The sequence below is a fragment of the Microcella alkaliphila genome (assembly GCF_004216855.1).
Classification (GTDB): Bacteria; Actinomycetota; Actinomycetes; order Actinomycetales; family Microbacteriaceae; genus Microcella; species Microcella alkaliphila.
Genome location: NZ_SGXT01000020.1, coordinates 1 through 57,671 on the forward strand (window position 1 = coordinate 1; position 57,671 = coordinate 57,671).

54 protein-coding genes and 1 pseudogene (1 of these 55 running past the window's edge) are annotated in these 57,671 nt (G+C 68.8%); 42 read left to right on the forward strand and 13 right to left on the reverse strand.

Annotation, left to right across the window (positions count from 1 at the left end; all coding sequences use genetic code 11):
- Positions 1 to 158 precede the first annotated feature (158 nt).
- The 4 genes and pseudogenes from EV140_RS12900 to EV140_RS12915 all read left to right on the forward strand — a co-directional run.
- A pseudogene (locus EV140_RS12900) lies at positions 159 to 1,358 on the forward strand (benzoate/H(+) symporter BenE family transporter); the annotation flags it as partial.
- On the forward strand, positions 1,355 to 2,128 hold the full coding sequence (locus EV140_RS12905) for a hypothetical protein (protein WP_130284593.1): 774 nt from the start codon (positions 1,355 to 1,357) through the stop codon (positions 2,126 to 2,128). The pseudogene EV140_RS12900 and the gene EV140_RS12905, both read left to right, overlap by 4 nt.
- Before the next feature lie 9 nt (positions 2,129 to 2,137).
- Complete coding sequence (locus tag EV140_RS12910) at positions 2,138 to 3,466, forward strand: GNAT family N-acetyltransferase (protein ID WP_130284595.1); 1,329 nt, start codon at positions 2,138 to 2,140, stop codon at positions 3,464 to 3,466.
- Positions 3,467 to 3,551: 85 nt separating this feature from the next.
- Positions 3,552 to 3,896 (forward strand): hypothetical protein, encoded by a 345-nt coding sequence (locus tag EV140_RS12915; protein WP_130284597.1) that lies wholly within the window; start codon positions 3,552 to 3,554, stop codon positions 3,894 to 3,896.
- 15 nt (positions 3,897 to 3,911) lie between these two features.
- On the opposite strand, the gene EV140_RS12920 is transcribed toward EV140_RS12915, so the two are convergent.
- Both EV140_RS12920 and EV140_RS12925 read right to left on the reverse strand, forming a co-directional pair.
- The gene (locus tag EV140_RS12920; RefSeq protein ID WP_130284599.1) at positions 3,912 to 4,310 is read right to left on the reverse strand and encodes a four-helix bundle copper-binding protein; all 399 of its coding nucleotides are present in this window, start codon (positions 4,308 to 4,310) and stop codon (positions 3,912 to 3,914) included.
- Between the two features lie 112 nt (positions 4,311 to 4,422).
- The gene (locus tag EV140_RS12925) at positions 4,423 to 6,453 is read right to left on the reverse strand and encodes a M3 family metallopeptidase (RefSeq protein ID WP_130284601.1); all 2,031 of its coding nucleotides are present in this window, start codon (positions 6,451 to 6,453) and stop codon (positions 4,423 to 4,425) included.
- 151 nt (positions 6,454 to 6,604) lie between these two features.
- Between EV140_RS12925 and EV140_RS12930 the strand changes: the two genes are divergently transcribed.
- On the forward strand, positions 6,605 to 7,216 hold the full coding sequence (locus EV140_RS12930) for an ArsR/SmtB family transcription factor (RefSeq protein ID WP_130284603.1): 612 nt from the start codon (positions 6,605 to 6,607) through the stop codon (positions 7,214 to 7,216).
- The gene (locus EV140_RS12935) at positions 7,213 to 7,422 is read left to right on the forward strand and encodes a hypothetical protein (RefSeq protein WP_130284605.1); all 210 of its coding nucleotides are present in this window, start codon (positions 7,213 to 7,215) and stop codon (positions 7,420 to 7,422) included. Before EV140_RS12930 ends, EV140_RS12935 begins: the two co-directional genes overlap by 4 nt.
- A gap of 136 nt (positions 7,423 to 7,558) precedes the next feature.
- On the opposite strand, the gene EV140_RS12940 is transcribed toward EV140_RS12935, so the two are convergent.
- From EV140_RS12940 to valS, 3 genes are read right to left on the reverse strand one after another with little or no spacing between them, the layout of a single operon-like run.
- Positions 7,559 to 7,783 (reverse strand): hypothetical protein, encoded by a 225-nt coding sequence (locus EV140_RS12940; protein WP_422386126.1) that lies wholly within the window; start codon positions 7,781 to 7,783, stop codon positions 7,559 to 7,561.
- Between the two features lie 27 nt (positions 7,784 to 7,810).
- Positions 7,811 to 8,254 carry a GNAT family N-acetyltransferase gene (locus EV140_RS12945; RefSeq protein WP_130284609.1) on the reverse strand — a complete coding sequence of 148 codons (444 nt, stop codon included), beginning with the start codon at positions 8,252 to 8,254 and terminating at the stop codon, positions 7,811 to 7,813.
- Positions 8,255 to 8,308: 54 nt separating this feature from the next.
- Positions 8,309 to 10,897 carry a valine--tRNA ligase gene (valS, locus tag EV140_RS12950; protein ID WP_130284611.1) on the reverse strand — a complete coding sequence of 863 codons (2,589 nt, stop codon included), beginning with the start codon at positions 10,895 to 10,897 and terminating at the stop codon, positions 8,309 to 8,311.
- A gap of 218 nt (positions 10,898 to 11,115) precedes the next feature.
- Here valS and EV140_RS12955 point away from each other — a divergent pair, with 218 nt between their 5' ends.
- Together EV140_RS12955 and EV140_RS12960 are read left to right on the forward strand one after the other, a co-directional pair.
- Entirely contained in the window at positions 11,116 to 12,750 is a 1,635-nt protein-coding gene (locus EV140_RS12955) for a site-specific DNA-methyltransferase (protein WP_157985663.1), read from the forward strand.
- Positions 12,747 to 15,179: a DEAD/DEAH box helicase family protein gene (locus EV140_RS12960; RefSeq protein WP_157985664.1), complete on the forward strand. Its 2,433-nt coding sequence runs from the start codon at positions 12,747 to 12,749 to the stop codon at positions 15,177 to 15,179. Before EV140_RS12955 ends, EV140_RS12960 begins: the two co-directional genes overlap by 4 nt.
- Positions 15,180 to 15,243: 64 nt before the next feature.
- On the opposite strand, the gene EV140_RS12965 is transcribed toward EV140_RS12960, so the two are convergent.
- Both EV140_RS12965 and EV140_RS12970 read right to left on the reverse strand, forming a co-directional pair.
- Complete coding sequence (locus tag EV140_RS12965) at positions 15,244 to 16,644, reverse strand: MFS transporter (protein WP_241971454.1); 1,401 nt, start codon at positions 16,642 to 16,644, stop codon at positions 15,244 to 15,246.
- Between the two features lie 102 nt (positions 16,645 to 16,746).
- Positions 16,747 to 19,251, reverse strand: a complete 2,505-nt coding sequence (locus EV140_RS12970; protein WP_130284617.1) for a rhamnogalacturonan lyase — start codon at positions 19,249 to 19,251, stop codon at positions 16,747 to 16,749.
- A gap of 350 nt (positions 19,252 to 19,601) precedes the next feature.
- Here EV140_RS12970 and ileS point away from each other — a divergent pair, with 350 nt between their 5' ends.
- From ileS to EV140_RS13035, 12 genes are all read left to right on the forward strand, one after another.
- Positions 19,602 to 22,877, forward strand: coding sequence for an isoleucine--tRNA ligase (gene ileS / locus EV140_RS12980; protein ID WP_130284619.1), 3,276 nt, complete (start codon positions 19,602 to 19,604; stop codon positions 22,875 to 22,877).
- Positions 22,878 to 22,922: 45 nt separating this feature from the next.
- Positions 22,923 to 24,281 carry a bifunctional folylpolyglutamate synthase/dihydrofolate synthase gene (locus EV140_RS12985; RefSeq protein ID WP_130284621.1) on the forward strand — a complete coding sequence of 453 codons (1,359 nt, stop codon included), beginning with the start codon at positions 22,923 to 22,925 and terminating at the stop codon, positions 24,279 to 24,281.
- Positions 24,278 to 24,685, forward strand: a complete 408-nt coding sequence (locus EV140_RS12990) for a DUF4233 domain-containing protein (protein WP_130284623.1) — start codon at positions 24,278 to 24,280, stop codon at positions 24,683 to 24,685. Before EV140_RS12985 ends, EV140_RS12990 begins: the two co-directional genes overlap by 4 nt.
- A gap of 3 nt (positions 24,686 to 24,688) precedes the next feature.
- Positions 24,689 to 25,108 (forward strand): nucleoside-diphosphate kinase, encoded by a 420-nt coding sequence (ndk, locus tag EV140_RS12995; RefSeq protein WP_130284625.1) that lies wholly within the window; start codon positions 24,689 to 24,691, stop codon positions 25,106 to 25,108.
- 63 nt (positions 25,109 to 25,171) lie between these two features.
- Positions 25,172 to 26,044, forward strand: coding sequence for a signal recognition particle-docking protein FtsY (gene ftsY / locus EV140_RS13000; protein ID WP_130284627.1), 873 nt, complete (start codon positions 25,172 to 25,174; stop codon positions 26,042 to 26,044).
- A gap of 25 nt (positions 26,045 to 26,069) precedes the next feature.
- Positions 26,070 to 27,650: a signal recognition particle protein gene (gene ffh / locus EV140_RS13005; RefSeq protein ID WP_130284629.1), complete on the forward strand. Its 1,581-nt coding sequence runs from the start codon at positions 26,070 to 26,072 to the stop codon at positions 27,648 to 27,650.
- Between the two features lie 44 nt (positions 27,651 to 27,694).
- Positions 27,695 to 29,116, forward strand: coding sequence for an amidase (locus EV140_RS13010; protein ID WP_130284631.1), 1,422 nt, complete (start codon positions 27,695 to 27,697; stop codon positions 29,114 to 29,116).
- Positions 29,117 to 29,242: 126 nt separating this feature from the next.
- Positions 29,243 to 29,713, forward strand: coding sequence for a 30S ribosomal protein S16 (rpsP, locus tag EV140_RS13015; RefSeq protein ID WP_130284633.1), 471 nt, complete (start codon positions 29,243 to 29,245; stop codon positions 29,711 to 29,713).
- Between the two features lie 5 nt (positions 29,714 to 29,718).
- Complete coding sequence (locus EV140_RS13020) at positions 29,719 to 29,955, forward strand: RNA-binding protein (protein WP_096422373.1); 237 nt, start codon at positions 29,719 to 29,721, stop codon at positions 29,953 to 29,955.
- Positions 29,952 to 30,584: a ribosome maturation factor RimM gene (gene rimM, locus EV140_RS13025; RefSeq protein ID WP_422386127.1), complete on the forward strand. Its 633-nt coding sequence runs from the start codon at positions 29,952 to 29,954 to the stop codon at positions 30,582 to 30,584. The genes EV140_RS13020 and rimM overlap by 4 nt, the downstream gene beginning before the upstream one ends.
- Before the next feature lie 2 nt (positions 30,585 to 30,586).
- The gene (gene trmD, locus EV140_RS13030; RefSeq protein WP_130284635.1) at positions 30,587 to 31,270 is read left to right on the forward strand and encodes a tRNA (guanosine(37)-N1)-methyltransferase TrmD; all 684 of its coding nucleotides are present in this window, start codon (positions 30,587 to 30,589) and stop codon (positions 31,268 to 31,270) included.
- Positions 31,267 to 31,707, forward strand: a complete 441-nt coding sequence (locus EV140_RS13035; RefSeq protein WP_130284637.1) for a hypothetical protein — start codon at positions 31,267 to 31,269, stop codon at positions 31,705 to 31,707. Before trmD ends, EV140_RS13035 begins: the two co-directional genes overlap by 4 nt.
- On the opposite strand, the gene map is transcribed toward EV140_RS13035, so the two are convergent.
- On the reverse strand, positions 31,691 to 32,458 hold the full coding sequence (gene map / locus EV140_RS13040; RefSeq protein WP_130284639.1) for a type I methionyl aminopeptidase: 768 nt from the start codon (positions 32,456 to 32,458) through the stop codon (positions 31,691 to 31,693). The genes EV140_RS13035 and map overlap by 17 nt on opposite strands.
- Positions 32,455 to 33,114: a TetR/AcrR family transcriptional regulator gene (locus EV140_RS13045; RefSeq protein ID WP_241971455.1), complete on the reverse strand. Its 660-nt coding sequence runs from the start codon at positions 33,112 to 33,114 to the stop codon at positions 32,455 to 32,457. Before EV140_RS13045 ends, map begins: the two co-directional genes overlap by 4 nt.
- Before the next feature lie 224 nt (positions 33,115 to 33,338).
- Between EV140_RS13045 and rplS the strand changes: the two genes are divergently transcribed.
- The 8 genes from rplS (at position 33,339) to EV140_RS13085 (ending at position 39,843) form a co-directional block, all read left to right on the forward strand.
- Positions 33,339 to 33,686, forward strand: a complete 348-nt coding sequence (gene rplS, locus EV140_RS13050; RefSeq protein WP_096422365.1) for a 50S ribosomal protein L19 — start codon at positions 33,339 to 33,341, stop codon at positions 33,684 to 33,686.
- Positions 33,687 to 33,804: 118 nt separating this feature from the next.
- Positions 33,805 to 34,572 carry a signal peptidase I gene (gene lepB / locus EV140_RS13055; RefSeq protein ID WP_130284641.1) on the forward strand — a complete coding sequence of 256 codons (768 nt, stop codon included), beginning with the start codon at positions 33,805 to 33,807 and terminating at the stop codon, positions 34,570 to 34,572.
- Positions 34,573 to 34,576: 4 nt separating this feature from the next.
- Positions 34,577 to 35,257 (forward strand): ribonuclease HII, encoded by a 681-nt coding sequence (locus EV140_RS13060; RefSeq protein WP_130284643.1) that lies wholly within the window; start codon positions 34,577 to 34,579, stop codon positions 35,255 to 35,257.
- 10 nt (positions 35,258 to 35,267) lie between these two features.
- Complete coding sequence (locus EV140_RS13065; RefSeq protein ID WP_096422359.1) at positions 35,268 to 35,591, forward strand: DUF2469 family protein; 324 nt, start codon at positions 35,268 to 35,270, stop codon at positions 35,589 to 35,591.
- A gap of 97 nt (positions 35,592 to 35,688) precedes the next feature.
- Entirely contained in the window at positions 35,689 to 36,039 is a 351-nt protein-coding gene (locus EV140_RS13070; RefSeq protein WP_130284645.1) for a YraN family protein, read from the forward strand.
- Complete coding sequence (locus tag EV140_RS13075) at positions 36,039 to 37,568, forward strand: YifB family Mg chelatase-like AAA ATPase (RefSeq protein ID WP_130284647.1); 1,530 nt, start codon at positions 36,039 to 36,041, stop codon at positions 37,566 to 37,568. The genes EV140_RS13070 and EV140_RS13075 overlap by 1 nt, the downstream gene beginning before the upstream one ends.
- On the forward strand, positions 37,565 to 38,911 hold the full coding sequence (dprA, locus tag EV140_RS13080; RefSeq protein WP_130284649.1) for a DNA-processing protein DprA: 1,347 nt from the start codon (positions 37,565 to 37,567) through the stop codon (positions 38,909 to 38,911). The genes EV140_RS13075 and dprA overlap by 4 nt, the downstream gene beginning before the upstream one ends.
- A complete protein-coding gene (locus EV140_RS13085; RefSeq protein WP_130284651.1) occupies positions 38,908 to 39,843 on the forward strand; it encodes a phosphodiesterase in 936 nt (311 codons plus the stop codon). The genes dprA and EV140_RS13085 overlap by 4 nt, the downstream gene beginning before the upstream one ends.
- Before the next feature lie 3 nt (positions 39,844 to 39,846).
- On the opposite strand, the gene EV140_RS13090 is transcribed toward EV140_RS13085, so the two are convergent.
- Entirely contained in the window at positions 39,847 to 40,359 is a 513-nt protein-coding gene (locus tag EV140_RS13090) for a MarR family transcriptional regulator (RefSeq protein ID WP_241971456.1), read from the reverse strand.
- A gap of 93 nt (positions 40,360 to 40,452) precedes the next feature.
- Here EV140_RS13090 and EV140_RS13095 point away from each other — a divergent pair, with 93 nt between their 5' ends.
- Positions 40,453 to 42,630: an MMPL family transporter gene (locus tag EV140_RS13095; protein WP_130284655.1), complete on the forward strand. Its 2,178-nt coding sequence runs from the start codon at positions 40,453 to 40,455 to the stop codon at positions 42,628 to 42,630.
- Between the two features lie 4 nt (positions 42,631 to 42,634).
- On the forward strand, positions 42,635 to 43,561 hold the full coding sequence (locus EV140_RS13100; protein WP_130284657.1) for a tyrosine recombinase XerC: 927 nt from the start codon (positions 42,635 to 42,637) through the stop codon (positions 43,559 to 43,561).
- A gap of 28 nt (positions 43,562 to 43,589) precedes the next feature.
- Here the strand turns inward: EV140_RS13100 and EV140_RS13105 are convergent, their stop codons facing one another.
- Positions 43,590 to 44,129 (reverse strand): murein hydrolase activator EnvC family protein, encoded by a 540-nt coding sequence (locus EV140_RS13105; protein ID WP_241971457.1) that lies wholly within the window; start codon positions 44,127 to 44,129, stop codon positions 43,590 to 43,592.
- Between the two features lie 288 nt (positions 44,130 to 44,417).
- Between EV140_RS13105 and rpsB the strand changes: the two genes are divergently transcribed.
- The 10 genes from rpsB (at position 44,418) to EV140_RS13155 (ending at position 52,033) form a co-directional block, all read left to right on the forward strand.
- On the forward strand, positions 44,418 to 45,425 hold the full coding sequence (gene rpsB, locus EV140_RS13110) for a 30S ribosomal protein S2 (RefSeq protein WP_130284659.1): 1,008 nt from the start codon (positions 44,418 to 44,420) through the stop codon (positions 45,423 to 45,425).
- A 28-nt stretch (positions 45,426 to 45,453) separates the two neighbouring features.
- A complete protein-coding gene (gene tsf / locus EV140_RS13115; protein ID WP_130284661.1) occupies positions 45,454 to 46,281 on the forward strand; it encodes a translation elongation factor Ts in 828 nt (275 codons plus the stop codon).
- A gap of 117 nt (positions 46,282 to 46,398) precedes the next feature.
- Positions 46,399 to 47,112, forward strand: coding sequence for a UMP kinase (gene pyrH, locus EV140_RS13120; protein ID WP_130284663.1), 714 nt, complete (start codon positions 46,399 to 46,401; stop codon positions 47,110 to 47,112).
- Positions 47,113 to 47,124: 12 nt separating this feature from the next.
- Complete coding sequence (locus tag EV140_RS13125) at positions 47,125 to 48,042, forward strand: EamA family transporter (RefSeq protein WP_130284665.1); 918 nt, start codon at positions 47,125 to 47,127, stop codon at positions 48,040 to 48,042.
- 51 nt (positions 48,043 to 48,093) lie between these two features.
- A complete protein-coding gene (gene frr, locus EV140_RS13130; protein WP_130284667.1) occupies positions 48,094 to 48,648 on the forward strand; it encodes a ribosome recycling factor in 555 nt (184 codons plus the stop codon).
- Entirely contained in the window at positions 48,648 to 49,640 is a 993-nt protein-coding gene (locus EV140_RS13135; RefSeq protein ID WP_130284669.1) for a phosphatidate cytidylyltransferase, read from the forward strand. The genes frr and EV140_RS13135 overlap by 1 nt, the downstream gene beginning before the upstream one ends.
- 44 nt (positions 49,641 to 49,684) lie before the next feature.
- On the forward strand, positions 49,685 to 50,233 hold the full coding sequence (locus EV140_RS13140) for a DivIVA domain-containing protein (RefSeq protein ID WP_130284670.1): 549 nt from the start codon (positions 49,685 to 49,687) through the stop codon (positions 50,231 to 50,233).
- Between the two features lie 139 nt (positions 50,234 to 50,372).
- Positions 50,373 to 50,972, forward strand: coding sequence for an aggregation-promoting factor C-terminal-like domain-containing protein (locus tag EV140_RS13145; RefSeq protein WP_241971458.1), 600 nt, complete (start codon positions 50,373 to 50,375; stop codon positions 50,970 to 50,972).
- A 9-nt stretch (positions 50,973 to 50,981) separates the two neighbouring features.
- The gene (locus EV140_RS13150; protein ID WP_198674454.1) at positions 50,982 to 51,284 is read left to right on the forward strand and encodes a hypothetical protein; all 303 of its coding nucleotides are present in this window, start codon (positions 50,982 to 50,984) and stop codon (positions 51,282 to 51,284) included.
- 8 nt (positions 51,285 to 51,292) lie between these two features.
- On the forward strand, positions 51,293 to 52,033 hold the full coding sequence (locus EV140_RS13155; protein ID WP_130284671.1) for an alpha/beta hydrolase: 741 nt from the start codon (positions 51,293 to 51,295) through the stop codon (positions 52,031 to 52,033).
- Positions 52,034 to 52,071: 38 nt separating this feature from the next.
- On the opposite strand, the gene EV140_RS13160 is transcribed toward EV140_RS13155, so the two are convergent.
- Together EV140_RS13160 and EV140_RS13165 are read right to left on the reverse strand one after the other, a co-directional pair.
- The gene (locus tag EV140_RS13160; protein WP_130284672.1) at positions 52,072 to 53,133 is read right to left on the reverse strand and encodes an AI-2E family transporter; all 1,062 of its coding nucleotides are present in this window, start codon (positions 53,131 to 53,133) and stop codon (positions 52,072 to 52,074) included.
- 37 nt (positions 53,134 to 53,170) lie between these two features.
- On the reverse strand, positions 53,171 to 55,354 hold the full coding sequence (locus EV140_RS13165) for a DivIVA domain-containing protein (protein ID WP_130284673.1): 2,184 nt from the start codon (positions 55,352 to 55,354) through the stop codon (positions 53,171 to 53,173).
- A gap of 305 nt (positions 55,355 to 55,659) precedes the next feature.
- Between EV140_RS13165 and EV140_RS13170 the strand changes: the two genes are divergently transcribed.
- Positions 55,660 to 57,540 carry a DUF8094 domain-containing protein gene (locus tag EV140_RS13170; RefSeq protein ID WP_130284674.1) on the forward strand — a complete coding sequence of 627 codons (1,881 nt, stop codon included), beginning with the start codon at positions 55,660 to 55,662 and terminating at the stop codon, positions 57,538 to 57,540.
- A protein-coding gene (locus tag EV140_RS13175; RefSeq protein WP_130284675.1) for a tetratricopeptide repeat protein crosses the window boundary here: on the forward strand, positions 57,537 to 57,671 show its beginning. It continues 876 nt past the right edge of the window; only the first 135 of its 1,011 coding nucleotides appear in the window; it begins with the start codon at positions 57,537 to 57,539; its stop codon lies beyond the right edge, outside the window. The genes EV140_RS13170 and EV140_RS13175 overlap by 4 nt, the downstream gene beginning before the upstream one ends.

Sequence of the window (57,671 nt, forward strand, 5' to 3'; positions counted from 1 at the left end):
CCCTCGGCTTCCGCAACCTGACCAACTACATCGCGAGATCACTGCTCGAAGCCGGCGGCTTCAGGCCACTGCTACACCCTCAATTGCGATGAGCCCCCAATCGTCAGCTCGCGCGCTGAACACGCGCCGGTTCCTGAGTTACGAACGACGCCGCGGCTAGGCTCAGCCTCGTGCTGCAGCCGATCATCGCCGGGGTCATCGGCGCGCTGACAGGCTTCGCCAGCTCGTTCGCACTCGTCATCGCCGGGCTCATCGCCGTGGGTGCTTCTCCCGCGGAGGCCGCGAGCGGCCTGCTCATCCTGTGCATCGCCCAGGCGCTGCTGGCGGGCCTGTTGTCCTGGCGATTCCGGCTGCCGCTGTCGTTCGCCTGGTCGACGCCGGGCGCCGCGGTGCTGGTGGCCGCCCAGGGTGTCACCGACGACTACGGTGCCGCGATCGGCGCGTTCCTCGTGTGCGGCGTTCTGCTGACGATCACGGGCCTGTGGCCGGCGCTCGGGCGGGCGATGACGCGCATCCCGATGCCGATCGCGGGCGCCATGCTCGCGGGCATCCTCGTGCCGATCTGTATCGCGCCGGTGACCGCGCTCATCGAGCAGCCGGTGCTCTCCGCTCCCGTCATCGTTGTGTGGCTCGTGCTGCTGCGATTCGCGGCGCGATGGGCGGTGCCAGCGGCCATGGTCGTCGCGATCGTCGGCATCATCATCACCGGTGCTGACGCCGTCGCCGAGGCACCGCTGGCGCCCGTGCTCGCGCTCCCCCCGCCCGCGTTCGACGCCGCTGTCATCATCAGCCTCGGCGTGCCGCTGTTCATCGTCACGATGGCGGGGCAGAACGTGCCCGGCTTCGCCGTGCTGTCGACGCTTGGCTACCGCGACGTGCCCGCCCGCGCCATCCTGGCCTCAAGCGGCGCCGCGACCGTGCTCGCCGCCCCCTTCGGCGGATTCGCGCTCAATCTCGCGGCGATCACCGCAGCGTTGATGGGCGGTCCGGATGCGCATCCCGACCCCTCGAGGCGCTTTATCGCCCCGATCGCGGGCGGCGTCACCTACATCGTGCTGGGGCTTGCGGCTGGCGCGGCGACGGCGCTCGTGACGGCCGCGCCGCCGATCCTGATCATCGCCGTGGCGGGCCTCGCACTGTTTTCCGCCCTCGCCTCGGGACTCGTGGCGGCCTTCGAACCGCCCGAAACCCGCGTCGTCGCCGCGGTCACCCTGCTGGTCGTCGCCTCGGGCGTCGTCGTCGCCGGAATCGGAAGCGCTTTCTGGGGGCTGGTCGCCGGGTCTATCGTGATGCTCGTGACCCACCGCAGGTCACCGCGCCCGGCAGCGTCGCCGGAGAAGAAGGGCGAACCGTCATGAACCCCGACATCGTCTCGGCGGCGCGCAAGGGCGCCATCTACGGCATCATCATCTCGTTTTCGGCGGCCGCGGTCGTCGGAATCGTCGCTCTGTTGGGTGGCGACTTCGGCGAGACGCAGGGCAAGATTCTGCTCACGACCGTGCTGTTCGGCGCGGCGTCGATCACGGCGCTCTGCCACCTCGCGATTGCCGACCGCTCGATGCGTATCGTTGCCGGCGCGGGGCTGCTCGCGAGCCTTGCGGCGCTCGTGACCGGCATGGTGCTCATCTGGCGCGACTGGAACCTGCCCGACCTCGACACCTGGCTGCAGGCGTTCGGGGTCGCCGGGGTGCTCGCCGTGAGCTTCGCCCACGCGAACCTCCTGCTGCTGCTGGCGGGGCGCCGCCGGCGGCCGATTCGCATCGGCCTCGCCGCCACCCTCGTGGCCATCGGGGTCGTCGCGATCATGCTGATTCTGCCGATCATGACCGAGGGCGACATTCCGGGCGACGACGGCGATCTGTATTGGCGCGTCTTTGGCGTGATCGCGATCCTCGACGTGCTCGGCACCGTGGTCGTGCCGGTGCTCGCCATCTTCGTGCGCGACGAACCCCGGCAGTCGGTGCCACCCACGGCGGACGATCCGCACTCCTTGACGCTCACCGTCCCCGCCGAAATCGGCGGCGCGCTGAGGGCCAGGGCGAGCGCCTCCGGCGTTCCGGTCGAGGTCGTCGCCGTCGAAGTTCTACGGCGGGGCCTTGCTGCGGCCGGGTCCGACGCCGACCGCTAGCCTGGCGCCATGCCGCGACACCCGTTCCAGTCCGTGCCCGTTCCGGCCCATCAGGCTGCCGCTCTCGCCGAGCGCGGCCTGCGCTTCGGCCTCGTCGACCTCGACGACGAGGCGCAGTGCGCGGCGTGGCTGCGTGCCGACCTGCGCGGGTTCTACGGCGACGACCCCGATGACGGCGAGATTGCCGACCGCTTCACCCCGTTTCGCGACAGCCGGCTGGCGGCCGTGTGGGACGACTCGGCCGCCGACCCGGCGACCCCGGTCGCGACGGTCAGCTCGTGGCCGACCCGCCTCACGACCCCGGGCGAGCGTGACGTCGAAGCGTGGGCGATCAGCTCGGTGACGGTCGCGCCAACGCACCGCCGCCGCGGCATCGCCCGGGGCTTGCTCGAGGCGGAGCTTGCCGCCGCTCGCGCCCACGGTGCCCCGTTCGCGGTGCTCACCGTCTCGGAGGCGACCATTTACGGGCGCTTCGGGTTCTCGCCCGCCGCGTTCACCGCATCCCTCGCGATCGAGCAGCGCCGCGCCACCTGGACCGGTCCCGTTCCTGACGGCCGCGTACACCTCGTCGAGCGCACCGCCCTGCGCCAGCAGGCGCCCGATATTGAGCGCCGCGCCCGTCGCGGAGTTCCCGGAGAGATCGACCGGTGGCCGCGCCTGTGGGATCGCATGTTTGCGCTCACCGCTGACTCGAAGAAAGACGCGGGTTCGCTGCGCGCCGTGCGCTTCGACGACGCCGACGGCGAGCCGCAGGGGTTCGCGCTCTACCGCGTTGCCGAGCAGGGCAGCGACTTCACGAAGCACCGCGTGACGGTCACCGAACTGATCGCCGCCACCCCCGACGCGTACGCCGCGCTGTGGCGCTATCTGCTCGACCTCGACCTCGTCTCCGAGATCACGGTCGACTTGCGCAGCGTCGACGAACCGCTGCGCTGGCAGGTCGCGGATGCACGTGCCGTGCGCACGACGGACGTCACCGATCACCTGTGGGCGCGCATCCTCGACGTGCCGGCCGCCTTCGCCGCACGCGGCTATGCGGCCGAGGGCAGCCTCGTGCTCGACGTCGACGACCCCGACGGCATCGCCGGCGGACGCTACCTGCTGACCACCGACGCCGACGGGGCTGGGGAGTGCGTGCCGCTCGACGGTGATGCGCCCGCCGGCGCGGCGCATCTCGCACTCGATGCGCGGGCCCTCGGCTCGCTGTACCTCGGGGGCGTGAGCGCGTCCACTTTCGCCGCCGCTGGCCGCATTACCGAGCAGTCGCCGGGCGCCGCTGTCGCCGCCGACGCGGTGCTGCGCAGCCCTATCGCTCCACGCCTCAGCATCTGGTTTTGACAGGGCGCGTCGCACCTAACGGCGCGTATTGCGTCGTGTGACGCGATCGCTGGCGCCGGGAGCAGCGCCTTCGTATCGTTGCCGCATGTTCGCCGACTCGACCTCGCATTCGCAACGTCAGCACTCGCTGATTGACTGCGACGCGATGTGCGCGTCGGCGGCGGCGGGCCACGCCGTGTCGCCGATTCAGGACAGGGTCGCGTCGGCGACGCCGGGCAAGTGGCGCGACGCGATCGTGGTGGGCGCGTCGGTGGGCGGCTGGATCGAGGTCGTCACCCTGTGCGACGACCAGTCGATCGTGCTGTGGAACCACGCCGACCTCACCAGCGAGCTTCTGCCGGGTACCCCGGTGTCGCTGCACGCGGTCTACGACGTGCTGAAAGCTGCCGACGCGAAGCACAGCGTGCTCCGCGTCGGGGTTGGTGTGTAAAAGACCCTCGAGCCGTTAGCTCATCTGGCGCATCGAGGCCATCATGGCCTCGCACGCTGCCACCAGCTCGTCGCACGCCTTCGCGCACATGCGGCAGTGGTCGTTCATGTCGGCGTGCATCGAGCACTCGGCCGAGCACGCCTTCGCGACCATCATGCAGGCCTGCACGGCAGCCATCATGGCGTCCATCTCCATGCCGGCCGGACGCATCATCATGCGCATCATCGTGTTGCTCATGTCGGCGCAGTTCATGCAGCGGGCGCTGCACGTCTCCATGCTTTCCATGCCCATCATGCTGCTCACGCACATCGTGCACGCCTGCTCGCAGGCGGCGGCAGCCTCCATGAGGTTCTGCATCGCCTCCATGTCCATGCCCTCGACCATCGAGTCGGCCATCATCATGCGCATATCCATCGGGAGTCCACCCTCTCCGTTGTCGTTATCGTCGTGATGCTTTGTGTGTGACGAAACGTTACGCCCGTGATCGACGGGTGGCTAGGGATCGCGCCTGCGACGTCCCTGATAATCAGGCTGCGAGCCCCCGACGTTCGAGCAGCGGCTCGATGCGGGCGTCGCGGCCGCGGAACTCGCGGTACGCCTCGAGCGGGTCGCGCTTGCCGCCGATGCCGAGCACGTATTCGCGGAAGCGGTCGCCGTTCGCGCGCGTCAGGCCGCCGTTCTCCGTGAACCACTCGACCGTGTCGGCGTCGAGCACCTCGCTCCAGATGTAGCTGTAGTAGCCAGCGTCGTAGCCGCCCGAGAAGGTGTGGGCAAAGTACGTCGAGCTGTAGCGGGTCGGCACGGCCGGGTTGCCGAGTCCGACGCGGGCGAGCGCTTCCGCTTCGAACGCGGCCACGTCGGTGACTGCATTCGCCTCCTCCGGGCTCAGACGGTGCCACGCCTGGTCGAGCAGGGCGGCAGCCAGGTACTCGCTCGTCGCGAAACCCTCGCCCCACGTTTCGCTCGCGCGGATCTTCTCGATCGTCTCGGCGGGAATCGGCTCACCGGTTTCGTGGTGGAGGGCGTAGTTGTCGACGAGGCCGGGCCAGAGCATCCACATTTCGTTGACCTGGCTCGGAAACTCGACGAAGTCGCGATAGACGTTCGTGCCCGTGAAGTGCGGGTAGGTCACGTGCGCGAACAGTCCGTGCAGGGCGTGCCCGAATTCGTGAAAGAACGTGTTCACCTCGTCGAAAGTGAGCAGGGTTGGTTCGCCCGCCGGCGGCTTCGGAACGTTCAGGTTGTTGACGACCACGGTCGGGTGGTCAAGCAACTCGTTCTGCCCGATGAGTTCATTCATCCACGCGCCGCCGCGCTTCGCGTCGCGGGTGTACAGATCGAGCAGGTAGAGCCCCAGTTCGCTGCCGTCCTCGTAGTGCACCTCGAACACCCGCACGCCGTCGGTGTAGCCGACGAGGTCGGGGCGCTCGGTGAAGGTGATGCCGTACACCTGGGTGGCGGCGGCGAACACGCCCTTCTGCAGAACGCGCTCCGCTTCGAAGTAGGGGCGGAGTGCGGCGGTGTCGACGTCGAACTCGGCTGCGCGCACCCTCTCGCTGTAGTACGCCCAGTCGTGCGCCTTGACCGGGTGACCGGCCAGGGCTTCGAGTTTCTGCTGCTCGGCGCGGGCGTTTCGTGCCGCGGCCGGGGCGAGCTTCTCGAGCATGGCGGCAATGTTCTCGGGCGTTTTCGCGGTCTGATCGGCCGCGACAAATGCGGCGTGGTTGTCGAACCCGAGCAGACGAGCGCGCTCTGCCCGCAGTCGTACGATCTCGAGCAGCACTTCGCGGTTGTCGTGCTCGCCACCCCGACCGCCACGGGCCCGTGATGCGGCCATGATGCGTTCGCGCAGTTCGCGGTTCGTGAGTGACGCGAGGTAGGGGTGACCGGTCGGCAGCACGAGCGAGACGAGGTACGTGCCGTCCAGCCCACGGTCGGCGGCGGCCTGCGCGCAGGCGGCGATCTCGCCCGAGGTGAGTCCGTCGAGCTCGGCCACGTCGTCGACCACGACGGCGAGGTCGTTGGTGTCTGCCAGGAGGTTCTTCTCGAACTTCGTCGTGAGCGTCGACAAGCGGCCGTTGAGTTCGCCAAGACGCGCCTTTGCGGTGTCGTCGAGCCCCGCACCGGCGAGCGACATCTCGGTGTGGCGCCGCTCGATCAGATAGCACTGTTCGTCGGTCAGGTCGAGCTCGTCGCGTCGCGCGTGCAGGGCATCGATGCGCGCGAAGAGGGCGGCATCGAGGGTGATCGCGTCCTGGTGTGCCGACAGTAGGGGTGCGTACTGCTCTTCCAGAGCGTTGGTCGCGTCAGAGGAGTTGGCGCTCGACTGATTGAAGAACACCCGCAGCACCCGCATGAGCAACTGGCCACTGCGCTCGAGCGGCTCCATCGTGTTCGCGAACGTCGGTTCGTCCGTCTGCTGCGTGATCGCGGCGACCTCGGCGCGCTGCTCGGCCATGCCGGCGTCGATCGCCTCGGCATAGTGCTCCTCGCGGATCTCGGCGAAGGGAGGCAGTTGGTAGGGCAGCGTGCTGGGCGAGAAGAACGGATTCGTCATTCGCCCACTGTATGCCGCCCGGCTCCGTGCCCGTTGGCGGGATGCACGCCCCGCTTTTTACACTGGCGCACCCACTGCAAAGAAGCACTTGCAAAAAACTTGTTGCAAAGACGTGCTTGCAAAGAGAGCTTTGCATTGCTAACTTTGTGACATGACCTCCACCGACACCACCGCCGGCCGCGTCGCCGACCTCGACGGCCTGAAAGCACTGGCGCATCCGCTGCGCGTGCAGATCATCGAGGCGTTGTCGACCTACGGCCCGCACACCGCCAGCACTCTGGGCGAGCGGCTCGGCGAATCGAGCGGGGCGACCAGTTACCACCTGCGCCAGCTCGAGAAGCACGGCTATGTGCGCGAGGTCGAGGGGCGGGGCACCGCCCGCGAGCGCTGGTGGGAACGCACGCCCGGCCCCATCACGATGGGCGGGCCCGAGCTTGACCAGAGCGAGGCGGGCAAGCAGGCCAGCCGCGTCATCATGCGCGAGTGGCTGCACCACCGCGAGGCGGGGGTGCGCGACATCGTCGAGCGCGGCATGACCGAGCTCGACGAGCGCTGGCAGCACTCCACCATGCTGCACTCCGCCAGTGTTCACGTGACCGCTGAACAGCTCAGCGAACTCAACGAGCAGATCCTCGATCTGGTCAGTCAGTTCGCGGCGACGCATCGCGGCCAACGGGTCGTCGGTTCCCGACCCGTCCAGATTCAGTACTTCGCCTTCCCCGTGCTCGATGGGCACGAGATCACCGAGGAGGACGCGTCATGACCACCATGAGCATCCCCGTAGTTCCCCGCATCGCTCGCCGGCGACCCGTCATCCGCCGACTGGCGCTGGCCGCTGGCGTCGCGCTGATTGCCTGGGCCAAGATGCCCAGCGCGCGTGCAACGCACGAACAGCAAGCGCTCAGGCTACGGGCAGAGACTGACCGCAGACGGGCTATTGAAGGGTTCCGATTCGGGATCGCGCAGTAGCCCGCCCCACGTCACACCTCGCACCCCGCATCACGCGGCGCAGCAACCGGTGGCAGAACGGGTGTTCCGAGCATCCGCCGCCGGCCGGGAGATACGCCCCGGGCCTCCCGTCGCGTGAGGCGGGGTGTGAGTCTGTCTAGCGGTCGAGCTCGTCCGCGTCGTCCTCGTTCGAGACGTGCACCTGACCGCTCGGGCTCACCCGGATCGTCGTGCCGTCGTCCAGCTGCACGACCGGCCGGCCCTCGAGCCACGTCAGGGTCCAGCGCCACTGCGTCGTGTCAAAACCGAGCAGCTCACCCTCGACGCGGTGAATCGCCGCGACGACCTCGGGAGTCAACTGCGGCGGGGGAGTGTCGCCCACGGCCCATCGTGTACCCAATTGCACGTTTCAGATCTCCTTCTCATAGGTGACCCAGGTGGTGCGGGTCGCCACCCGGTCGTACACGCGTTGTGCGCGTTCGTTGTCGACGGCCGTGATCCAGCGCAGGGTTACGCCGCCGTGGCGGGCCGCGTGCTCGCTGATCGCCGCGATCAGGGCCGTTCCGATTCCCTGACCCCGTGCATCCGGGCCGGTGAATAGGTCGTCAAGGTACCAGCCAGGCCCCGCGGTGAACGTGTCGGGCTGCTCGCGCACGTGGGCGAACCCGACGATCATGCCCGCGTCGTCTTCGGCCACGAAACAGAGCATCGGATGCTCGGGGTCGCGAATCCACGCCCACACGCCATCGAGAACGCTCGCCGGGAAGTCGGTTTCGTAGAAGACGCCGTACGCGGTGAACAGTTCGCGCCACCGCGCGTGATCACCGTCGTCGATCGGCCGCACCTGCACCATCGCACCAGTGTGGCAAAGGTGCGCGTCCCGCCGCCAGCAGATGTCAGGCGGCGGTCAGCTCGTCGGCAGCTCGCCCAGCTCGATCGACACGACCGCGATCTCGTCGGCCTCCGTCAGCTCCAGCTCGGCGATGCGCCCCACAGCCTTCAGGTCGTCCGCGGCGAACGACAGCAGCGCGGGGGCGGCGAGCACGGCCCGAGTCACGGGCGTCTTCTGCGAGGCCTTCGCGTCGGTCTTCGCCCGGCGCACACCGATCAGAGCCTGCGACACGAGCGCGAGCAGCCCGCCGTGTTGTGCGTCGACACCGATCTCGTCGACGGTCGGCCACGCGGCGGTGTGCACGCTGCCGTCGTGCGTCCAGCTCCAGACCTCCTCGGTCGCGAACGGCAGCACGGGGGCGAAGAGGCGCAGCATGACGTCGATCGCGAGGCGGAGGGCCGCGACGGCGCTCGCCTGACCAGCCTCGCCCTGCGAGCCGTAGGCACGCTCCTTGACGAGTTCGAGGTAGTCGTCGCAGAACGTCCAGAAGAATTGCTCGGTGACCTCGAGCGCCCGGGCGTGGTCATAGCCGTCGTACGCGGCGGTCGCGGTCTGGACGACCTCCGACAGAGTCGCGAGCATGTCGATGTCGAGCGGTTCGGTGACAGCAGCGCTACCGGCCTCGGCCGCCGCGGGTGCGGGGAACGAGTAGACGAACTTCGCCGCGTTCAGCACCTTGATCGCGAGGCGCCGGCCGATCTTCATCTGCTTCGGGTTCTGCGGGTCGAATGCCGCGTCGGTGCCGAGGCGCGAGCTGGCCGCCCAGTATCGGACGGCGTCCGAGCCGTGCGACTCGAGCATCGCGGCGGGGGTGACGACGTTGCCCTTCGATTTCGACATCTTCTTGCGGTCGGGGTCGACGATGAAGCCCGAGATGCCGGCGTTCGTCCACGGCACCGTGCCGTGCTCGAGCTCGGCGCGCAGCATGGTCGAGAACAGCCAGGTGCGAATGATGTCTTGGCCCTGGCTGCGCAGGTCGTAGGGGAACACCAGGTCGAACAGGGCCGGGTCTTCTTCCCAGCGACCGGCGATCTGCGGCGTGAGGCTCGAGGTGGCCCAGGTGTCCATGATGTCGACCTCGCCGACGAAGCCGTTCGGCTCACCGCGCTGGGCCTCGTCGAAGCCCGGCGCCGGCATCGACGACGGGTCGACCGGCAGCTGGTCTTCGGTCGGCACGATCGGCTCGCCCGTGATTTCGCCGTTCTCGTCGAGGTGATACCAGACGGGAATCGGCACGCCGAAGAAGCGTTGACGCGAGATCAGCCAGTCGCCCGAGAGCCCGCCGACCCAGTTCTCGTAGCGCACGCGCATGAAGTCGGGGTGGAAGGCGACCTGCGTGCCGCGTTCGATGAGGCGCGCGTTCAGTGCCTCGTCGCGGGCGCCGTTCGTGATGTACCACTGGCGGGTGGTGACGATCTCGAGCGGCTTGTCGCCCTTCTCGAAGAACTTCACGGGGTGCGTGATCGCCCGCGGCTCACCGTGCAGGTCACCGGACTCGGTCAGCAGCTCGACCATGCGCGCCTTCGCGCTGAACACGGTCTTGCCGGCAATCTCGGCGTACACCTCAGCCGCGGCGCCCTCGACGCCGGGAGGCGGGTCGGCGAGGATACGGCCGTCCTTGCCGAGAATCGGGCGGGTCGCGAGGTCGAGCTCGCGCCACCAGATGACGTCGGTCACGTCGCCGAAGGTGCAGACCATGGCGATGCCGGAGCCCTTGTCTTGCTGCGCGAGCCGGTGCGCGACGACCGGAACCTCGACGCCGAAAAGCGGGGTGCGAACGGTCGTGCCGAAGTAGGGCTGGTAGCGCTCGTCATCGGGATGCGCGACGAGCGCCACGCACGCAGCAATTAGTTCCGGCCGGGTCGTCTCGATCTCGATCGTGCCGCCGTCGGGCGTGTGGAACGAGACCCGGTGGTAGGCGCCCGGCATCTCTTTGTCTTCGAGCTCGGCCTGGGCAACCGCCGTGCGGAAGGTCACGTCCCACAGCGTCGGGGCATCGGACTGGTACGCCTCGCCGCGCGAGAGGTTGCGCAGGAAGGCGCGCTGGGCGGCGCGCTGCGCCTCGTCGCCGATCGTGCGGTAGGTGAGCGACCAGTCGACGCTGAGGCCGAGGGCCCGCCACAGGTCTTCAAACTGCTTCTCGTCTTCGACGGTGAGCTTCTCGCACAGCTCGATGAAGTTGCGGCGGCTGACCGGAACCTGGTCGGCGGCCTTCGACGACTTATTGTCGCCACCCTCGAACGGCGGCGTGAAGTCGGGGTCGTAGGGCAGCGACGGGTCGCAGCGCACGCCGTAGTAGTTCTGCACCCGGCGCTCGGTGGGCAGCCCGTTGTCGTCCCAGCCCATCGGATAGAACAGGTGCTTGCCGCGCATGCGCTGGTAGCGGGCGGCGAGGTCCATGTGGGTGTAGCTGAAGACGTGCCCGATGTGCAGCGAGCCCGAGGCGGTCGGCGGGGGAGTGTCGACGGCGTAGACGGACGACTTGCCAGCGGCCTCGGCGGCGGCGCGATCAAAGCGGTACGTGCCCTGAGCCTCCCAGGCCTCACCCCACTTCGCTTCGAGTCCTTCGAGGGCGGGCTTGTCGGGCAGGGCGGCGTGGCTCATCGAGGTTCTCGCTTCGTATGGGCGGCACCGTGTCAGAAGGTAAGGGTGCCTGGGTGTGAGGTCGGCGTTCAGTGTACCGGCGCGCATGCGGGCAGAACCTTCAACTGACTTGCCTCTATTGGGCCTCTCCGATCGTCTGCACTGTCTGTGACGCCCGATACTGTGAGGTCGAGCCCCCGGGTGGCGTAGCCGCCCCTCGCAGTGAAGGAACACTATTTGTGACTGGTCGCCTTACCCTCACCTGGGCCAACAAGGATCGTGCCCTGCTGTCGCACGGAGAGTCGGGCTACGAGTGGGTCGACCGCGACGACCCGCGGGCGCGGGAGGTGCGGCTGCTCGACGAGATCGGTCGCGTCGGCGAGGTCGCGGGCGACACGAGCGACAACCTTCTGATTCGCGGCGATTCGCTGGATGCTCTCCGCGCGCTCGTCCACACCCCCGAGCTCGCCGCCGAGTACCGGGGCAAGGTCAAGCTCGTATACATCGACCCGCCGTTCAACACCGGCCAGGCATTCAAGCACTACGACGACTCGCTCGAGCACTCGGTGTGGCTCGGCATGATGCGCGAGCGCCTTGTGCTCATTAAGGAGCTGCTGTCACCGGAGGGCTCCGTTTGGGTCCACCTCGACGACGCTGAGATGGCCTACTGCAAGGTGCTCATGGACGAGATCTTTGGGCGGCAGAGCTTCGTGGCAAGTTTTGTGTGGCAAAAGGCGGATAGCCCTTCATCGAACAACGTTCCCCTCGCGAGTTACCACGACTTCATCCTCGTGTACGGCGCCGGTGAGCGGACGTTCCGTGCCTCCGCGATGGAAGATCCTGCGGTGCTCGATGCATTTCCTGGAGTGTCAGACGATGGCGTTCGCTTTCGGGACAGGTTGCTTCGCAAGAACGGGAAAGCGAGCCTTCGCACTGAGCGACCCAGTATGTGGTTTCCGATTCAAGCACCGGACGGTGAAGTCGTCTTCCCAATTGACGATGATGGAGTTGAGAGGCGCTGGGCATACAGCGCGGACTCTGTTGCGTCGTTGCTCGCGTCCAACGAGATCATCTGGAAACGCCGTCCCAAGCGCGGCGGCGGCGAACAGTGGGTGCCGTACACGCGCGAATTCGCCCCCGAGACTCCAACTCGGCCTTGGCCGACACTTTGGTCGGATGTCTTAATGAACCGACAAGCAAAGGCGCAGGTCAAGAAGATCGTTCAAGGCGTGGCGACCTTTGACACTCCGAAGCCAGAGCAACTCCTGGAAAGGGTGATCAAGATCAGTACGGGCCCGGGTGACGTAGTCCTGGACTGCTTCGCGGGGTCTGGGACAACCGCCGCAGTCGCGCAAAAGATGGGTCGCCGCTGGGTCACGGTCGAGTTGAGCGAGAGCACCGCCGACACCTTCACCAAGCCTCGCTTGACCAAGGTGGTCGCGGGCGAAGATCCGGGAGGCATAACCGAAGCCGCTGGCTGGTCGGGAGGCGGTGGCTTCCGCGACCTTCGCATCGCGCCGAGCGCTTGGGAGGTACACACGGCTGAAGGTGAACTCGATGTTTACCGCGCTGAATCCGTGAGCACCGAAACGCTAACGAGATCGGTCGCTGCGCAGCTCGGCTACCAACTGATCGACGATCCGGTCTTCTCGGGTGCACGCGGACGATCGCGGCTCGCCGTCATCGACGGGGTCGCCGACGCGACGGCCGTGACTGACATCGCGTCGGTGCTCGCCGAAGGCCAGACGGCGCTAGTCGCAGCGACCTCGGTGACCGACGACGCACAGACCACCCTCCGAGACTTATGCAAGGGCTCGCGCGTCATCCGCATACCCCGCGAACTGTTCCCGCGCACGACGGCGGTGACGCGATGACCTGGATCGCCTACGACGAATACCTTGTCGACGAGATCACCACGTGCATGGATCTCCGCAAGCCCAACGCGGTGGCGCTCGGTGCTGTCGCGGAGGCGATCGAGGAGGGCGATGGTGCGGAGGTTGTATGCGACCTCGCCACTGGCGTCGGAAAGACCTACCTCGCGGGGGGGCTGATCGAGTACCTGGCCCGTAACGGAGTGCGCAATATGCTGTTTGTCACGCCCGGTACGACCATCTACGAGAAGACGATCGCCAACTTCACCCCGGGCAGTCGCAAGTACGTGGCCGGCGCAACCATCGAGCCGCTGCTCATTACGGCCGAGAACTTTGCCCGCGGACAGGTCGGCGATGCCCTTCACGACGCCGCAACGCTGAAGCTGTTCGTGTTTAACGTGCAGCAACTCATCAAGCCGACCGCGAACACCAGCCGCAAGGTGCGCGCCGACGACGAGTTCATCGGTGACAGCCTCTACCACCACCTTCGAGCCGCCAAGGACCTGGTGATCATCGCCGACGAGCACCACGTCTACCGCAGCAGCGCCGCCGCGTTCAGCGCCGCGATTCGCGACCTGTCGCCCCGCGCGCTCGTCGGCCTGACGGCCACTCCCGACCCCGCCGACCTCGACAAGGTCATCTACCGCTACAGCCTTGCTGAGGCGATCGCTGACCGCCTCGTGAAGGTGCCGGTTGTCGTATATCGGCAAGACGGGCTTAAGGACATCGACACACAGTTAGCCGACGCTGCGCACCTGCGCGCCCTGCGCGAGCCGGCGTGGCACGCCTACGCCGATCAGGCTGGTCGCGAACGTGTGTCGCCCGTGCTCTTTGTGGTCTGCCAGACCATTGAAGACGCCAGCCTCGTCGCCGAGAAGTTGACCGTGCACCTCCCCGACGAGGGTCAGGTCTTGCTCGTCACCTCTCAGTCGAGCGACACGGCCCTGGCCGCTCTCGCCGACGTTGAGAAGCCGGAATCTCCGGTGCGGGCCATCGTCAGCGTCGACAAACTGAAGGAAGGCTGGGATGTCAAGAACATCGGCGTGATCGTCGGCCATCGCGCTCTCGCCTCCCAGACCCTCACCGAGCAGATCCTCGGCCGAGGGCTCCGTCTGCCCTTCGGTGAACGCACCGGAATCGCCGCCGTCGACCACGTCGACGTCGTTGCCCACGAGAGCTACACGCAGCTGCTGCGCAGCAAAGACTCCCTGCTGGAGCGCGTCGCGACCGTTGCTCCGACAGGCGCTGGGCTCGCCGGGTCGACGACCGCGGCACCGGTCACGGTCGAGATGCCGGACGGTGTGATCCGTGTGACACCCGGCGCAATCGCCGATGGTTCAGGCGCCGCAACGCCTGGTGACCACCTGGGGGGGCTGAGTGAAGCCGATCTCCTGATCGTGCAGCCGATCGACGCGAGCGCCGAGGCTCTCAACCGAGACGCCGAAGTACTCGGGCAACACCTTCCGGCCGTACCGGGACGCCCGCGGATCGTCTTCCCGCGTCGCGATCGCGAACTTCAGCCCATTCCCTTCAGCCTCGAGCGCGTCAGTCTTGGCGATGTGCGCGTTGCCGCCCAGCAATACCGCGTCAACTACGAGGTCTCGCTGCAAGGCCAGGCAATCGTGGCCGAGCGCGACCTCGAGAACGAAGTCAACGTCACGACGCAGGCCGTCGAAGGCGTGACAGCGACACAGAACTACGTCACAGCGGCCGCCGTGCGTCACGACCTCGTGCGCCGGATCATGGATCTCGGCCTTGTGCCGCAACAGCTTACGGAGAAGCTTCACGCGGAGTCGATCGCGGACGAGTTTCTCGGAGCCGCAGGAGTCACTGACGCGGAAGTGGAGAACTGGACTCTCCAGAGGGCTGCTCAAGCGACGGCTGCGATCGCGGCCCTTGTTCGTGCAGCCTATGACCGCAACGATCGCCAGCCAGCGTTCCGCTGGAACCCCGTCGAGCTACTGCAGCCCCGCGTGCAGCCGTCGGTCGTCCATCCCTGGTACTCCGAGTTTGTTGTGGGTCAGTGGTACGGCGAGTGGTCCAAGTCGGCCGAGGCTGCCGCGTCGTTCGACTCGAAGACCGCAGAATTTGCCTTCGCCACGCTCATCGACCAGAGCGACGGTGTCGCGTGGTGGCTGCGTCTGTACCAGCCTGATGGTGCGTACATCACGCGGATGCCCTCGGGCAGGTACTACCCCGATTTCATCGTCATAGACGATGAGGGGGTCCACTGGCTCGTGGAAACCAAATCTGACGCCGCCGCGGCCAATGACCTTGACGTTGCAGCAAAGAAGCGTGCAGCCGAAGACTGGGCCGTTGAGGTAAACGACTCTCGAAGCTTCGGAACGTGGCGCTACGCCCTCATCACTGAATCTCACATCCGGGCAGCGCCAAACTGGCGGGCGCTACTCCATGAAGCCGGAGCGGATTAGACGTCGTAGAAGGCTGACTTGGGGTGGTCGACGAGCGGGCACGCGCGTCGACCACCCCGCACTCTCAGGGAGTGCTTTCGGCCGCGGCAGGGATGCGCGAGGCGGCCGGATCGTCCTCGTCGCGGTCCACGCGCATCCGGATCGCGATGAGGGCGCTCACCAGCGTGATCGCGCTCATCGCGGCGAGCACGACGCCGGGGTGCCACCAGGCGTTGCCCGACAATTCGCCGATCGTGAGCGTCAGCGCCGGTACGAAGCCCGACACGACGGCGGCCAGCGAGTACGCGAAGCCGAGCGCAGAGTAGCGGTAGCGCTCGTCGAACAGCTCGGTGAAGATGCCGCCGAGGGCCGCCCAGCTCATCGTGGGCAGGATTCCGCCGATCACCATCATCGCCACCAGCACGCCGAAGTTCGCGAACTGCAGGAAGAAGTAGATGGGGAACGCGACAAGCAGGGTGCCGAGGGCGCCCCACGCGATGACCTGGCCCGAGCCAATGCGGGTCGCCCACGCACCAAACAGCGGAATCGTGACGAGTTGCAGCAGGCCGCCGATCGTGGTCGCGATCAGCAGTTGGTAGTACTCGAAGCCGAGCTGGGTCACGCCGTAGTTGATCGTGTACGTGTTCATCAGCGAGTACGAGCCGATGCCGAGCAGGGCGACGCCAACGGCGACGAGGATCGTCACGGGCTGGCGCTTCAGCAGCTCGGCGAGCGGCACGCGCACCCGCTTGTTGGTCGTCGCGACGGCCTGGAAGACGGGGGTCTCGGTCACGGTGACGCGCAGGTAGAGCGACACGAGCAGCAGCGGAATCGCGGTGAGGAACGGCAGGCGCCACGCCCACTCGGTGATCTCGTCGTTGGTGAGAGCGAGGGTCAGCCAGATGAAGGCGCCGGCCGACAGGATCGAGCCGATCGGCGAGCCGAGCTGCGGCATCGCGGCGGCAAACGCGCGCTTCGCGCGGCTCTCGTGTTCGGTCGCGATGAGCACGGCGCCGCCCCACTCGCCGCCGAGCGAGATGCCCTGCAGGAGGCGCAACACGACGAGGATCGCGGCGCCGAACCAGCCGGCTTGCTCGTAGGTCGGCAGCACGCCGATGAGGCCGGTCGCGACCCCCATGAGGGTCACCGTGACGATCAGTGTCATGCGTCGACCGAGGCGGTCACCGATGTGACCGAAGATGATCGCGCCCACCGGGCGGATGACGAAGGCGAGCGCGATCGACAGGAACGCCGCGAGGGTTCCGCCGAACCCGCCGAGCGGGTCGAAGAACAGCGGGCCGACGAAGAAGGCCGCGAAATACGCGTAGATGTAGAAGTCGTAGGACTCGAGCGAGGTTCCGACGAGCGACGCCCAGCGCGCGCGGCGCGCGATGCGGGGGTCGGAGGGTGCTGCGAGGTCGCGGGGTGCCGCGGTACTCGCCGAGGGGGACGTGGTGGGCGCTTTGCCACGTTCGTTATCAGTCACGAGTAGACGAGCGTAGACGACCGCCGATGTATTCCCGCGCGAACGAACCCGGGGCGCCCCATGCGGGAACGAACTGGGACGCCCCGGGGGTGGGTGCGGCTGCTAGCGACCTCGGCCCTGGCCGGGGAAGAAGTCGTAGCTCCACTCGGTCTCGGCGTCGGCCGCAAAGATCGTCCATCGATCGGCGGGCTCGGCCGTGACGGTGATCGCCGTGTTGCCCGGGCGATAGCTGCCCGGTGCGACGATCTCGCCGTTCACTCGATAGACGACTCCGTCGACGGCGGGGATCGTGTAGCGATCCTGGCCGACTCCCGGCCGGTCGACGATCTCGACTGCCTCGGGAGTGACGACCGTCGTGAAGACGGGCACGTCTGTCCAGCGGATGTCGGAGGCCAGCATGTAGCTCGTGTACGACGGCTGGTTGTACGACGTGTTCTGACGGGCGACCTCGACTCGGTACTGCGGCTCGTGCATCAGAGTCGTCAGTTTGCGATCCGTCACCTCGGTGCTCACGTAGATGCGGATTTCGGTGCTGTTGGCGTCGCGCACCAACAGCTCCTCGCGCCAGTCGCCGAGCACGTCGGCGACAAGGCCGGGGTTGCCCTTCGTGCCGTTGTTCGATCGAGTTCCCGTCGCGGTCAGCAGGCGACCGCGCAGATAGTCGTCAATGACGACGTTGGCGTTGCCGCTGCCTCCGACGATCTGGGTCGTCATGTCGGCGGCCCAGCGGATGCTCTGGTTCGTGCCCGGCATCGAACCGCTCAGCAGCGTGCCGTCAGCGGCGCGCAGCTGGGTCGACCAGGTCTCGAGCCCCGGCACATCCGGGCGGATGTCGCCGATCATGCCGCGCCCGATGTCACGTCCCTCGTAGCGGCCCCAGAGCACTTCACCCGTCGCGGCGTCGCGCAGCGCGTAGCCGTACGGAGCGCCCGCGCCCCCCTCGTGAACCGTGTAGATCTCGAGGCCGGGGCGGTCAGGGTCGATGTCAGTCAGGTGCATGGCGTCGCCATGGCCGAGGCCCGCCTCCTGGCCGGCGAGCGGACTCGGGGCCGGAATGATCGCGCTCGAGCTGTAGAGCAGCGATCCATCGTGGTCGATCGTCGACGAACCGTAGACGATCTCCTGCTTGCCGTCGCCGTCGACATCGCCGACACTCAGCGAGTGGAAGCCTTGCGTGTTGAGGCTGCCGTAGACCGGGTCGCTGCCAAAGCGGCCGTGGGGAGCGTCGTTGAACGGGTTTGACATGGGCGTGTGTCCGCTGTCGACGAACCAGACCTCGCTGAGGTTTTCGCCGTCCCAGTCGTAGGCGGCGATGGTCGTGCGTGTGTAGTAGCCCCGGGCGAAGATCGCCGACGGGGTCTCGCCGTTCAGGTACGCAACTCCCGCGAGGAAGCGATCGACCCGGTTGCCGGGCTCGATGCGGCTGTAGGCATAGTCACCCCACAGCAGGCCATCGTCACCGCGCGGCGGGTTGTAGCGGATCGTCTCGAGTTCTGCGCCGGTCTCGCCGTCGAACACGGTGAGATATTCGGGGCCATCCAGGATGAACCCGTCGAACTCGCGCAGTCGGTTGTTGCCGCTGCGCGCGGGCGCGTACACGTCAATGAAGTAGTCGACGAGCTCCGCCGCGTCCTCTGCCGACAGCGGGTAGGTGTAGCGCGGCTCGATGCCGATCGCCTCTTCAATCGTTGTTGGCCAGTTGCCGGCGACGACCTCGGGGTGCGACTGCCACTCGGCGAACACGCCGGCGAGACGCTCGGCGTACTGGGCAGCGCTCAGACGGTAGTCGTCCGTGTTCGCGAAGCCCGCGGCGACATCCTCCTCGAGCAGGGTGATGTAGGTCTCGGCTCCGTCGCGGATCGTCTTCGTTCCCGGTGCCGTCTTCATCATGATCTCGGCGCGGCCATCGCCGTCGAAGTCGTAGACCATGAACTGCGTGTAGTGCGCTCCGGCACGAATGTTCACGCCGAGGTCTATGCGGTACAACAGGGTGCCGTCGGCGAGGTAGGTGTCGAGGTAGGTCACACCCGTGTACCCGCGTTGCGAGACATCTTTCGAGTTCGTCGGCTCCCACTGCACGATGTACTCGTAGGCGCCGTCGCCCGTCACATCGGCAACGCTCATGTCGTTGGCGTCGTAGACGTACGACTCACCCACCGGCGTGACACCTCCCGCGGGTCGTTGCAGCGGCAGGCTCAGGTAGGGATTGGCGCTCGGTGTCACCGGCGCGCTCGCGTCTCCTGCTCGCCCCTCGAGCACTGGAGTCACCGAGTACGTTGCGGCGGTCGATCCGTCGGCGTCGAGGAAGTTCGTGCTGTCGGTGACGGTCGCGATGGGCTCTCCGTCGCGCTCGACGATAAAGTCGGCGCCAAGCATTCCCGACTCGCCAGCGCCGGTGGTTTCCTCGGCGAGGAGGCGCCAGCTGAGGAAGACGCCCTGCGGCGTGGTCACAGCGACGAGGCCGCGATCGAGCACCTCGAGCTGGGGGGCGGGGCCTGACTGCGGTGCCGCCGACGTGTCGGCCACCGCGATCGTGGGCGCGATGAGGCCGAGCCCGAGACCGATGGCGCATCCGGACGCCCAGAGCGTCCTGCGTCGATTCTTCATTGAATCCTCCGTTTGGATAACGTTTTCCCGCAGGGGCTACAGTAGGCCCCCGTTTGGGGGACGTCAACCCGGTCGGTGCGCCCCGGCGAGTCATGCCGACTCGGGGGTGCTCCCGGGACCGCTAGAATCGGCGCACAGACTGCGATCCGGCCATCACCGGGGAGTCCTCGGAAGAACCCCACCCTTGGGCGGGCAGTAGACCCGAGCGGGGCAGGCCCGTCACAGCCGCAGAGCAGAGAGGCGCGTTCGGCACTACGCCGGCCGCGCAAGCGGGGTGGTACCGCGGCGGGTCGCGCGCGACCGGTCGTCCTCGCGGTAAGTGAGCACAGCATCCACTGACCGGAGACACCATGGGCTACCCGCTGCACCGCGAGACCGACGGCATCGTCGCCTCCCCGCGCTTCCCCGACCTCGAGCGCGAGGTGCTCGACTACTGGGCGACGACCGACACGTTCCGGCGCTCAATCGCGAACCGCGAGGGCTGCGACGAGTGGGTGTTCTACGACGGCCCGCCGTTCGCGAACGGCCTGCCGCACTACGGCCACCTGCTGACGGGCTACGCGAAAGACCTCTTCCCGCGCTTCCAGACGATGCGCGGCAAGCAGGTGCACCGCCGCTTCGGCTGGGACACACACGGCCTGCCCGCCGAGCTCGAGGCGATGAAGCAGCTCGGCATCACCGAGAAGGCCGAGATCGAGCAGATGGGCATCGAGGCGTTCAACGCCAAGGCCCGAGAGAGCGTGCTGCGCTACACCGACGAGTGGCAGAGCTACGTGACCCGGCAGGCGCGCTGGGTCGACTTCGACAACGACTACAAGACGCTCGACATCACGTTCATGGAGAGCGTGCTCTGGGCCTTCAAGACCCTCTTCGACACGGGCCTCGCCTACGAGGGCTACCGCGTGCTTCCCTACTGCTGGCGCGACGAAACCCCGCTGTCGAACCACGAGCTGCGCATGGACGACGACGTGTACCAGATGCGTCAGGACCAGTCGGTGACGGTCACCTTCCCGCTCGTCGGCGCGAAGGCCGAGGCGCTCGGGCTGACGGGTGTGAAGGCGCTTGCCTGGACGACGACGCCCTGGACCCTGCCGACGAACGCGGCGCTCGCCGTCGGCCCAGAGATCACGTACGCCATCGTCCCTGCCGGGCCGAACGGCGCGGCGGATGCACGGGGCGCGGCAAGCGCGGACGACGCGGTCGAGGGCGAGTCGCTGTACCTCCTCGCCGCCGACACGCTGCCGGCATACGCGAAGGACCTCGGCTACGAGTCGGCCGCCGATGCGCAGGCCGCCGTCACCCGCACGGTGCTCGGCGCCGAGCTCGGCGGCGTGCACTACGACCGTCTGTTCGACTACTACGCCGACGTCGAAACCTTCGGCATGCAGAACGCCTGGCAGATCCTCGTGGCCGAGTACGTCGCCACCGGTGAGGGCACCGGCATCGTGCACCAGGCGCCCGCGTACGGCGAAGACGACCAGAACGTCAGTGCCGCGGCGGGCATCCCGGTCATCATCTCGGTCGACGACGGCGGCAAGTTCCTCGACCAGGTGAGCGACGTCGCCGGCCTGCAGGTCTTCGAGGCGAACAAGACGCTCACGCGACTTCTGCGCGAGGCCGGGCGTCTGCTGCAGGTGCGCAGCTACGAGCACAGCTACCCGCACTGCTGGCGCTGCCGGAACCCGCTCATCTATAAGGCCGTGTCGAGCTGGTTCGTGCGCGTCACCGAGATCCGCGACCGCATGCTCGAGTTGAACGAGCAGATCACCTGGGTTCCCGACAACGTCAAGCACGGCCAGTTCGGCAAATGGCTCGAGGGTGCCCGTGATTGGTCGATCAGTCGCAACCGGTACTGGGGCAGCCCCATCCCGGTGTGGAAGAGCGACGACCCGAACCACCCCCGCATCGACGTGTACGGCTCGCTTGCCGAGCTCGAGGCTGACTTTGGCGAGCTACCCCGCAACGCTGACGGCGAGGTCGACCTGCACCGCCCGTTCATCGACTCGCTCACCCGACCGAACCCCGACGACCCGACGGGCAGGTCGACGATGCGCCGCATCGAGGACGTCTTCGACGTGTGGTTCGACTCGGGCTCGATGCCATTCGCGCAGGTGCACTATCCGTTCGAGAACGCCGACTGGTTCGACAGCCACAACCCGTCGGACTTCATCGTCGAGTACATCGGGCAGACCCGCGGCTGGTTCTACACGATGCACATTCTCGCCACCGCGCTGTTCGATCGCCCGGCATACAAGAAGGTCATCAGTCACGGCATCGTGCTCGGCAACGACGGGCAGAAGATGTCGAAGAGCTTGCGCAACTACCCGGATGTCGGCGAGGTGTTCGACCGCGACGGTGCCGACGCGATGCGCTGGTTCCTTATGTCGAGCTCGGTCATCCGCGGCGGCAACCTCGTCGTCACCGAGGAGGGCATCCGCGCGGGCGTGCGCGAGTTCCTGCTGCCGCTGTGGAGCACGTACTACTTCTACGGGCTCTACGCGAACGCTGCGGGTCTCACCAATGCGCAGCGCCGCACCGACTCGGACAACGTGCTCGACCGTTACCTGCTCGCGAAGACCCGCGGGCTCGTCGAGACGGTCACCGCAGAGCTTGAGAACCTCGACTCGCCGATGGCGGCGGCCGCCCTCCGCGACTTCGCTGACGTGCTGACGAATTGGTACGTGCGCCGCTCGCGCGAGCGCTTCTGGGCGGGGGATGACCGTGCCGCGTTCGACACGCTGCACACGGTTCTCGAGACGCTCGCCCGCGTCGCCGCCCCGTTCGCCCCGCTCGTCAGCGAGGAGGTCTGGCGCGGCCTCACCGGCGGCGACAGCGTGCACCTCACCGACTGGCCCGAGGCCGAGGAGTTCCCCGCCGACGACGCGCTCGTCGCGGCCATGGACCGGGTGCGCCAGCTCGCAAGCTCCGGCCTCGCCCTGCGCAAGGCCCGCGGCCTGCGGGTGCGCCTGCCGCTCGCACGCCTCACCGTGGTTGCCCCCGAGGTGACCGCGCTCGAGCCGTTCGCCGACATCGTGCGCGACGAGCTGAACGTCAAGCAGCTCGAACTCGTCGAGTTCGACGACTCGCTCGTCGAGGCTCACGGCATCACCCGCCGCCTCGCGGTCAACGCCCGCGCCGCCGGCCCCCGCATCGGCAAGCAGGTGCAGCAGGTGATTCAGGCCGCGAAGGCCGGCGACTGGAGCGTCGACGGCGAGACGGTCGTCGTCGGCGGCGTGCCGCTCGTCGAGGGCGAGTACACGCTCGAGCTCGACCTTGCTGACGAGAACGCCGCCGTCGCGTTCCTGCCGGGTGGCGGCTTCGCGCTGCTCGACACGACGCTCACCCCCGAGCTCGAGGCCGAGGGACTCGCGCGCGATGCGGTGCGCGCCATCCAACAGGCACGTAAGGACGCCGGCCTGGAGGTCAGCGACCGCATCCACCTCACCGTGACGGCAGACACGGCCGAGACGCAGGCGGCGATCGACGCGCACCGCGACCTCGTCACCGGCGAAACCCTCGCCGTGGCGCTCGAAACCTCGGTTGTCGAACTCGGGTCCGCCGACGACGCGGTGCCGGTCGGCGCGGGGCGCATCCGCGTCGCTGTCACGCGCGCCCCCGACGCCTGAGCATCCGGCCCGCGTGAGCACGGGAGAGCCTGAAAGGATGAACGCATGAGCGACGACCAGCACGACGCCGACCGCGCCGACGCCGATCGGGTGTATGCCGAACTGCTCGAGCGCATCGGTGAGCACGCCCCGCAGCCGAGGCTCGAGCCGACCCGGCGCGCCGTCGAACTGCTGGGCGACCCGCAACGCAGCTACGGCATCATCCACGTCACCGGAACGAACGGCAAGACGTCGACGAGTCGCATCGCCGAGAGTATCCTGCGCGCCCACGGCCTGCGCACGGGGCTCATGACGAGCCCGCACCTCGTGCGCGTCACCGAGCGCATCGTCATCGATGGCGAACCCATCAGCGACCGGGCGCTCGCCGACAATTGGGACGACATTCAGCCCTACCTGCTCATGGTCGACGCCGAGTTGACCGCCAACGGCGAGCAGGCGCTCAGCTACTTCGAGGCACTCACGGTGCTCGCCTTCGCCTGCTTCGCCGATGCGCCCGTCGACGTCGCCGTCGTCGAGGTCGGCATGGGCGGCGAGTGGGATTCGACGAACGTTGCCGACGGTGACGTCGCCGTGCTCACCCCGATCGCGCTCGACCACACGAACCGCCTCGGCCGTACGGTCGCCGAGATCGCCCGCACGAAGGCGGGCATCATCAAGCCAGCAGCCCAGGTCGTCACCGCGCTGCAGACGACCGAGGCGATGGATGAGATCACCCGCGCTGCCGAACTCGACGAGGCGACCGTCATCGTCGAAGGGGTCGACTTTCAGGTCACGAATGCTCGCCTCGCCGTCGGCGGTCAGGCCCTGACCGTGCGCGGTCGCGCCGGCACGTACAACGAGCTCCTCCTTCCTCTGTTCGGGCCGCACCAGACGCAGAACGCCGCGGTGGCGATTGCCGCCGTCGAGTCGTTCCTCGGCGCCGGGACGCAGCCGCTCAGCCCCGAGGTGCTCGCCGAGGGGCTCGCGCAGGTAACGAGCCCCGGCCGCCTGCAGATCATCGCCACCGAACCCACCGTGATCGTCGACGCGGCCCACAACCCACACGGCGCCGAGGCGCTCGCTCGGGCCCTCATGGGTTCGTTCGCGTTCACCTCCGTGACCGCCGTCGTCGGCGTGCTCGACGACAAGGATGCGCACGGCATCATCGCCGCCCTCGACCCGGTCGTTGAGCGCTTCGTCGTGTCGCAGTCCGACTCCGAACGGGCGATTCCCGCCGCGGAACTCGCCGAACTGGTTGCACAGATCGCCGGGCCCGACCGCGTGCAGGTGGCGCCCGCGCTCGATGAGGCGATCGCCGCCGCCCGCGAGAGCTGCGAGCCGAGCGGCGCCGTCCTCGTGACCGGGTCCGTCACCCTCGTCGGTCAGGCGTTCTCCATCCTCGGCCAGCAGAATGGGGACTCGTGACCGAGACTGCAGATTCCTCGCCGCGGCGTGTAAAGCGCGACAAGACGGCCACCGAGTCGCTGATGACCGCGACGATGGGCATGGAGATTCTCGTCGTCCTGTTCGGCGCGATCGCGCTGTTCGGCGTTCGCGTGACCGACCCGCCCGCGCTCGCCTTCCTCGGCGGCGTCGTGCTGATCGTGCTGCTCGCGACCGGCATTCGCCTCGCCCGCTACTCGTGGGGCTACTGGTACAGCGGTGCGCTGCAGGTGCTGCTGCTCGCCACGGGCTTTGTCGAGCCGCTCGCCGCCGTCACCGCCGCGATCTTCGTCGGCTTCTGGATCTACAGCCTCGTGCGCGGCCGTCAGCTCGACGAGGCGAAGCGTCGCCATTTTGCCGAGAACCCCACCGATCAGGAGAAATAAGTCGTGACCAGCATCGAAGAGACCCTCGTCCTCATCAAGCCCGACGGTGTCGCCCGCAACCTCACCGGCGAAATTCTCCGCCGCATCGAGGCGAAGGGCTACCAGCTCGTCGACCTGCGGATGGTGCAGGCCGACCGTGACCTGCTCGCCCAGCACTACGCCGAGCACGAGGGCAAGCCGTTCTACGAGCCGCTCATCGAGTTCATGGAGTCCGGCCCGGTCGTGGCCGCCCGCGTCGCCGGCAATCGCGTGATCGAGGGCTTCCGCTCGCTGGCCGGAACGACCGACCCGACGACCGCCGCGCCCGGCACGATCCGCGGCGACCTCGGCCGCGACTGGGGGCTGAAGGTTCAGCAGAACCTCGTGCATGGCTCCGACTCTCCCGAGACGGCCGCGCGCGAGCTCGCCCTCTGGTTCGGGTAGGCGGCGCCGTCGGCGCGGGGCCGCACACCGGTCGCCCGGCGTCGCGCCACTAGCCTGGACTCCATGGCCGAACGCAGCTGGAGCCTCGGGGGAGCACTCCGCGGACTGTTCACAACCCCGGTAGTCGACGACGAGATGTGGGACGACCTGGAGGCGGCCCTCATCGGCGCCGACTTCGGGCCGGACCTCACCGACGAGATCCTCGACCACCTGCGCAGCGAAGTCGACCGGCTGCGCATCACCGACCCGGCCGACGTCAAACGGCTACTGCGCGAGACGATCGAAGAGCGGCTTGCCGCCCACGACCCGACGCTGCGGCTCAGCGAGCGACCCGCGGTCGTGCTCGTCGTCGGCGTGAACGGTGTCGGCAAGACGACCACGATCGGCAAGTTCGCGAAGTTCCTGACCGGCTATCAGCGCAGCGTCGTTGTGGGGGCGGCCGACACCTTCCGTGCCGCTGCCGTCGACCAGCTCGCCACCTGGGCCGAACGGGCGGGTGCCGGCGTCGTGCGCCCGCAACAGCAGGGCCAAGACCCCGCGAGCGTCGCCTACCAAACGGTCGAGCGCGCCATCGCCGACGGCACCGACATCGCGATCATCGACACCGCGGGCCGCCTGCAGACGAAGGCCGGCCTCATGGATGAACTCGCCAAGGTGCGCCGCGTCGTCGAGAAGCTCGCGCCCATCGCTGAGGTGCTGCTCGTGCTGGACGGCACCACGGGCCAAAACGGCGTCGCGCAGGCCCAGGCATTCATCGAGCACGCCGGCGTCACGGGCCTTGTCATCACGAAGCTTGACGGCAGTGCTAAGGGCGGCTTCGTCTTGCGCGTGCAGCAGCAGACGGGCATCCCGATCAAACTGATCGGACAGGGCGAAGGGATTGGCGACCTGACGGGCTTCACCCCCCACGTCTTCGCACAGAGCCTCGTGCCCTGACGCCCCACCTAGAATGGGGGCCATCATGGCGACTTTCGGCACCCTCTCCGACCGGCTCACTCAGACCTTCAGCGCGCTGCGCACGAAAGGCAAGCTGAGCCCCGCCGACGTTGACGGCACCGTCCGCGAGATTCGTCGCGCCCTGCTCGACGCCGACGTCGCGCTTCCCGTGGTGAAAGACTTCACCGGCCGCGTGCGCGAGCGCGCCCTCGGCGACGAGGTCAACAAGGCGCTGAACCCGGCCCAGCAGGTCGTGAAGATCGTGAACGACGAGCTCGTCACGATCCTCGGTGGCGAGCAGCGCCGCCTGCAGTTCGCGAAGTCGGGCCCCACCGTCATCATGCTCGCCGGGCTCCAGGGTGCCGGCAAGACGACGCTCGCCGGCAAGCTCGCCAAGTGGCTGAAGAACGACGGCCACACGCCGATGCTCGTGGCGGCCGACCTGCAGCGCCCGAACGCCGTGCAGCAGCTGCAGGTCGTCGGCGAGCAGGCCGGCGCAAGCGTGTACGCCCCCGAGCCGGGCAATGGTGTCGGAGACCCCGTGCGCGTCGCGAAAGACGCAATGAAGGTCGCCCGCGACAAGCAGCACGACGTTGTCATCGTTGACACGGCCGGCCGCCTCGGTGTCGACGCCGAACTCATGAAGCAGGCCGCGAGCATCCGCAAGGCCGTCGACCCCGACGAGGTGCTCTTCGTCATCGACGCGATGATCGGTCAAGACGCGGTCGCGACCGCGCAGGCGTTCCAGGAGGGCGTCGACTTCACGGGCGTGGTCTTGTCGAAGCTGGACGGCGACGCGCGCGGTGGCGCCGCGCTCAGCGTCGCGAGCGTCACCGGCCGGCCGATCATGTTCGCCTCAACGGGTGAGGGGCTCGACGACTTCGAGCCGTTCCACCCCGACCGCATGGCGAGCCGCATCCTCGACCTCGGTGACATTCTCACGCTCATCGAGCAGGCGCAGAAGGCCTTCGACGAAGACCAGGCGCGGAAGACCGCCGAGAAGTTCGCCACCGACAGTTTCACGCTCGAAGACTTCCTCGAGCAGATGCAGCAGCTGAAGAACATGGGCTCGATCAAGGGCATGCTCGGCATGCTTCCCGGCGCCCGCGGCATGAAAGAGCAGCTCGACAACTTCGACGAGTCGGAGCTCACCCGCACCGAGGCCATCATTCGCTCGATGACGCCCGCCGAGCGCCGCATGCCGAAGCTGCTGAACGGCTCACGGCGTCTGCGCATCGCGAAAGGGTCGGGCACGACCGTCACCGAGGTCAACCAGCTCGTGATGCGCTTCGAGCAGGCCGCGAAGATGATGAAGACGGTCGCCAAGGGCGGTATGCCCCAGATTCCCGGCATGGGCCCGCTCGGTATGGGCGGAGGCCCCGGCGCCCGCAGCGCCCGCAAGGCCGCCAAGAAGAAGGGCAAGGCGGGCTCGCGCTCCGGTAACCCCGCGAAGCGCGCGGCCGAAGAGGCCGCGAAGGCGCAGGGCGGCTCGGCCGGCGGCGCCGCAACCGGTTCCGGCTTCGGCCTCGGCGGGGGAGGGGCGGCTGGCAACCAGGCCCCCAGTGCGGAAGAGCTCGAAGCGCTGCAAAAGTTCCTCGGCCGGTAGCAGGCCGTCGGCACGCGGCACCCCACCACGACAGGCACAGTGACGTGACTGACCCCCGCTCGGCAGCCCCGACAGCCTCGGCGATCGCCGCCGCCGTGCGCGCCGGCGACAGCACAGCGGTCGCCGAGGTGACGGCGGCGCTCGGCCGCATCGCCGAGCACGATGCGGCCATTGGCGCCTTCCAGCTCGTTCGTGCCGAGAAAGCGCTCGCGGAGGCCGCGATCGTGGATGCGCGCCTCGCCGCGGGCGAGCACCTTCCGCTCGCGGGCGTCCCCCTCGCGATCAAGGACAACATCCCCGTCGCGGGCGAGCCCATGCGCGAGGGCAGTGCCGCCACGAGTGCGGAGCCGCAGTCGGCCGATCATCCCGTGGTTGAGCGGCTCCGCGCCGCGGGAGCCGTGGTCGTCGGCTTGACCCGCGTGCCGGAGCTGTGCGTGTTCGGCACGACCGACTCGGTCTACGGCACGACCCGCAACCCGTGGAACCTCGAGCGCACGTCGGGCGGCTCCTCGGGAAGGTCGGCCGCCGCGGTCGCCGCCGGGCTGGTGCCCGTCGCGCACGCCGCCGACGGTATGGGGTCGATTCGCATCCCCGCCGCCAATTGCGGCGTCGTCGGCCTGAAGCCCGGTGCCGGGCTCGTTCCAGCCGAGATGGGTGCGCACAGCTGGTTCGGCATGAGCGAGAACGGCCCCATGGCGACGACCGTCGCCGACGCGGCCCTCATGCTGTCGGTCATGGCGGGACGACCCGAACTCGCGACGGTCAGGCCACCAGCCGGTCCGCTACGCATTGGCCTCGCCCTCGCGGTGCCGACCCCGCTCGCGCGGCTTGATGCCGGGTTCCGTGGCGCCGCCGAGCGCACCGCGCGAGCGCTCACCGCCGCCGGCCACGAGGTCGTCGAGCTGGCTCTGCCATACCCCGCGAACCCGTTGCCGGCGCTCGCCCGCTGGTTCGCGGGCGCCGCCTCCGATGCCGCGCACGACGGGCTCGACCTCGCCGCGCTCGAGCCGCGCGTGCGCGCCCACATTCGCGCCGGTCGCGCGATCGAGCATCTCGGCGGGCTGCGAGCAGCGCCCGTCGAGACACTGCGTGAGCGGATGCTCGCTGCGACCGCCGACGTTGACGTCGTTCTCACCCCCGCCCTCGCGCAGCCCGGTCCCGTCGCCGACGGCTGGCACCGCCGTAGCTGGATCGCCAACATGCGCGCCAACATCGGCTACGCGCCGTACGCCGCGATGTGGAACCTGCTCGGCTGGCCCGCGGCCGTCGTTCCCGCCGGGTGGCACGCGGAGGCTGCCGTTCCGAGCGGCGTCCAGCTGGTCGCGCGTCCCGCGGCCGGCAGTGCGGGCGAGGCTCTACTTCTGGCCGTCGCCGCCGAACTCGAGCACCGAACCCCGTGGATGCGCGTGGCGGGCACCCCCGGCACCGCCCCCGTCCGCGAGCGGGCCGAAAATCTGCCAGAATAGGCGGTCGAGTGTTCGCGCGCCCGACCCTCTATCAGGCGCGCCGAGCATCCCTATAGAGCTTTCGCGCCGAGTGTGCCCCACACAATTGGCGGCGAGCCACCCATCATCAACACTTTCCGGAGAAACGTGGCTGTCAAAATTCGCCTCAAGCGCATGGGCAAGATCCGTGCACCGTACTACCGCATCGTCGTCGCCGACTCGCGCACCAAGCGCGACGGCCGTGTCATCGAAGAGATCGGCAAGTACCACCCCACCGAAGAGCCCTCGTTCATCGAGGTGCAGTCGGAGCGGGCCCAGTACTGGCTGAGCGTCGGCGCGCAGCCGACCCCGCAGGTCCTCGCCATCCTCAAGCTCACGGGCGACTGGGGCACCTTCAAGGGCGAGAAGGGTGCGAAGAGCACCGTCAAGACCGCCGAGCCGAAGCCCGAGTTCGTCGTCGACTCGACGAAGAAGCCGGTTCTGAAGCCCAAGGCCGAGAAGAAGGCTGAGGAGGCCCCGGCCGCCGACGAGGCACCCGCGGCTGCCGAGGAGGCCGCCGTCGAGGAGGCTCCCGCCGCTGACAAGGCTGCCGCCGACGCCGAGGCTGACAAGGCCTAATCGTCGTGCTTGCTGACACGCTGGAGCATCTCGTCAAGGGGATCGTCGATCACCCCGACGACGTCGTCGTCGCGTCGCAGAACTCCGGCCGCGGCGAGGTCCTCGAGGTGCGCGTGCACCCCGAGGACCTCGGCCGCGTCATCGGCCGCGGCGGCCGCACCGCCAAGGCCCTGCGCCAGGTCATCTCGTCGCTCGCCGATGGTCGCCGCGTTCGCGTCGACGTTGTCGACACCGACGCGTGATCGTGGGCCCAGCCAAAGCTGACCCACCCGGCTCGCCCGCAACGAGGCTTCGGGTCGGGCGACTCACGAAGGCCCACGGGCTGAAGGGCGCCCTCAAGCTCGAGTTGTTCACCGATGACCCCGAGCGGCGTTTCACGCCCGGGGCACGCTTCTCTCTGCAGGTTCCGACCACGTCGCCCTGGCACGGGAAGAACCTGACCCTCAGCGAGCTGCGCTGGTACAACGGCCAGCCCGTCGGTTTTTTCGAGGGGGTCGCTGACCGCACGGCCGCCGAGTCGCTCGCCAAGGCCATCCTCTGGATCGAGCAGCCGACCGACGAGCAGCCCGAAGACGACGCCTGGTACGACTTCCAGCTCGTCGGCCTACGCGTGCTGCGTGACGGCGACGACGTCGGCGAGGTCATTCGCGTCGAGCACTTCCCCGCGCAAGACCTGCTCGTCGTGCGTACGGCTGAGCGCGACGTTCTCGTGCCCTTCGTCTCGGCCATCGTGCCGAGCGTCGACATCGAGGCCGGAACCCTCGTCGTGACACCGCCCGACGGGCTGTTCGACGACCTCGACGAGCCCGCGCCTGGCGGGGCGGCCGACACCGCCGCACACACACCGACAACCCCACCCAGCGAGCAGTAGCCGTGCGGGTCGACGTCGTCACGATCTTCCCCGATTTCTTCGGCGTGCTCGACGTGTCGCTGCTCGGCAAGGCGCGCGCCGCCGGCGTCATCGAGATCGGGGTGCACGACCTGCGCGCCCACACCCACGACAGGCACCGCACCGTCGACGACACACCGTACGGCGGCGGCGCCGGCATGGTCATGCGCCCCGAGCCGTGGGGCGAGGCCCTGGATGCACTCATCACCGACCAGACGACGCTGATCGTTCCGAGCCCCGCCGGTCACCGCTTCACCCAGTTGGCCGCCCGCGAGCTCGCGGGCAAGCCCCACCTCGTCTTCGCCTGCGGCCGCTACGAGGGCATCGACCAGCGGGTCATCGACCACTACTCTGAGCGCATCGAGGTGCGCGAGCTCAGCCTCGGCGACTACGTGCTGAACGGCGGGGAGGTGGCAGCGATGGCGATGATCGAAGCCGTCGGTCGCCTGGTCCCCGGCGTCGTCGGTAACCCGCAGAGCCTTGACGAAGAGAGTCACGAAGACGGCCTGCTCGAGTACCCGAGCTACACGAAGCCCGCCAGCTGGCGCGGTCACGAGGTTCCGCCGATACTGTTGAGCGGCAACCACGCGGCGATCACAGCCTGGAGGCGTGAGCAGCAGCTCGATCGCACTGCGCGCATCCGCCCCGACCTGCTGGGTGAGCAGTGACCAGCGGCGAGCGTATGTGGCTGTGGGCGCAGCCGCTGCTCGCCATCCTGGCCGCGGTCGCCGGCGTTGCGGCCTGGGTCGTGCAAGCACTCGGCGCCTACGCCTTCCTGCCGTCGGTGCAAGCGGTCGTCACCGGCTCCTTCGTGTTGCCCGGCCTTGCCGTCTCGCTCGGCATCAACCACCTCATCGTGATGGCGCGGCGCCCGCCGGTGCTCACAAGCGGCGAGAAGATTCTGCTCGGCGTTCAGGCGCTCCTCGTCGTCGTGACCGTGCTGACGTCGCTCGACCCGGCCGCGCTCATCGGCGGGTTCCTGCTGTGGCCGCTGCTGATCGCGGCCGCTGTCACCGCGTGCGTCACCATGGCGCGCACCACGCTTCAGATGCGGCGCGGCGCGTACGCCCTGGTCGTCGAATCGGGCGTCAGTCCCGCGCCGTAAGCACGATGGGGCCGTCGGCGGTGATCGCGACGGTGTGCTCGGCGTGCGCGGCGCGCGTGCCGGTGCGGCTACGCAGGGTCCAGCCATCGTCGTCGGTGTAGATCTCGTCGGTGTCGGGAATAAACCACGGCTCGATCGCGATCACGAGACCCTGCTTGAGCTTCAGCCCCCGGCCGCGACGGCCGTCGTTCGGTACATGCGGCTCACCGTGCATCGTGCGGCCCACACCGTGCCCACCAAAGTCGAGGTTCACCGGGTACCCGGCCTCGTAGGCGACGTCCCCGATGGCCCCGGAAATGTCGCCCATGCGACGCCCGTGTCTCGCCTGCTCGATGCCGGCCGCCAGCGCGCGCTCCACGGTGTCGATGAGTTCCTGGTCGCCCTCGCGCGGCTCGCCGACGATCACGCTGATGGCCGAGTCGCACACCCAGCCGTCGACTGCCGCGGCGAAGTCGAGCGACAGCAGGTCGCCATCGCGCAGCACGTAGTCGTGGGGTAGTCCGTGCAGCGCGGCGTCATTCACCGAGGTGCAGATGACCTTGCCGAACGGCGATCCCCCGAACGACGGGTGATAGTCGATGTAGCAGCTCTCGGCGCCTTCGGCGCGAATCATGTCGTGCGCCAGCGCATCCAGGTCGAGCAGGTTGACGCCGACGTCGGCGGCGCGCGACGTGGCCTCGATCACGCTCGCCACGAAGCGCCCGGCGGGCCGCATCTGCTCGATCTCGTCGGGGGTGCGCAGTTCGATCACGGGGCGACCGTCAACGGGATGTTCGTGCGCAGGTAGTCACCGCACAGCTGACGGGTGGCCTCGATGAACGCCTCGTCGCCCTGCGGGTCGAGTTGAAAGGCGCGCGCGAGCAGGCCCGAGGCGATCTCGACCGCGACCTCCATGTGAAAGACGAGTGTCGCATCCGGTGTGAAGTTGTACGTCTCGCCGACCTGATCGGCGAACTTGCGCGCGAGAATCTGGTTGTTGCTGAGTTCGGGGTTCAGGAAGCGCTGGTCGATCACGTCGCCGAAGCGCAGAGCACGAAAGCCCGGCTCGTGGCGCGTCATGTCGACGAAGGCGTTGAGGGTCGAGTCGAACGACGACCACGGCTCGGGGCCGGAGTTTTCGACGCCGTGCCAGACCCGCTCGAGGTAGCGCTCCATGTTGCGCACGGCGAGTGCGCGCAGCAGGGACTGGATGTTGGGGAAGTAGCGGTAGACGACCCCCACCGACGAGCCGGAGCGCTTCGCGACGGCGCTCGTGGTGACGCCGTCGATGCCGCCCTCATCGATGAGCTGGGCGGCGTCGTCGAGCAGCAATTCGATGCGCTCGGCAGAGCGCTGCTGCACGGGCTCGGTGCGCATCACAACCCGATCGGTCGCGAGCGCGGGAGTGTCAAGAGTGTCGTGGGCCACGCGTGGTCCCTCCCCCGGAGGTTGGGAAAAGCTGAAACGGATGCGCGAACAGTCTTGCAGGGGATGCTCGCCGTTTGGCTGGAATCGGCTCAGTATGGCATCATTTCCCTTTGTGCTCCGGCTGAGTCCTGCCATGGGGGGACCAGCATCTTTCGGACCAGGCACACCCCGACGAATCCCGTAAACCCGCGTCCGACCTGTGGCGGCGCAGAGAGCGAATCATCATGCATATCCTCGACCACGTCGACGCGGCTTCGCTGCGTAGCGACATCCCCGACTTCCGTCCCGGCGACACCGTGAAGGTGCACGTGAACATCGTCGAGGGCAGCCGCTCGCGTATCCAGGTGTTCCAAGGTGTCGTCATCGGCCGCTCGAACGAGGGCATCCGCGAGACCTTCACCGTTCGCAAGGTGAGCTTCCAGGTCGGCGTCGAGCGTACATTCCCCGTGCACTCGCCCGTCATCGACCACATCGAGGTCGTCACCCGCGGTGACGTGCGTCGCGCGAAGCTCTACTACCTGCGTGGCCTCCGTGGCAAGAAGGCCAAGATCAAGGAGAAGCGCGAGAGCTGAGCTGCGCGCTCACCCATTCTTCCCGACGGCCCCCACGAGTTTTTCTCGGCGGGGGCCGTCGGCGTCTCCCCGCCTCCCCTCGGCCCGTAGACTGATGCGGCACTGACCCAAGGGAGACATGACCGACGAGACCGCGCCGCCCGCATCGGCCGCAGCCGCCGACCCGAGCGCGACACCGACGGAGGACAGCGCCCCGAGCGCCGGTCGCCAGGTAGCCGGCTTCCTGCGCGACGTCGTCATCATCATCGCCGCGGCGCTGATCATCTCGTTCCTCATCAAGACGTTCTTGATCCGCTCGTTCTTCATCCCGTCCGCGTCGATGCAGCCGACCCTCGAGATCGACGACCGCATCATCGTCAACCAGATCGTGCCCGAGCTCGTGCCGGTGAACCGCGGCGACGTGGTGGTCTTCCGCGACCCGGGGTCGTGGTTGCGCGGCGTTCCCGAGCAGCCGCGCACGCCCGTCGAGGCTGCCGGCGACTGGTTGCTCTCGCTCGTCGGCCTGAGCGCCAGCGACAGCGAAGAGCACCTCGTGAAGCGCGTCATCGGCGTGGGCGGCGACCGCGTGGTCTGCTGCAACGACCTGGGTCAACTGCTCATCAACGGGGTGCCGATCAACGAGCCCTACGTGCGCACTCCCGCGGGCGCCTCCGACGTCAGCGGTGTCGACTTCCAGGTCACAGTTCCCGATGGCGCGCTCTGGGTGATGGGCGACAACCGCTACGAGTCGAGCGACTCGCGCTACAACCGCACCGGTGATGCCGAGGGCTTCGTGCCACTCGACGACGTCGTCGGCCGCGCCATCGTCATCAGCTGGCCGCTCGACCGCTGGATCTGGCTCGACAACTACCCCCTCACCTTCGACGGCGTCGAGCCCGCCGAGTAACACCGTGCCCACCGACGCCACCCTCGAGGTCGAGCGGGCCCTGTTCGCCACCGGCGCCCCCGTCGTCATCGGCATCGACGAGGTCGGCCGCGGGGCGCTCGCCGGAGTCGTGGCGGTCGGCGCGTGCGCGATCCTGCCGACGTGTGGCGAGCATCCCGCGGGCCTGCGCGATTCGAAGCTGCTGTCGCCGACGAAGCGCGCGAGCCTCGTGCCGCTCGCGCACGACTGGGCACTCGCGATCACGGTCGGCGAGGCCGAACCGGCCGAGGTCGACGAGATGGGAATCATCGGCGCGCTCGGCCTCGCCGGCCGACGCGCGCTGATCGCCCTGCACGCCGCCGGCGTCGACGTGGCCGCCGCGGAGGTGCTCGTCGACGGGGTGCACGACTGGCTGAGCCCTGCGCTGATGAGCCCGCCGAGCATCCGTACGCGGGCGAAAGCCGACCGCGACTGCGCGTCAGTCGCGGCCGCGTCCGTCATCGCCAAAGAGCATCGGGATGCGCTCATGCGCGCCGATCATGCCCGTCATCCGGTCTACGGCTGGGATGGCAACAAGGGCTATGGCTCGGCCGCGCACCTCGCGGCGATCGCTGAACACGGCCCGTCGCCGCTGCACCGGCACAGCTGGCTTCGCGCACCGGCCGGCACGGGGGATGCGCGTGGCGCGTCCGTCGCAGAGGTCTAGACTGACCGCAATGGACGACGAGGAATTCGAGGACTACGACCGCGAGGTCGAGCTGGCCCTCTACCGCGAGTACCGCGACGTGGCGTCGCAGTTCCAATACGTGGTTGAGACCGAGCGGCGCTTCTACCTCGCGAACGAGGTCGAACAGGTCGTGCGTGAGGTTGCCGGCGACTTCTACTTCGAGCTGACGCTCACCGACGTGTGGGTGTGGGACGTGTACCGCTCCGACCGTTTCGTCAAGAGCGTCAAAGTCTTGACCTTCAAAGACGTGAACGTCGAAGAGCTCGGCAAGAAAGACCTGAAGCTGCCGAAGGAACTCGCGCTCGACGAGTAGCGCGATCGCTCCTCCCCAGGCAGGGATGGTGACCGCGGGGACTCGGATGCGGCGCCGCCGCTGACCTCGCGTCGTGCGCGCGGCCATCCTTACGCGCATGGCACGCAAAGACATCGTCGGTCGCACCGGCGAACAGATCGCCGCCGACCACCTCGAGGCAGCCGGCTACCGCATCATCGACCGCAACTGGCGCTGTCGCGCCGGCGAGCTCGACATCGTCGCTGAACGCGACTGCACCGTCGTCTTCGTCGAGGTGAAGACGCGCAGCGGAACCGGCTACGGACATCCGCTGGAGTCGATCACCGCCCACAAGCTCGCCCGCCTGCGACGGCTCGCCGCGGCCTGGTGCGCTGAGAACGGACCGGTTCATGCGATCCGGCTGGATGCGATCGCGGTCGTCACCGCGCCCGGCCAGACCCTCGTCGAACACGTCGAGCAGGTGGCGTGATGCCGGTCGTCAGCACCCACGCCGTCGCGCTCAACGGCGTCGACGGGGCGCTCGTGCAGATCGAGGCAGACCTCTCGTCGGGGCTTCCCGCGTTCGCCATCATCGGGCTGCCGGATGCCGCTCTCGGCGAGGCAAAAGACCGCGTGCGCTCGGCCGCGCTCAACTCAGGGGTCGAACTGCCGAACCGCCGCGTCACCGTCAACCTGTCGCCCGCGGCCGTACCGAAACACGGCTCGGGCTTCGACCTCGGCATCGCGGTCGCGGCGCTCGCAAGCGGCGGTACGGTACCGGCCGAGGCAATCGCCGAGACGGTGCACATCGGCGAGCTGGGCCTCGACGGCCGGTTGCGGCCCGTGCACGGTGTGTTGCCCGCGGTGTTGGCCGCCCAGCGCTCGGGGGCGCGCCGCGTCATCGTGCCGAGCGGCAACGCCGATGAGGCGTCGCTCGTGCCCGGCGTCGATGTGGTGGCGCTGCCGTCGCTGCGGGCCGTGCTCGTTCACCATGGGGCCGAGCTCGACGACGTGCCGTGCGACGCCGTGCACCGACCGTCGGCCGAGACCGCCGTCGAGGGCGAGGCCGAGTTGTCCGACGTGGTGGGCCACCTCGACGCCGTGCAGGCGCTCGTCACGGCCGCAGCCGGTGGTCACCACGTGCTGATGCACGGCCCGCCCGGTGCGGGCAAGACGATGCTCGCCACGCGCCTGCCGGCGATTCTGCCCGACCTCGACACGGAGGCGGCCATTGAGGTGTCGTCCGTGCGCTCGCTCTGCGGCGAGCCGGTGTCGACGCTCATCGTGCGCCCGCCCTTCCAAGCCCCGCACCACAGCGCGACGATGGCGTCGCTCGTCGGCGGGGGCAGCGGCATCGTGCGGCCGGGCGCCATCTCGCGGGCCGCGCACGGCGTGCTCTTTCTCGACGAGGCCCCCGAATTCTCGGCGAGCGTGCTCGACGCGCTGCGACAGCCCCTCGAGACCGGGTGGATCACGATCCACCGCGCCCGCACCGTCGCACGCTTTCCCGCGCAGTGTCAGCTGCTGTTGGCCGCCAACCCCTGCCCCTGCGGCAACGCCGGCACGGTCGACGACGAGTGCACCTGCACGCCGATCATGCGCCGCCGCTACCTGGGGCGGCTGTCGGGGCCGCTGCTTGACCGCATCGACGTGCAGTTCGGCGTGCGTCGCGTCTCGGCAGCCCACCTCACGGCTCCTGACCGAGACGGGCTCACGACGGCAGCGGCACGCGAGCTTGTTCGCTCGGCGCGCGGTGCCGCAGCCTCGCGCTGGGCGTCGCTGGGGGTCGACCTCAATAGTCAAGTGCCAGGTCCGGTGCTGCGGTCGCGAGAGTGGCGGCTGCCGTCCGCCGCGCGAGCGCCGCTTGACCGCGCGCTGGAGCGCGGGGCGCTCACCATGCGCGGCTACGACAGGGTGCTACGCCTCGCCTGGAGCGTCGCCGATCTCGAGGGGGCGACCTCGCCGGGTCTCGAGCATGTCGGCCGAGCCCTGTTCCTGCGCAAGGGGGTGCCCGCATGAGTGGGGGAGCGTGGCGCATTCCCGACGCCCGACTCGACGCACTGCTGGAGGGGGTGGGGCGGCCCGTTGGCAGCGCTGATGAGCGCGACGACCTGATCGCACGAGCCCTCTGGCACGTGGTTGCTGAACCCGGCGACGCGGCGGTGGGTGCGCTTGCCGATGGTGCGGGGCTCGCCCCGTCCGCCCGAGCGCTGGTTGACGGCGCCGACCCCGGCGCACTTATGCGGCTGTCGCGGGGTGACCTCAGCGCCGAAGCCGCAGCGACTGCGCTGCGCCGCTGGACACCACGGTTGCGAGCCGACGACGTCGTGCGTGCGCTTGAGATTGCTGCGCGGGTGGACGCCCGGATGCTCGCCCCCGACGACGACGCCTGGCCCGACGACCTCGCCATCCTCGGCCCCCACCGTCCCCACCTGCTGTGGGTGCGCGGCAACGCCGAGCTACTGCGTGGGCCCGGCGTGGCCCTCGTCGGCGCCCGCGCCGCCACCGGCTACGGCGAGCACGTCGCCATGGAGCTTGCGGCGGGGCTCTGCTCTCGCGACATCGTCGTGGTCTCGGGTGGCGCCTACGGCATCGATGGGGCGGCCCACCGCGCGGCCCTCGCCGGGCAGGGAGACACCATCGCCGTGCTCGCCGGCGGGGCCGACCGGCTCTACCCCAGCGGGCACGACGCGCTTCTTCGGCGCATCATCGAGCGCGGCGCCGTCGTCAGCGAGACACCGGCGGGCACCCCACCGACCCGCTGGCGATTCCTGCAGCGCAACCGCTTAATCGCGGCGCTGAGCGAAGCGGTCGTGGTCGTCGAGGCAGGGCACCGCTCGGGCGCGTTGAACACCGCGCATCACGCGGCGACCGCCGGCATTCCGCTCGGCATCGTGCCGGGCCCGATCACCTCGGCCGCAAGCGCGGGATGTCACCGCTTGCTGCGCGAGGCCGCGGCGCAGTGCATCACGTCCATCGGCGACATCATCGAGCTTGCATTCGGCGGCCTCGAACAGGGAACCGACGACGCCCGACTGAGGTTCGACGCGGTCGACATTGGGGGAGCGGGCACTAACCGTGCAGCACGGAAGGAAGCGGCCGGCGGACGCCACGAGCGCGGCGGCGGGTCGTCGGCAACCCGGGTCGCCGACGCGCTGCGGCCGCGCCGCTGGCAGAGCGTCGACGAGTTGGCCCGCGCATCCGGGCTCTCCGTCGCCGACGTGCAGGCCGCACTCGGGCTGCTGCAGTTCGACGACCGTGCCGTCGAAAGCGAGAGCGGTCACTGGAGACGACCATCGCCGAAACAGCAGGGGCACACGCCTGAAACGCCGTCACCCAAGGGGGGTAGCATGCGCGCATGACCCAGCTCGGCCAGTACCCGCCCCCGTTGCGCACGATCATCCACCTCTCCGACACCCACCTGCTGGGGGAGGGTCGCGAGCTGTACGGCAAAGTACCGGTCGAACAGCGGCTGCAGACCGCGCTCGAGCGCATCGAACGCAGCGCAATCGCGCCCGACGCGTTCGTCTTCACCGGCGACCTCACCGACCTCGGCGAGGCTGACGGGTACCGGCGTCTGCGTGCCGCCGTCGAGCCCGTCATCGAGCGCATGGGCGCCGAACTCATCTGGGTCATGGGAAACCACGACGACCGCGGCCACTACTCCTCGTTACTGTTCGACCTCGAGCCGAGCGACGCCCCCCAAGACCGCGTGTACGACCTCCGTGGCCTGCGGGTCATCTCGCTCGACACGACCGTTCCCGGGTACCACCACGGTGAGCTCGAGCAGAGCCAGCTTGAGTGGCTGCGCGCACAACTCGCGACGCCGGCACCGCTCGGCAGCATCCTCGCTGTGCACCACCCGCCCGTCCCCACGCCGCTCGAAGTGATGTCGGTGCTTGAGTTGCACGACCAGCCGGCCCTCGCCGCCGTCCTGGAGGGAAGCGACGTGCGCGCGATCCTCGGCGGCCACCTGCACTACTCGACCCACGGAACCTTCGGGAAAATCCCGGTGCACGTCGCATCCGCCACCTGCTACACCCTCGATCTCGGCGCCGACCGCGATCGCCTGCTCTCAGGCGTCGACGGTGGCCAGTCGTTCGACGTGATCTCGGTGTACGAGCATGCGATCGTCTCGTCCACCATTCCCGTCACCCCCGGCCCCGAGGTCACCGGGTTCGCCTCGACCTTCCGTCCGATGATCGAAGGCATGACCCCCGAGCAGCGACTCGAGCAGCTGTCGAGCAAGAGCTCGCACCTCAACATGAATGAGGCCGCCGCGAGCGACGTGTAACGCTTAGCGGCCCGCAGCTTCCGGCGCGTGAGGGGCGCCGAGACGAGCACTGTGGCCGCGGTACGTCTCGACGACGCGAGAGAGATACCGCGTAATCACCCGCTGGTCGTGCTCGTCGAAGTCGTCGAGCACCGCGTCGACCGCGCCGATCATCGGCATGAGCAACCCCATCGCCCTCTGGCGGGACTCGGGGCGCGCCTCGACGAGGACGCTGCGCCGATCGTCCGGGTTCGCCCTTCGGCGTACGTGACCGACCGCTTCGAGGCGATCGATGGCCGTTGTCATCGCGGCTGTCGACAGCCCGACCCGCTTCGCAAGCGCGCTCGGCGATAACGGCCCCGCCATGATCAGGTGCTGCATGGCGTCGAGATCGGTCAGATTGACCTCCAGCCGGTGGGCAAGGGCAGCGGCGAAGTCGTCGGAGACGTCAAGCAGGTCGCGCAGCGACTGCGTCGCCGGGCGCGCAGGGGGTCGTCCTAATTCGCGACCCTGAGCATCCGGTGAATGCGTTTGCACGCGCTCGAGTCTACGCGCTATGTTTTCGAACATCTAGTAGTTCGATCATCGAACTAAACCCGATCCGTCGTTCTTGCCCGCGGAAGGCCGCGCGTGTCCGCCTACCTCCGCCTCATCACCTCGAAGGCCACCTCGTGGCTCGTTCTGCTCGCCACCGTTCTCGGAGCCGGCGCGCTGATCGCGCTGTCAGGGCAGGAAGAAAACGACGCCGCGCCGCCCGTCGGCTTGCCCGACAGTGCCGAGTCGGTGCAGGTGCAACAGCTGCAAGAGCAGTTCCCCTCCGCGGACGGAACAAGCGCGATCCTCGTCGTCGCCGCCGAGACCGGCACCCTCACCGACGAGCAGCTCGCCACTCTCGGCGACAACTCCGCCGAGCTGGCGCAGATCGCCGACGTCGAGTTCCTGCCCCCGCCGATCGTCAGCGACGACGCGACCGTCGCCTTCGTCGTCGTGCCGCTCGACCCGATCACGAGCGTGAGCGAGCGTGCCGAGCGCGCGGATGAGTTGCGCGCGGCGGCGTCCGCCGACCTCGCCGGCGCCACCGTCTACCTCACGGGCGCGGAGGGCTTTGAGGTCGACCTCGCCGCTGTCTTCGAGGGTGCCAACGTCACCCTGCTCGGCACGACCGTACTCGTCGTCGCCGTGCTGTTGATCCTCACGTACCGCAGCCCCTGGCTGTGGCTTGTCCCGCTCGCCGTCGTCGGGCTCGGCGACCAGGTTGCGGGCACGATCGCACGCCTGGTGGCTGGCGCCGTCGGCGTTGAACTCGACGCGAGCGTCACCGGCATCCTGTCGGTGCTGGTCTTCGGCGCGGCGACGAACTACGCGCTGCTGTTGATCGCGCGCTACCGGGATGAACTGCGGCTGTTCGAGGACCGCCGCGAGGCTATGCGCCGCGCGGTGCGGGGTACGGCGCCCGCCATCCTCGCCTCCGGTGGCACCGTCGCGCTCGCGCTCGCGACCCTCCTGTTTGCCGAGCTGTCGGGAAACCGAGCGCTCGGTCTCGCTGGCGCGATCGGCATCGTCGTCGCCATGTTCTTCGGGCTCGTCGTCTTGCCGGCGGCGCTCGTGTTGTTCAGTCGAGGCCTGTTTTGGCCCTTCGTCCCGCGCTACGGCGCGCCCGACTTCGTCGCGAAGAGCCCCTGGGGGCGCCTCGGCCGCCGGGTCAGCCGTCGCCCCGTCATTGTTGCCACCGTGGGCTTCCTCGCCCTCGCCGGCTTTGCGGCGGGTCTCGTGGGCGCGAACGTCGGCCTATCGCAGAACGAGCGCTTCATCGAGAAGCCGGAAGCCGTCGTCGGCCAGGAGGTGCTCGCCGATGCGTTCTCAGCCGGTTCGACCTCGCCGGCCGCGGTGATCGTGCCGAGCGATGAGGCCGCGGAAACCCTCGCCGCTTTGCTTGCGCTCGACGGCGTCGACTCGGGCGAGGTGGGCGAGTCGACCGACGAGTGGACCCAGCTCGACGTCACGATCGATGCCGATCCTGAGAGTGCTGCCGCCTTCGACACCATTGAACGGATGCGCGCCTCCCTCGACGACGTCGGTACCGGCCAAGCGCTCGTCGGCGGCATCGATGCCCAGGCGCTGGATGCCGCCAACGCTCAAGAACGCGACCAGGCGATCGTGATCCCGCTCATCCTCGTGCTGGTCTTCATTGTGCTCGTGATCCTGCTGCGCGCCCTGCTCGCCCCGCTGCTGCTCCTCGGAGCCGTCGTCGCGAGCTACTTCTCGGCCGTTGGCATCGGGTGGATCCTCTTCCAGACCGTCTTCGGCTTCCCCGCCATTGACACGACGGTGCTGCTGTTCAGCTTCCTGTTCCTCGTCGCGCTCGGCATCGACTACTCGATCTTCCTCGTGACGCGGGCGCAGGAGGAGGCTGAGCGGCTCGGAATCAAGGAGGGCATGATCCGTGCGCTCGCCGCGACGGGCGCCGTCATCACGAGTGCGGGTATCCTCCTCGCCGCCGTGTTCGCGGTGCTCGGAGTACTGCCGCTCATCACGCTCACCCAGATCGGCATCATCGTCTGCATCGGCGTGCTCATCGACACGCTGCTCGTGCGCACCGTCATCGTGCCGGCCTTCGCATTCATCGCGGGCGACCGGTTCTTCTGGCCGCGAAAGCCCCGCGTGACGATCGCGGACGCGGAGGCCCGCGGCCTCACCGCGCAGCAGATGACAACCGTGGTGAACCCTTCCGACGGCGGCGACGCCGAACCGGAGCTGGTGGGCGCGGGCGCGCCGGACGGCGGCGGCGGCGGCGAACGCGCATCCTGAAGGGGTGCACGCGGCCACGACTGAGCTGAGCGAGGCGATCGACGCCTACCTCCGCGCGGTCGCGCTCGAACGCGGAGCCTCGCCGCACACCCTGCGGGCCTACGCGGCAGACCTGCGCACCCTCGCCGAATTCGTCGAGGAGTCGGGAGCCGAGGCAGACCCGGCGCTTCTCGACCTCGAACTGTTGCGCGAGTGGGCCTGGCATCAGCGGGATGCGGGACTCGCGACGGCAACGCTGGCCAGACGCACGTCGACCGTGCGCGGCTTCACCGCGTGGCTTGCGCGGACCGGACGCGCCGCCGCCGACCCCGGTGTTCGGCTGCGGGCACCCCGGCCTGACCGCTCCCTGCCGCGGGTGCTCACGCGCACGCAGGTCGACGAACTGCTCGCCGGTCTCGCCGACCGTGCCGCCACGGGCGACCCGAACGCTCTGCGCGATTTCGCCGTCGTCGAGGTGCTCTACGCGAGCGCGCTGCGCGTGAGCGAACTCGTGGGGCTCGACCTCGACTCGATCGACGACGGGCGGCGCACACTGCGGGTGCTCGGCAAAGGTGCGAAAGAACGTGTGGTGCCGTACGGCCTCCCCGCCTCGCGCGCGCTGGCCACCTACCTCGACCGCGGGCGCCCCGCGCTCGCGTCGGGCGGGCAGGCAGAGGCGGCGCTCTTTCTGGGCGCCCGCGGCAAACGCCTGTCGACGCGGGCGGTCTACACGCTCGTCGCCTCCCTGCTCGCGGACCTTCCCGGTTCGGGGCCCGCCGGCCCGCACGCGTTCCGGCACTCAGCCGCGACCCACCTGCTCGACGGCGGGGCCGACCTTCGCGCGGTGCAGGAACTGCTCGGGCACGCGAGCCTCGGCACCACGCAGATCTACACGCACGTGAGCGCCGAGCGGCTCGCCGCCGCCTACCGCACTGCCCACCCGCGCGCATAGTTGCCCGCCGCGCCGCCCCCTCGCGCGGTTACTCGCCGTGCGTGCTGAGCGGAAGGAGGACGGCTCGCCGCAGGCCGCCGAGGTACAGCAGCGGAGACACGTACTCACCGTCGACGCGCACGCCCAGGTGCACACACGGCGTCGCCGCGCAGTGTCCGGCCTGCAGCAGGCCGATCTCGTCGCCGGCGCGAACGGCGTCGCCCACCTGCACGCTCGGCTCGACCGGCTCAACCGTGACCAGCAGGTTGCCGCTGCGCACGGTCACCACCGGCCGATCGACCACCGTGCCGGCGAAGTGCACGACCCCGTGGGTCGCCGCCCGCACGACAGCGCCCGCGCCCGGGGCTGCGAGGTCCACCCCGCGGTGCCCCGCCGCGTACGGCGTCGGTGGCGCTGCGAACGGCCGCACGACGGTGCGCACGCCGTCGACGGGCCACGCCCAGTCGGGATGCGCGCGGGAGGCGCCCCCGTCGATGACGGGAGCGGCGCTCGTCGGCGCCGCGAGCATCCCGAACGCGATCGCGAGCAGGATCGCGACCGACATGGGCGAGAAAGGACGGCGGCGCACAGCCCCACACTGCCTGGGGAGGGCACCCGGCGGGGTAATCGCGGCGCGGGTCGGGGACAACGCCACCACCCGGCAACCCGTGGGGGAGGGGGCTCCGCGGTGCTAGAGTATGACTAGCAGTCGCTTCGGCGGCTGACTTCGCGTGTCCGAATGCGGCGCACATCCCCATCAGTCCTGCACCGCCCGGGAAACCGGGCAACACCCGTGCGGGTGGGGACAGCGCCCGGGCACCAGGGCCCCGACCGACCGGCTCGGGGCGACAACTGAGAACACAGAAGGAGTACGGCCATGGCCGTCGTCACCATTCGCCAGCTGCTCGACAGCGGCGTGCACTTCGGGCACCAGACCCGCCGCTGGAACCCGAAAGTCAAGCGCTTCATCCTGACCGAGCGCTCGGGCATCCACATCATCGACCTGCAGCAGTCGCTCGCCTACATCGACAAGGCCTACGACTTCGCCAAGCAGACCGTCGCCCACGGCGGCACGATCCTCTTCGTCGGCACGAAGAAGCAGGCGCAGGAGTCGATTGCCGAGCAGGCGACCCGCGTCGGCCAGCCCTACGTCAACCAGCGCTGGCTGGGTGGCCTCCTCACCAACTTCCAGACCGTCTCCAAGCGCCTGCAGCGCATGAAGGAGCTGGAAGAGATCGACTTCGACGACACGACCAAGGGCTTCACCAAGAAGGAGCTCTTGATCAAGAAGCGCGAGCTCGACAAGCTGCACAAGTCGCTCGGCGGTATCCGCAACCTCACCAAGACCCCGAGCGCCATCTGGGTTGTCGACCCCAAGCGCGAGCACCTCGCCGTTGACGAGGCCAAGAAGCTTGGCATCCCCGTGATCGGCATCCTTGACACGAACGCCGACCCCGACGAGCTCGCCTACCCGATTCCGGGTAACGACGACGCGATCCGCTCGGTCGCGCTGCTGACGCGCATCATCGCCGACGCCGCCGCCGAGGGCCTCATCCAGCGCCACCAGGCGCCCGAGGCCGAGGGCAACGTGTCGGCCGTCGAGCCGATGGCCGAGTGGGAGCGCGAGCTGCTCGAGGCCGGCCAGGCTGACGAGGCCGCCGCGGCCGAGAAGCCCGCCGCCGAGGAGGCACACGCTGCTGCGGAAGCCCCGGCTGCTGAGGAAGCCCCCGCCGAAGAGGCTGCCGTTGAGGAAGCCCCCGCCGCTGAGGAGGCCCCCGCCGAGAAGCCCGCCAAGAAGGCTCCGGCGAAGAAGGCCCCCGCGAAGAAGGCTGCCGCAAAGACGACCGAGGCTGACGCTTCGGACGCGGCGCCCGAGTCCGAGTAACGACCGACCCCTTTAGGAGACACATTCCATGGCTAACGTGAGCCTGGCCGACATCAAGGCCCTGCGCGAACAGCTCGGGACCGGCATGGTCGACACGAAGAACGCTCTCGTGGAGGCCGACGGCGACATCGCCAAGGCAACCGAGATCCTCCGTCTGAAGGGCGCGAAGGGCAACGCCAAGCGCGCCGACCGCTCGACGAGCGAGGGCCTCATCGCCGCCCACGAGGGCGACGGCGCGGTCACCATGATCGAGCTCGCCTGCGAGACCGACTTCGTCGCCAAGGGCGACAAGTTCGTCGCACTCGGTGACAAGGTCCTCGCCGCGGTTGCCGCCGCGGGCGCCTCGACCGCCGAGGAGGGCCTCGCCGCCCCCGCTGAGGGTGGCACCGTCGCCGAACTGATCGACGGCGAAGCCGCGATCATTGGCGAGAAGATGGAGCTGCGTCGCGTCGCTCGCCTCACGGGCGACAACTTCGCCGTGTACCTGCACCGCACCAACAAGGACCTGCCCCCGCAGGTCGGTGTGGTCGTGGCCTACACCGGTGACGACGCCGAGACCGCGCGCAGCATCGCGCAGCACATCTCGTTCGCCGACCCGCAGTACCTGAGCCGCGACGACGTTCCGGCCGAGACGGTCGACAACGAGCGCCGCATCGTCGAAGAGATCTCGCGCAACGAGGGCAAGCCCGAGGCCGCCCTGCCGAAGATCGTCGAGGGTCGCGTCGGCGCCTTCTTCAAGCAGGTGGCCCTGCTCGAGCAGGACTACGCCCGCGACAACAAGCTCTCGGTGTCGCAGGTGCTGAAGGACGCCGGTCTCACCGTGACCGGCTTCGCCCGCTTCAAGGTCGGCGCCTAAGCCGTGCCGCTTCGGGGTCCGGTCCGCAACTCGTTGCGGATCGGACCCCTTCTTTCTGCGCCGAGCAGACCGCTAGCCTGATCCGTACGACCACCGCGACATCCCTCAAGGAGCCCTGTGTCCGCATCCCGCCGCCGCGTCCTGTTGAAGCTCTCTGGTGAAGCGTTTGGAGGGGGAGCGCTCGGCGTCAACCCCGACATCGTGAGCGGAATCGCCCGCGAGATCGCCGAGGCCGCGGCGAGCGGCGTGGAGGTGGCGATCGTCGTCGGTGGCGGCAACTTCTTCCGCGGTGCGGAACTCAGCCAGCGCGGCATGGAGCGCGGTCGCGCCGACTATATGGGGATGCTCGGCACCGTCATGAACGCCCTCGCCCTGCAAGACTTCCTCGAGCAGGCGGGCGCCGACGTTCGCGTGCAGTCGGCGATCCAGATGACCCAGGTCGCCGAACCGTACATTCCATTGCGCGCCGTGCGTCACCTTGAGAAGGGGCGCGTCGTGGTGTTCGGCGCCGGTGCTGGCCTTCCCTACTTCTCGACCGACACGGTCGCCGCGCAGCGCGCGCTCGAGATCAAGGCCGATGAGGTTCTCGTGGCGAAGAATGGCGTCGACGGCGTTTACAGCGATGACCCGCGCACGAACCCCGACGCTCACAAGCTCGATGAGATCACCTACCAGGACGCGCTTGTGAACGGCCTCAAGGTTGTCGACTCGACCGCGTTCAGCCTTTGCATGGACAACGGGATGCCCATGGTCGTCTTCGGCATGGAACCCGGCGGCAACATCGCGAAGGCGATCCGCGGCGAGGCCCTCGGCACCCGCGTCACGCGCTAGAGCGCGCCGCCCGTGACCGCGGCGCTGCTCATTCTGTTCGCGGCGGTCGCGCACGCGGCGTGGAACGTCCTCGTGAAGCGCCAGGGCGCATCCGGGCCCGTGTTTTTCGCGCTCGTCGCCGGATCGGCGACGGTGCTCGCCGCGCCATTCGCGATACCGCTGCTGGTGGCGACTCAGCCGCCCGCTTCGTGGCTGGGGTGGGCTCTTGTGAGCGCCGCGTTTCACACGGCGTACATGCTGCTTCTGCAGCGCGGATATCGCGTCGCCGACGTCGGCGTCGTGTACCCGCTCGCGCGCGGCACCGGGCCGCTGCTCTCGGTGGCGGGGGCCGTTTTGCTGCTCGGCGAGCGGCCGGTGATTGTCACGCTCACCGGGGCAGCGCTCGTCGTGGCCGGTGTCGTCGTGATCGGAACCGCGTCGGCGCGCCCGGGTGCGCAGGGTGCCGGTGGCTCCACCGAGCGGGTTGGCGCAGGAGCAGCAGCCCACGATGCCGCTGCTCGGCTCCGTCGTGGGGTCATCTACGGATCGGCCGTCGGGGTCTCCATCGCCGGCTACACGCTCTGGGACGCCGCCGCCGTGACCGGCGCGGGCCTCAGCCCGCTCGGCCACTTCTGGGCGAGCCTCGCCCTGCAGACGCTCATGCTCACGGCACTCGCGCTGCGCCGGACACCCGCCCCGCGCATCCTGCGGGAGGAGGCGCGACGCCACCTCCCGGTCGCGGTCGCCGTCGGCGTGCTGTCGACCGCGTCGTACCTGGCAATCCTCACCGCCTACGGCTTTGCGCCCGTCTCGGTGGTGGCCCCCGCCCGCGAGCTCAGCGTCGTGCTCATCGCGCTCGCCGGCTGGCTGCTGTTTCGCGAGCCGCACCCGGCGAGGCGGCTCGCGGGCGCGGTGGTCGTGCTGGCCGGCGTCGCGCTCCTCGCTGTCTGACGGGTGCCGCCCACTAGACTCGATGGCGACCTGAACCGAGGAGTGGTGCGCGTGATCGCGGATGTACTGGCGGAAGCCGCCGAGAAGATGACCAAGGCCGTCGACGTGGCGAAGGAGGACTTCGCAACCGTCCGCACGGGCCGCGCGAACCCGCAGCTATTCCAGAAGATCCTCGTCGAGTACTACGGCACGCCGACGCCCCTCGCGCAGCTCGCGAGCCTGCAGAACCCCGAGGCGCGCGTGCTCATCATCACGCCGTACGACAAGAGCGCTCTGAAAGAGATCGAGAAGGCGATCGTCAACTTCCCGAACCTCGGGGCGACGCCGAACAACGACGGCGAGATCATCCGCGTGACGATGCCCGAGCTCACCGAAGACCGGCGCAAGGAATACGTGAAGATCGTCAAGGGCAAGGCCGAAGACTGCAAGGTCGCGATCCGCAACATCCGCCGCAAGGCGAAGGACGACCTCGACGCGCTGAAGAGCGAGGTCGGCGACGACGAGGTCGCACGCGCCGAGAAAGAGCTCGAGGCGATCACCAAGAAGCACGTCGAGGCGGCCGACGAGGCGCTGAAGAAGAAGGAAGCCGAGCTGCTCGAGGTCTGATGGCCGACGGCAGAAACGACGAGGCGTCGACGGCGACGGATCGCATCCGGCGTACGGCGCGCACGGCCCGCGGCGAAGTCGAGGGTCGCATTCACGAGGTTGAGGAGCGCATCCACGACATCGAAGCGCGCGCCCGCGAAATGGATGCACGCATCGAGAAGCGCGTCGGACGCAACCTCCCCAAAGCCCTCTTCTTCGGCTTGGTGCTCGGCTTCGCCCTGCTGTTCAGCCTGATCTTCGTCACTGAGCTGTTCATGCTGTTCGGCGCGGCGCTTGTCGTCTTCACCTCGTACGAGCTCGCCAGCGCCCTGCGCTTCGCGGGCCGTGATGTGCCGCGCATCCCTGTCGTCATCGCGTCGGTGGGCGTCATCGCACCCGCGTATTATTTCGGCGCAGCGGGACTCTGGTGGGCGTTCCTCGCGGGGGCGGCGTTCGTCACGGTGTGGCGCCTCGTCGAGCAGCTGCGCCCGTCGCTGCGGAATGACCCGGCGGTGTCGCTGTCGACCGATCTCGCTGCCGGCATCTTCGTGCTCGCCTACGTGGCCCTGCTCGGAGGCTTCGCCGTGGTTATGACCGCGGCCGAGGGCGGCGAGTGGTGGACCCTCGCCTACCTGATCATCGTGATCTGCATCGATATCGGGGCCTACGTGAGCGGGCTGTCGTTCGGCAAGACGCCCATGGCCCCCAAAATCAGCCCCAAGAAGACCTGGGAGGGGTTCGCCGGCGCCGTCGCGGTCGCTCTGCTGGCCGGGGTGCTGCTCGCGATCTTCATGCTGGGCGAAGCGTGGTGGGTCGGGTTGGTCCTCGCCGGCGCGATGATTGTCACCGCGACGGTCGGCGACCTGACGGAGTCGCTGTTGAAGCGCGACCTCGGCATCAAGGACATCTCGACCTGGCTACCCGGGCACGGCGGCTTCCTTGATCGCCTTGATTCGATCCTGCCGTCGACTATCGCCGCGTACCTCGTGTTCCTCGCCTTCGGTGGCTCGTGAGCGACGCGGTGGGGCCCCGCCGGCGCGCGCGGCAGAATGAGAACGTGACGACCACATTTCCGCTCGCGCGTCGCGGCGAGCCGGCGTACGACGCTGAGCACGTCGACGCGTTCCTCGCCGAGGCCCGAGCCGCGTACGCCGACCCGGCCAGCACCTCGCTGTCGAGCGACGCGATTCGCGGGGCGGCATTTCGAGTCGTGCGACGCGGCGGATACGCGGCGACGCGGGTCGACCAGGCTCTTGAGCGGCTCGAGGAGGCCTTCGCCGCCCGTGAGCGCGAGCAGGCCATCGCCGCACAGGGCGAGGCTGCTTACTACGCGGAAGTACGTGCGGCCGCCCAGGAGATCGTCGACCGGCTTGCCCGACCGGAGGGGCAGCGCTTCCGCCGTGTGAGCCCGCTGACGCGGGGGTACCGGCCGAGTGATGTGGACGCGCTCTGCGATCGACTGTCAGGGTACTTTCAGCGAGGCGAATCGGTGCCGGTGCACACGGTGCGCACGATCGCCTTCCGCCCGGGGTTTGGCGGCTACGACGAGCGTCAGGTCGACCTCGTGCTCGACACCGTTATTCGCGTCATGCTCGCCGTGCGCTGACCCCGACCCTGCCAGATCAGCACTCGTGGGCTAGACTCTTGCTCTCGTGGGGAGACATTCAGCGACAGTGACGCGCTCGTCCGCGTCCTCCTGGGCGGGTTCGAGCGGTATTCGCCGTACCCCGCGTGCGGATGTCGTGGTGCGGGTTCCGACTCCGGAACGCCACGTGCGCCGCACCTGGACCCTCCCGGTTTTCTCCTTCCTCGCGACGCTCTCGTTCGTCATGGTGTCGGTAATCGACCCCACCTCCGGTGCCGCGGCCGACGTCGAAACCTACGCCCCGGCTGAGCGCGCGCCCGTGCAGCAGTTCGCGGTCGAGGGCGACGTTGAGCACGGAGTCGAAACGGCGTCGTACGAGATCATCGAGCCCGAACCCGAGCCGGCGCCCGCCCCGGCCGCTGCGAGCGGCTTCGCACCGCCGGCCGGCACGCCCGACCCCGGCACCGCTCAGGCCATCGCGGCCGACATGGTTGCCGCACGCGGATGGGGTGCCGGTGAGTTCGACTGCCTCGTCGCGCTGTGGAACAAAGAGTCTGGCTGGAACGTCTACGCCATGAACCCGTATTCGGGCGCCTACGGAATTCCGCAGTCGCTGCCCGGCAACAAGATGGCGACGGCCGGCGCCGACTGGCAGACGAACCCGGCCACCCAGATCACGTGGGGCCTGAACTACATCCAGGGTCGCTACGGCAGCCCCTGCGGCGCCTGGGGCCACAGCCAGCAGGTCGGCTGGTACTAGGCCACCGCCGTGCCGCGCAGTAACCGGTCACGGCGGCGGCACGGGGCACAGGCAGACCCCGAGCCGCTGGATCTCGCGCGCATCACCGCGGGCATGAAGCGCACCGAGCAGAAGCGCTCGGGTACCTGGATGGTGCAGCCCTCGGGCGCCGCATCGGCCGAGAAGGTCTACACCTGCCCCGGCTGCGGCGGCACGATTGCCTCGGGCGTCGCCCACGTGGTGGTCTGGCGCACCGACCACTTCCTCGGCGACGACGCGGCGCTGTTTGAGCGTCGACACTGGCACACGCGCTGTTGGCGCATCGAACCGTGAAAGGCCCCATGCACAACGACCAGGCGACGACCGAGGGTGACGAAATCCGCGGCAGCACCCTGCTGCCCGCCCGCCGCGAGAACATCGAGCTGACGACGGCCGACGGGCTGACGCTGGTCGGCGAACTGAGCCTGCCCGAACACGGCGACCCGGTCGCGACGCTCGTGTGCCTGCATCCGCTTCCGACGGCGGGCGGGTTCATGGACTCGCACATCATTCGCAAGGCCGCTGCCCGCCTTCCCGCCCTCGCCGACCTCGCGGTGCTGCGATTCAACTTCCGCGGCGTGACGTCGCCCCGAGGTACGTCCGACGGCGAATTCGGCCACGGCGACCTCGAGCGGCACGACCTCGCGGCCGCCGTCGCGTTCGCCGCCGCGCGGTTGCTGCCGAACCCGTGGCTGCTGGGCTGGTCTTTTGGTACCGAGGTCGCCCTCAAGCACGGTCTCGCCCACGACGTTGTGGGAGCGATTCTGCTTTCGCCGCCGCTGCACCGCACGAGCGAGGACGAGGTCGCCGCCTGGGCCGACAGCGGGAAGCGTCTCGTTGCTGTGATTCCCGAACTCGATGACTACCTGCGCCCCGCGGAGGCGCGTGAGCGCTTCTCGTCCGTGCCGGAGCTCGACTTCGTCGCGGTCGAGGGCGGCAAGCACCTCTGGGTCGGCGAGAACCAGACGTACCGCGTGCTGAGCGAGATCGTGGCGCGGCTGAACCCCGCCGTGCTGCCGTTACCGACGCGCTGGCCCGCCTAGTGCTTCGGGCCGCCGACAAGCGGCGTGACGAACGGCAGCTAGGCCGCCTCCTGCCGGGGAACGATCACCTGGTCGATGATGATCAGCACGGACGCGGCGACCGGAATCGCGATGAGGGCACCGAGAACGCCGAGCAGCGTGCCTCCCGACAAGGCGGCGATGACGACGACGACCCCGGGAACGCGCACGGCGCGGCGCATGATGTTGGGCGCCAAGAGGTATGCCTCGACCTGCATGTAGATGAGGTAGTAGATCGCGGCGACGATCACCGTCGAGATCGACTCGGGGTTCACGAGCCACTGCGTGAGCACGATGATCGTGGAGCCCGTAATCGTTCCGACGAGGGGCACCAGCGAGAACAGGAACGCGACGAACGCGAATAACGCCGGATACTGCGCGCCGATGATGCTCAAGAACGCGAAACTCAGGATGCCGTTGCACAGCGCGAGCGTCACCTGGCCGACGACGTAGCGGCCGACAGCCATCGACACCTGCTCGGCGATGCGGATGAACCCCTCGCGCTTCGAGGCTGGCACCAGTCGATAGAGCGCCGCCTTGATCGAGTTCAAGGATGAGGCAAAAAACAGCGTCAAGATCAGGATGATCAGCCCGCCGAAGAGGCCCGCAGCGATGCCGATTCCCGCCGACAGCACTCCGCCGCCAATTTCGGCGAGGTTCGCCGGATCGCTGAGGAAGGCGAGCGCTGATTCGGCTGACTGTCGGACGTTCAGGATCTCGACCGGGATGAAGCTCTGCGCGTTGTCGAAGAACTCGTCGAGACTCTCGATCGATTGCAGGTACCGCGTGATCTGGGTGATGAGGCGATCGGTTTGTTCGACGATGACGGGCACGAGCGCAAACACGAGTCCCGTGAAGAGGGCGACGACACCGGTGAGCACCGTGACGATCGCCGACCACCGGGGCCAGCCCCGCTTCTCGAGCCACGTGATGAGCGGGTCGAGCCCGAGCGCGAGGAAAATCGCTGCGCCGATGTAGGTGATGATCGTCGCGAGCGAGACGAACGCGCCACCGATGAACAGTGCGACCAGCACTCCGAGCCCGCCCAGCAGGCCGACGCGGAACGCGCTGTGGATCTTCACCGGCTACCTCGCACTCTCTCGTCGCGCGCCGCGCGACTCAGTCCGACCCGGCGAGCTTCTCTGCGTGCGACAGTACTCCGCGCATGCCCTCAAAGTAGCCAGCCACGGCGTCACGCTCGACGCGGATCCGGGCGAGGCGCTCCTCGGCGTCGGCGACGAGTTCGGCCGTGCGCTTCTCGGCGTCGGCGATCATCGCTGCCGCGCGGCGCTCGGCATTCTCGAGCACCTCCCGCGCGGTGGCGTCGGCGGCCGCGCGGCGCTCGTCGGCCTCGCGCGCGGCGTTCGCATCGAGTTCGGCCGCGAGTTTCCGCGCCTCTGCGGCGCGGGCCTGCGCCGCCGTGAGTTCGGCCGTGGCCTCGTCGAGGTACTTCTTCGTCTGCGCCACAGCCTCCTGTTGGCGCGAGAGGTATTCCTTCTCGGCGTCGTCTCGGCGCGCCGATAGCTCCACGTCGAGGTCGACGCGGGCCTGCTCGGCCTCGCGCGCGAGCCGTGCCGACTGTTCTTCCGCCTCGTGCGTGAGTTGCGCCCGCAGCTTTGCCAGCTGGTCGGTGAGGCTGATCCGCTCGGTCTCCAGCTCGTGCAGGCGACGTGAGCGCTCGGCGTCGAGTTCGCGCTCGGCGTCGAGGCGGGCCGCCGACAGTTCGCGGTCGAGTGCCTCCCGCCCCGTGGTCTGCTCGTCAGCGAGCCGTGCACGGGCGGCCTCGATGTCGGCGTCCACCTGCGCGCGGGTCGCGGTGACGTATCGATCGGTGTCGGCCCTGCGCTCGCTGACCTCGCGGTCGAGCTCGGCGCGGGCGCTCGAAAGTTCTCGTTCGAGGTCGGCGCGGGCGGCGGTAACGTCGCGCTCAAGGTCGGCACGAGCGGCGGCGATGTCCTGCTCGAGCGCAGCACGCCGCTCGCTGTTCTCACGATCGACGGTGGCGCGGCTTTCGGCGAGTTGGCGTTTCGCTTCGGCGCGAGCGGCGGCCAGCTCTTGGTCGAGTTCGGTTCGCGCGCGGCTGAGCTCTTGCTCGAGCTCGGCGCGGGCCCGGGCGAGTTCCTGCTCCAGCACGGCGCGGGCGTCGGCGGCTTCGCGGTCGAGCCCGGCGCGCGCCTCCGCGAGTTCGGTGGCCAGGGCACTGCGCGCCTCGGCCAGTTCGCGCTCGAGGCTCGCGCGGGCCTCGCTCTGCTCGCGTTCCAGGTCGGCCCGCGTCTCCGCCACCTGGCGGTCGAGGTCGGCGCGCGTCGTCGAGACTTCGGTCGCGAGTTCGGCGCGAGTGCGCCCAGACTCCTGGGCGAGGTCGGCGCGCGCGGCGGCCAGCTCCTGCTCGAGCCGGGCGCGTGCATCCGTTAGTTCGGTGTCGAGGGCGGCGCGGGAGCGTGTCTCGAGCGCGTCGACGGCGGCGCGGCGGCGCTGCTCCTCGGCCTCCCACGACGTGCGCCGCTCCTCGAGCTCAGCGAGCACGCGTTCCCGCTCGCCGACAACCTCGGACTCGTACTCGGCGCGCTTCGCGGCGAGGTCGGCGTCGAGCTGCTCGCGCTGCGCGGTCGACTCGCTCTCGAACTCGGCGCGTAGGCGCTCGGTGTCGCGGGCGAGCGCCGCGGCGGCTTCGCGGGCCTCGGCGGCGTCGCGGTCGGCCACGACCCGCAACTCGGCGATCTCACGTTCCGCTTCGGCGCGCAGGGCTGCCGCCTCGCGCTTCGCGGTCGTGCGCGTCTCGGCCGCCTCCGTGGCGACGGCGCCGCGAATCGCTGCGGCCTCGCGCTCGGCCTCCGCTCGCAGGGTGGCTGCGTCCGATTCGGCTTGATCGCGCAGGGCCTGCGCGTCGCGGGTCGCCGCGTCGATCGCCTCTTGGGCACGATGGGTGGCGTCGTTGACGAGCTTCTCGACTCGCGCCGTGGTCTCCTGGTGCAGCGTCTCGGCCTCGGCGCGGGCCTCGTTTCGAACGCGATCGGCGTCGATGTCGGCCTGACTGATGAGCCGGGTCGACTGCTCTTCGGCGACACGAAGAGTCTGCTCAAGCTTGGAGCCGAGACCGGCGTACGTGGGTCGGCCGACCTCGTCGAGTTCTTCCTGCAGATCTTCGATGACCGCCTGCAGGCGCTTCAGCTCTTTCGCGGATTCGGCGCGCTCGGTGTTCGACTGGATGAGCTCGCGTCGCAGCTCTTGCAGGGCGCGGTCGACCTCATCACGCTTGTATCCGCGCATCTCGGTGCCGAAGGTCGCGTCATTCGCTGCCACGTGTGGTCGTCTCCCGGTGTCGGCGGCTCAACCATCCGAGTGTAACGATCCGTGCGCCCTCGTATGGGCCGACAGTCGTTGGAGAACACGCGTGAATGGTGTGACGAGGGGGCCGGTCAGGGACGCCGAGGCGCGCATCCGCTATTCTGGATTGTCTTTGTTCTGCTGGCCCGCCCCGACCACCGGGGCGACCGCCCGATGACGCGCACCGCCGGTACCCCACGTTTTCGCGGTCCCGCCGCAGTGTTCACGGCCTCGGGCCGCGCAGCACTCTGCGCGCCGGGTCGGCCGGAAAGGAGAAGCCCGTGCGATTTCTTGTCGCCATCGTGCTGTTCGTCGTCGCTCTCGCGAGCGGCGGCCTCGGACTCGCTCAGCGCACCGTTTTGGCCCCGCCCGACGCGGTGACCTCCGAGTTGCAGCTGTCGTCGACGGCGCCGATCACCGTGATCGACGGTGCCGCCTTGAACGCCTACGAGGGCAGCCAGACAATCACGATCGCTGGCGGTGTCGAGGCGCCCGAAACGGATGCTGCTCCCGCGGACCCGACGGACGGCGACGCGACCGAGGGCGAGGCCACCGAGGGCGAGGCGACTGAGGGCGAGGCTGCCGAGGGTGACGCCGCCGACGTGGTGACGCAGACCGATGCCGTTGCCGTGACCTACGGTCGCACTGTCGACGTGCTCGGCTGGGTGGGGCAGGCCCCGTACACGCTCATCACGCTCGACGCGGAGACGGGCGAGCTCGTGGCGCAAGCGGTGCGCGGCACCGAATCGCAGGTACCGTCTCCGCTGGGAAGCGACCTCTGGTTCGGGGAGTTCGAGGGCGAGGGTGACCTCGGTCTCACGCTGAACGTGCCGGCCGACGTGTCGCTTCTCGTCGTGTCTGACGGCACGCTGCCGGCCCCGCAGGGCTACACGGTGACCTGGCCACTCGACTCGTCGACGCCGTATTCGGGGTGGCTGATCCTCGCCGGCATCGCCTTCATGGTGCTCGGCTTCATCGCCCTCTTGTGGGGGCTGTTCCACTGGCGCCGCCAGCGCGGCCCGCGCCGCAAGACGCCCCGCATGCCGAAGGTGCCCCGCCCTTCGCGTTATCGCCCCACCCGCCCGCGGGCGGCGATCGCGCGCCCCAAGGGTCGCCGCGCGATCGGCCGGGGCATGGTCGTTCCGGCTTTGGCCCTCGGCACGGCCCTGACGCTCGGTGCCTGCACGGCCGACGGTGTCATGACGTTCGGGCCGAGCCCCAGTCCGTCGGCCAGTGAACCGAGCGAGGAGCTGGTGACCCCGCCGATCGCCGTCAACGAGCGTCAGTTGGAGCGCATCGTCGCCCGCATCGGCGACCGGATCGCGCAGGCCGACAGCGACCTCGACGCTGACCTCGCCGCGACGCGCATGGCGGGCCCGGCGCTGGAGCTGCGCCAGGCGAGTTATGCCATTCGCGCGCAGGACTCTGAGTTGGGCGCTCTTCCCGCCATCCCGGTCGGCAACGTCCGCGTCGCCCTGCCGCAGCAGACCGACATCTGGCCGCGCACGGTGTTCGCCGTGGTGGAGGACGCCGAGGACGAGACGCTGCCGCCGCTCGCCATGGTGCTCATCCAGGAGGACCCGCGCAGCCAGTACAAGGTGCACTACGCGCTCACGGTGGTGCCAGCGAACCCGTTCCCCAACAGTCCTCCGGCGAGTCTCGGCACCGCGAGACTTCCGGCCGACACCCCGCTGTTGTCGGTCGTGCCGCAAGAACTCGCTCCGGCCTATGCCGAAGTCCTGCTCGCGGGAACGGAGAGCGAAGGGGCTGCTCTGTTCGACCTCGAGAGTGACGTACTTATTGACCAGATCGGCGCCACGGCCAAGGCCGAGCGGGCCGCCTCGCTGCCGGAGACGGCGGAGATCTCGTTCTCCAATGCGCTCGGCGAGGGGGAGACGATCGTTCTCGCGACGGAGGACACCGGCGGTTTCGTCACGGCGTACATCATCGAAACCGAGACGGTCACCCCGATTCAGGATGGCGCTGCCGTCAATGCCAGCGGTGCCGTCCAGGCGCTGTCGGGCGTCGAGCAAAGCACGAACGGCATCGTGGCCCGCTACGGCGTGCAGCTGCTGTTCTACGTGCCGCCGCTCGGCAGCGACGCCCCCGTTCTCTTGCTCGGCTACACCCAGGGACTCATTTCAGCTTCGGAGGTATCGTGACCGACGCGTCGTTGAATCCGGCCAGCCTGCGCGGCGCCGTTGACCTGTCGTCGCTCGTGCGGCAGGCGCAGCAGCCGCCTGCAGCCCGCCCAGCCGCGCCCGCACCCGGCGGTTCGGCGCCGGGGAGCCCC

Excerpts from the sequence above, each read along its gene's own strand:
- EV140_RS12915 (WP_130284597.1), top strand. The coding sequence starts at position 3,552 with ATGTTCGCCGACTCGACCTCGCATTCGCAACGTCAGCACTCGCTGATT.
- EV140_RS13075 (WP_130284647.1), top strand. The coding sequence starts at position 36,039 with ATGCCGGTCGTCAGCACCCACGCCGTCGCGCTCAACGGCGTCGACGGG.
- ftsY (WP_130284627.1), top strand. The coding sequence starts at position 25,172 with ATGGCCGAACGCAGCTGGAGCCTCGGGGGAGCACTCCGCGGACTGTTC.
- EV140_RS12935 (WP_130284605.1), top strand. The coding sequence starts at position 7,213 with ATGACCACCATGAGCATCCCCGTAGTTCCCCGCATCGCTCGCCGGCGA.
- EV140_RS12960 (WP_157985664.1), top strand. The coding sequence starts at position 12,747 with ATGACCTGGATCGCCTACGACGAATACCTTGTCGACGAGATCACCACG.
- EV140_RS12945 (WP_130284609.1), bottom strand. The coding sequence starts at position 8,254 with ATGGTGCAGGTGCGGCCGATCGACGACGGTGATCACGCGCGGTGGCGC.
- EV140_RS12905 (WP_130284593.1), top strand. The coding sequence starts at position 1,355 with ATGAACCCCGACATCGTCTCGGCGGCGCGCAAGGGCGCCATCTACGGC.
- ffh (WP_130284629.1), top strand. The coding sequence starts at position 26,070 with ATGGCGACTTTCGGCACCCTCTCCGACCGGCTCACTCAGACCTTCAGC.
- EV140_RS13085 (WP_130284651.1), top strand. The coding sequence starts at position 38,908 with ATGACCCAGCTCGGCCAGTACCCGCCCCCGTTGCGCACGATCATCCAC.
- lepB (WP_130284641.1), top strand. The coding sequence starts at position 33,805 with ATGACCGACGAGACCGCGCCGCCCGCATCGGCCGCAGCCGCCGACCCG.
- rplS (WP_096422365.1), top strand. The coding sequence starts at position 33,339 with ATGCATATCCTCGACCACGTCGACGCGGCTTCGCTGCGTAGCGACATC.
- rpsB (WP_130284659.1), top strand. The coding sequence starts at position 44,418 with ATGGCCGTCGTCACCATTCGCCAGCTGCTCGACAGCGGCGTGCACTTC.
- valS (WP_130284611.1), bottom strand. The coding sequence starts at position 10,897 with ATGAGCCACGCCGCCCTGCCCGACAAGCCCGCCCTCGAAGGACTCGAA.
- EV140_RS12920 (WP_130284599.1), bottom strand. The coding sequence starts at position 4,310 with ATGGATATGCGCATGATGATGGCCGACTCGATGGTCGAGGGCATGGAC.
- EV140_RS13065 (WP_096422359.1), top strand. The coding sequence starts at position 35,268 with ATGGACGACGAGGAATTCGAGGACTACGACCGCGAGGTCGAGCTGGCC.
- EV140_RS13135 (WP_130284669.1), top strand. The coding sequence starts at position 48,648 with ATGGCCGACGGCAGAAACGACGAGGCGTCGACGGCGACGGATCGCATC.
- ileS (WP_130284619.1), top strand. The coding sequence starts at position 19,602 with ATGGGCTACCCGCTGCACCGCGAGACCGACGGCATCGTCGCCTCCCCG.
- EV140_RS12930 (WP_130284603.1), top strand. The coding sequence starts at position 6,605 with ATGACCTCCACCGACACCACCGCCGGCCGCGTCGCCGACCTCGACGGC.
- EV140_RS13155 (WP_130284671.1), top strand. The coding sequence starts at position 51,293 with ATGCACAACGACCAGGCGACGACCGAGGGTGACGAAATCCGCGGCAGC.
- dprA (WP_130284649.1), top strand. The coding sequence starts at position 37,565 with ATGAGTGGGGGAGCGTGGCGCATTCCCGACGCCCGACTCGACGCACTG.
- EV140_RS13070 (WP_130284645.1), top strand. The coding sequence starts at position 35,689 with ATGGCACGCAAAGACATCGTCGGTCGCACCGGCGAACAGATCGCCGCC.
- EV140_RS12910 (WP_130284595.1), top strand. The coding sequence starts at position 2,138 with ATGCCGCGACACCCGTTCCAGTCCGTGCCCGTTCCGGCCCATCAGGCT.
- EV140_RS12925 (WP_130284601.1), bottom strand. The coding sequence starts at position 6,453 with ATGACGAATCCGTTCTTCTCGCCCAGCACGCTGCCCTACCAACTGCCT.
- EV140_RS12970 (WP_130284617.1), bottom strand. The coding sequence starts at position 19,251 with ATGAAGAATCGACGCAGGACGCTCTGGGCGTCCGGATGCGCCATCGGT.
- tsf (WP_130284661.1), top strand. The coding sequence starts at position 45,454 with ATGGCTAACGTGAGCCTGGCCGACATCAAGGCCCTGCGCGAACAGCTC.
- EV140_RS12985 (WP_130284621.1), top strand. The coding sequence starts at position 22,923 with ATGAGCGACGACCAGCACGACGCCGACCGCGCCGACGCCGATCGGGTG.